Raw genomic sequence first — 57,671 nt, forward strand, 5'->3', positions numbered from 1 at the left:
TCGCACATGCGCGTAGGGTTGGTCTCCAACAGGGGCTCCTCGAGTTCTGGATGCGTAAGACACACCCAGACTCGTCGGGCCCCTGCCCGCGCCCGCGGACCCCTCCAGCTACCTCAACCCACACTCAGATCCGAAGCACCCCTAATCACCGCGGTGCAGACCACCGAAACACCCGGATGCGAATCTCCGAAATGCAGAACTCCACGCACCACCTCGTCAAACCCACCGTTCATCGCACATCCCCGCCGTCGTGCCGGATCTCGGCGCGTCGCGTGGTATCCGCGATAAGTAAGGCCGGTGTCAGCAGACAGATAGTCCGAAGTCGAACGAACCGATCAGGAAGTTCGTAGCGCTCGTCGGGTTGTTTCGGATGAGGTAGTCGACTGTGATTACTCGCACGCCCTCACAAAAAGCAATTTGCTCGGTCCTCGACCTTTCGTTGTAATCCAGTCGAGTGTCGATGTAGCCGTCGCACCATTCCCCCCACGACGATGGCGTCACGCCGGCGAGATTGGTGACTCGGTCCCCTCCACACGATCTAGTGGTCGTTGTCACCGAAACGTCGACAGCGCTGTTGCGGTCGGGCGATTCGTTGTAAGGGTCCTCGGTGAGCACAATAACGATCCCAGCGGAAATGAGACAAGCCGCTGCCATGGACGAGAGTGCGATCGCCGGACGCCGCTGGGCCCAGACGACAACCCTGGCAACCCGGCTCATTAGTCCCGAACGGCTGGGCACCGCTGAGGTTTGCGGGCCACTCACGCTGGCGAGCGCGGGCGCCTCGATCGACGAGTCCACTGGGGTTGCTTCCGCCGGTTTATCACGAACCGCTGCAGCGGTATCCTTCACGACCTCAGAAGCGGCGGACATCGGCTGACACTCTTCGAACTGATATTCCGGCTGCATTTCAGTTGCGAGCGCTGCAAGCGACTTCGCAGGTTGAAGTGGTCGTGAGCTGCCTGGCCGATTATCGAACCCGACGAACTCGACGAATCGTTCTCCGGCCTCTTCAGCCACAAAGCCGTCGATGAGAATTTCCGCCCCAGACAGCGGCGATCTCCTCACGAACCTCGAAAACAACCCGTCGACGCCATTGGCACTGTGACGGTTCGATCCGATGAACACGTACCCGAGTCGAGCGAACGCCTCATCGAGAGCGGCGAGAGTCTCGTCGCCTCCTTCGTAATACCAGCGAATCCGTTCATCACTTAATGGGACAACGCGGATCTGCTTCACTGACCTCAACCCTAGTTGAGTGCTCGACTGCAGACCCTTCCGAAGCAGGGGCCCCAGGTCGAGTTGCGCGCGCGGTTGGCCATCGTCTACCTGCGGCATACGCATGAGTCGTGTCCCCTATCGCCGGATCAGTAGCGAAGTTTGTGACGTGAGATTGGCCGTTGCCGAGGGAAACGATCTCGCCTCGACGCGGTCATCGACTCGACACCACGGGTGAGTACTTCTCCACACTTTGGCCGCGCATGCTCTGGCCTGTCCTGAGGCAACCATCTTGCTCGACGGCGACGACCCAGGGACGCGGTTGCTCGACTTGCGCGACTAGGACGTCGTCGTGCGCTTCACGAACGGTTGCAGTGCTGGCATGGCGCTCCTCGACACACCTCGCATCGACAGGTGGCGCGGTTCGCCGCCCGCCGTCTGACCAGCGCAGTGCATCTCCAGACCGAGCACATCGAGGCGGCCGACTACGTCAGCGATGCGGTGCCGAGCCACCCGTGTGCCGGCCTCCAAAGGGGCAGTCCCCCATCCGCCCACGACGAACCCCACGTCGCGCACCGCCTCGTCGAACGCCTCAGCCCACCCGGGGCCGACCGGATCGGGGTGGCCGCGCAGCTCACGCGGGTCTGTGGCCCGTAGCGCCCAAAGGTTCAAGAGTGTCACCCCGGCGTAGCCGTCGCGTCGGGCGATGGCCTCGCAGTTCGCGCTGGTCGGGTCCAAGCGGGCTTGGTCCTGCCACGTGATCAGGCTCGGGTTGCAGCCCACGAACGCCAGTCGTGGGCCCTCTGCCCACCACCGGTCAGCCCGGTATTCGTAGAGGGCATCGTCCGACAACACCTGTGTAAAGTTCGAAGTCACGTCGCCCACTCCAGTAACTCTCTCACGCCGTCGAGCGCTTGCGTCGACGAGGAGGGATTGACACGTGCCGCCGGTTCGAGCGCTCGCCCCGCTGACGATTGGTGTTCCTTTCGACTGCGGGTCGGGACGCCGTCGACCGGTCGGTTCTCGTGATCGTCGAGGTCTGCAAACGAGCATCGAGCAGGACGGCAGCCAATGTCACCGAACGCTCTTTCAAATCCTGAGTCCACACTTCGCCAGCGCCGCTGGCGCGCTGCCCGACGATCTGGCCATGCGTGGCGCCGGGGTGTGAGCGCGCGGCATGTCGTCCCGTTCAGCGATGCCCCGGACCCGATTATCTCTGCGGCACCCATCCCGTACTGTGCGAGTGCATGGTCACTGAGTACTCCGCAGTCGAGCGGCATCGAGCGGCGCGCTGGAAGCTCTCCACGCCGACGCTGCCCGACGATGCACGTCGACCGGCACCGTATGTCGGCAAGACAGGCTCGGCGTCGAATGCGACGTACCCCTTCTGTCTGCCGGCCCGGTATGCGACGTTGTCGCTGTTGCCAGAGGTCCGTGATGTCGCTCTTTCGTTGTTCGATGAGTTGGGGATTCCGTGGCACGCCGGCATCGAGGGTGGGCCGAGCAATCATCTGTTGTCGTCTCAGGTGCAGTGCGTGAACGCGCTCGGTCAGATGGTGCATGACCCTGATCGGATCGTTCGAGCGTTCAATCCGGTTGTCGACACGGTCGAGGTGTTGGAGATCGAGCCCGGCCGGTTCTTGACGTTCGAGTACATCGGAGACGTCGACTACCTCGGCGAAGCCAAGGACGGCAAGCGGGTACGCGGTTCGCATTGCACGAGTGTCGATGCCGCGTTTCTGCACCGCACCGGAGATGGCGCGACGGAGTTGGTGTTGGTGGAGTGGAAGTACACCGAGTCCTATGGCCCTCGAAGAATCAACACCGCCCAGGACGCAACGCGCTGGAAGCGATACGGCGAAGCGTTGAGCGATCCCGGTGGGCCAGTTCGTCTCGACCTGCTCGACTTCACCGACCTCGTCGACGAGCCGCTGTATCAGTTGGTGCGCCAACAGCTTCTGGCACACGCCTTGGAGACGGATCGGGCGCATGGCGCGGATCGTGTTCGAGTGATGCACGTGCTGCCGCCGCAGAACACGGCGCATCAGGCGTCATTGCGACGCGACACCCAACTTGCTGTGGGTGCGTCGGTGAGCGAAGTCTGGCATCGGTTGTTGCGTCGACCGGACCGGTTCATGTCGCTCGACCCGGCCGTGTTCCTCGACGCAGAGATCACCTCTGATGAGTACGTCGCCCGCTACGCGGAGGCGGCATGATCGCGGCGGTTGCCGCCTCGTTGCGTGGGCGTCTCGAAGTCGACGAGTACGCAGACCTGTCGACCTTGCGGACGACCGCCGACAAGGCGTTGTCGATCGGTTCCGACGTGTGGCGGCTGAGGTGGCGTAACCAGGTGACCACCGCTGTCGGCGCCGACGCATCACTGCACACGACGTGCGGGGCGCTCCTCGATGCGTTCGCCATCCTCGAGTCGATACCCGACGCCGATGCGGATCGCTCGACGGTGAACGTCCTCATCGACCGGCCGCTTCCCAGCGGTGCCGGCTCGGAGACCGACCAGGCGATCCGATCAATGCGCGACGCGTCCAAGCTGGTCACTGCACGCATCTGGTATCACCGAGACGCCACGAGCTGGGCTGATGACGCTGCGCTGGCGCCGAGTTGGCCGGCCGATCATCACCGGGTCCGCCGTTGGGTGTCGGATCTGCTCGTGCCTCGCCTCACGACACCTCCGCATCCTTTCGCTCTCGCGTTCCTGGAACGCGTTGACGACCCGTCGCTGCATCTCTACCCGTCCGAGATCACAGCCAAAGCGACGAACGTGTGGGCGATGCGCGCCGATGGACTCGAGATCGGAACCATTCGACCCGACCGAGCGATACTCACCATCGGCAAGCCCGGCAGCAACGGCGACGGGCCACAACGCCGAGAATTCACGAACGTGTTCGGCCAATCCTCCGTGACGGTCGCCAACGACGCGAGCGTGGCTGTTCCGGGGCAGATCAGCCTCGACGACGCCGCAGCAAAGATCCGCGAACTGTTGGGTCGCTTCCGCGACGCAGACGTTCGAGGAGCACCACTCACACATCGCATCAAGAACGGCGTCGGCATCGTCGACGAACACGCGCTCGAAGCCCGCCTCCTCAAAGGAATCGTCAAACTCGACGAGCCAGCGGCCGGCCTCGTCCTCGACGACGAAGTCGTCGCACGGGGAAGCCAGTTCCCCACGCTCTGGGGAATCGACAGCCGACCCCGCTACCTCGACGCACTCCTACGCCGCGGCGACTCGCCGGTCGCCGTCGAACTCAAGGTGGCGACCGGCGGGCAGGGCCGCTACTACCGACACTCCCTCATCCAAGCCGTGCTCTACCGCCACTTCATCAGCCAAGCCCCTGGTCTCGACCCGTGGTTCGAAGCCGCCCGACTCGACCGCACCCGCACCCAAGCAGCGATCGCCGTGCCGCTCCCCGCCCGCTGGACCGACCGATACGCAACAGCACACGATCTCCTCAGAACGCTCGCAGCGCACGTCGGCGCCGAAGTCCATCTCCTCGACGACCGAACCACACCCGAACAGTCCAATGACACACTTTCCGAACCGTCCCTCGATCACGCCGAACAGTTGAGCTGGCAGCTCGCAGCCGCGTTGCAACGCAAATGGCCCACCGCGTTGGGACGCATCGTCGAGGTCCACGACGGAGGCGGCCAATACGACCAACTCTGTCTCCAACCAGTCACCGACCGTTCCATCGGCACGCCGTCACCTCAGGCACGCATCTTCCTCAACCGGCCAGGATCAGCCCGGGTGTTCTCCGTGAAGGGAGGCGAGCGATGGGTCTGGCGCAACCTCTGGAATCAACTGGCAGCCGGCGGCGATATCGACCACGCCGCCGCCGCCCTCGGAGCCACCGCCGGCCTCGGCCAGCCCACCGAACCGACCGGCCAAAGCTTCGCCGAAATGGCTGCAGAGTTCCTCGACCGCATCGGCAGCCATGGCTGGTCGTGGCGATGCGCATGGTTCGACGGAAAACTCCAACCCGCCCACTGGGTCGAACCCTTCGCCAAACCGCTCCACAGGTACCAACACTCGGCCGCTGGCGCCGCACTACCGACAATCGCACGGATCTGGGGAGCAGTCCACGACGACCACGCACCACTGATCATCGACCAGGACAACCTGAGAACCTGGGTCCTCGTAGACAACGGTTGCAGCGAAGTCAAAGACCCACTTCCAATACAGCGAATCCGCCACGCTGCCGAGCTACTTCAACGTCCCTGACGCCACGCCAAGGCATTCGCGTCTTCAGCATCGAAGGCGGCGAAGGTAAATACGCTCGCGGCCATAACGACCGCACCACCGGGCCCCTCCGCTTGACCGATCGACAGTTATAGCCAACGCCACCGAACGCCGGATTCAGGGTGCTCGGAGCGGGAATGGTCGTAGTCGCTCGGTCCGCTGGTGACGCGATGTCCGGTCAGCCGCCGCTCGAGTGAGGCAGGTGTGTCTGGTCGTGCCCCCGAAGGCAACGCAACAATCAACCAGAGATCAATCGTGTCGTCATCCCGGCCACCGATCTACGAAGCAGAACACGAGACTCCATCGCTCGGAGCAGCTCCGCCAGAAGCCGACCCGCGGTAGACCTCGTCGAGTGCGTCATCAAGGGCGGCATCAATCTTCGGGAACATGTGGCCGTAGTTGTCGAGCGTGACGGTGATCGTGCTGTGGCCCATTCGTTCCATGATCGCTCTCGGGTGTGCGCCCTGAGCGATGAGCATCGCTGCGTAGCTGTGGCGGAGGTCGTGGAACCTCGTCTCCTCGGGAACGTCAGCTCGGGTCACTGCCGGCCGAAAGTGACGCTTGAACCAGTTCGAGTAGCGGAACGGTCCGCCCTGCGGACTGACCCACACGAAGTCGTCTGGCTTCTTGCCGGCCACGAGTTCGGCCAACTCGTCGACGAAGGAACGCGGGATCGGTACCGACCGGCGCTCGTACGTCTTCGTCGGAACGATCTGCAACTGCCCGTACGCCTCGGACGCCGACTGGAACACCTGCACCCGTCGATGGAGCAGCTCGAGGTCCTTCACTCGAAGCCCGACCAACTCGCCAGCACGCAGACCGGTGAACGCTGCGAACCGAACGAACAACCCGTACTCCGGGTAGCCCGAAACTCGGCGCTCGTCGCGGCGATACCGAGGTGGCGGCGCAGATACCTCCTCAGCCAGCAGCATGATCTGCTCCGGATCGAGGAACACCATCTCCTTCTTGCCGCCTCGACGGACCGTCACCTCGGCGACTGGGTTGACCTTGATCGCTCCAGAACGGACAGCGAGCCGCATGATCATTCGCAGCACGTCGCGGATGTTGCGGATGGTCTTCGATGCCGCCCCCGTGCTCTGCAGCTCGGCAACGAACGACAGGACCAACGGGTAGTCGATCGACACGATCGGCATTGACCCGAAGCGAGGAAGCAGGTGGTTCGAGACGATCGACTCGTAGCTCTCCCGGGTCTTCGGCTTGCGGTCGGCGATGGTTGCGATCCACTTCTCCGCCCACGTCTCGAAGAGCTCTTGACCTCGTTTCGGATCGATCCAATCGCCACGGTTGAGGTCTGTCTCGACACTGTTCGCGAAGTGCTGGGCATCGACTTTGCGCGTGAACGATCGCTTGCGTTGTCTGCGCGCCTCGTCTCGATATCGAACGTCCCACCGGACCTCGCCGCGTGCCGTCTTGCGTCGTTGGATGTCGGCCATGCGGTCCAGTGTGCTCCTCGCGTCAAGCCCCTACCGGCGGAGTCGACGGTGCCGATCAACGACCACCGGACCGGTCGGTTCGATGCGCTTCGACCCGATCCAGGCTTCGACTTCGCCGAGGTCGAAGCGGACCAGGCGCCCGATCTTGAGGTACGGAATCCGCCGCTCCTCGACGAGACGTCGAACGAAACGCTCGCCGACTCCGAGGCGATCGGCGAGGCCGTCGATGTCGACGAGTCCCTCCTGCGATGTCGTGTTGCTCATGCCACCCAACGGAGGTCGAGTCGACGAGTTGGCGAAAGATTCTCGACGCTCACTCAGCGTGACGACGTCGTGGTAGACGTGACGCATCTGAACGTCACCAATCTGGCCCTTGGTACATATTTGGTACATGGCGGCCGATCGCGATCGTCCGACGAAAACGCAGAAGGCCCGAAACCTCAATGGTTCCGGGCCTTCCAATTGGTGGCGGGGGCAGGATTTGAACCTGCGACCTTCGGGTTATGAGCCCGACGAGCTACCGAACTGCTCCACCCCGCGCCGGAGTGAGTGGCCAGAATACGCCCACATCGATCGGAACACAACCAGCCGCCGGTCGCGCCTCCGTCAGCCGGCCGATGCCACACCGGCAGCGACGACGTCGACGAGCTCGACGACACGCGGCCCCCAGCGACTGACCATGTAGTCCTGGACTTCGACCACGGCCCCGTTCGACACGGCCGACACGGCCGACCAACCGGGTCGCTGAGCCAGTGCATCAGCAGACACCCCGCAGCATTCGACATCGGCGAGGATCAACACGTCGGGGTCAGCGTCCACGACCGCCTCCGACGACAGCTGGACGAACCCTGATTCGTCAGCGGGAGCGATCGAGACCAGTCCCAGTTCGCCGTAGATCGAGTCGAGGAAGGTGCCGGCGGCGATGGTCACCAACGACGGGTCGACCTCGTGGAAGTACGAGCGCTGCGACGTGTCGGGCAACGACGCGATCGTCGCGTCGATCGAGGCCTGCATCGAGCCCACCAGATCGTCACCCAGTTCCGGACGCCCGACCAGGCCGGCGATGCTGCGGATCTGATCGAACACACCGTCGAGCGAATCGGGCGCCGGGCCGACGAAGGAAGCGATGCCGTTGGCCGCGAGTCGACCGGCGAGGTCGGTCGGATCGTCACCGATGATGACCACATCCGGGTCGAGCGCCAGCAGCGGAGCCAGATCCGACGAGTCCGCGCTCAGATCATCGCGACGCACGGACAACGCCGCCTCGGGAAAGTCCGACAGGTTGTCGACGCCGACGACGAACTCCCCGAGCCCCATGGCGAACAACGTCTCGGTGTGCGTCGGCGACACGGACACGATGCGCCCGACATCGGCCGGGTCGGGCAGAGGGACCGGGGCGACACTCGGGGCCGCGCTCACGACCGGAGGCGCGTCGGGACCGGTCGGATCGGGCGCCGGCTCGGTCGTCGAGGAGGGGATCGCCCCGTCCTCGGTCGCGATGATCACGTCGTCGTCGAGTTGCACCTCGGTGCCGGGAACGGGCGCATCGGTGTTGTCCGGATTGATCGGGTCGAAGAGAGGCCCGGAGTCCCCCGGCGTCGACGACGACTCCACCGGGCTCGTCGAGTCGGACGACTGATCGTCGTCACCGGAGCAGGCGGTCATCGCCAGCGCCACCGCCATGCCGAACGCGATCGGAGCGCAGCGCCGTCGTCGCGATCGACTTCTGGTACCCGTCCGTGGATCCGCCATGTGTCCAACGGTAGCGACCGGGGCCACACCACGAGCGTTCGCCCGATCGGGCATCCCGAGTAGATCTCGACCGAGAGCGAACGAATGTGGACGCAGCGCGCGAATCGTGCCGAATCCTCCAGGAATCTTGCCCATCCGTCCATTTCGAGACGAATACGATTGAGCGGGTGCTGGAGCGGTTCCAGCACCAGCGGAGGAACATCATGCGGCGGACAGAATTCATCGGAGCCTCGATCAAGCGCACGGCCCTCGCGGCGGCGGTGCTGGCATCGGTGCTCGTCTTCGTGGCTCCCGGATCGACCCAGGCCCAGGCGGTCACCCCGATCCCCGACGACGGACTCCCCGCTGCGACGATCGCCGCCTCCCCACTCGTCTCCACCCGAACCGAGGTGCTCCAAGCGGGCGTGGTCGGCGTCAACAAGGCCAACGACACGTTCACGCAGACCGACATCTCCGTCGCGGCGTTCGCCGAGATCGGCAACACGATCTACGTCGGCGGCAAGTTCACGCAGGTCGAGATCGCCGCCACACGCCAGCGTCACAACCAGCCGTTCCTCGCTGCGTTCGACCGCACGACCGGTGCGTGGATCGACACCTTCCGGCCCACCATCAACGGCAACGTGTGGGACCTCAAGGCCACCAACGACGGACGCCTGATCGTCGCAGGACAGTTCACCACCGTCAACGGACAGCCCAACACCACCGCCGTCGCGATGCTCGACGCGACCACAGGAGCTCTCGACCCGACGTGGCGCGTGAGCCTCGCGCTGACCGGCAGCACCCGTTGGCCACTCGCCCGCACACTCGACATCGAAGGCAACGCCCTGTACATCGGCGGCAACTTCACCCGCGCCACCGGCGCGAACGGCGTCCAGCGCAGTGTGGGTCAGATCGCCCGCGTCAACCTCTCCAGCGGCGTCGTCGACACCAGCTTCCGCCCGCAGTTCGACGGCATCATCTTCGACATCGACGCCACCGCCGACCGTGTCAACGTCGCCGGCAACTTCCTCTACGTCAACGGCACCTTCTCGATCGGGATCGGCATCCTCAGCCCCGCAGACGGCTCACTCGTCCCCGGACTCACTCCGTGGGTCCGCACGAGTGTCGCCAACACCACACGCAGCTACCAGCAAGCGATCCTGGCCGTCGGAGACCAGGTGTGGCAGGGCGGCTCGGAGCACAACCGCCAGGTCTACCGCGCCAGTGACTACGGCCTCATCCGTTCATGGGTCAGCAACCCGTACGGCGACGGCCAGTCGCTCGCCGAACTGAACGGCATCGTGTACGCCGGCAGCCACGCCAACGGCAACACGTTCCTCTACCAGGACGCCTACCGCTGGCCCGCACTCACCGGAGCCACGTCGAACAAGCCGGAGCGCTGGATGTCGGCGTTCGACACCGCCAACCCGGTCCACCTCGACTGGTATCCCGCGATCGGCACGCGCTACGGCGAAGGCTCCTGGGCCCTGTTCGCCGATTCGTCGGACTGTCTGTGGACGGGCGGCGACTTCAACCGTGGCAGCTACGACGGCAACACCCCCCGCTACGTGGAGGGCTTCGCGAAGTTCTGCTCCGCCGACTCCACCGCCCCGGCCCCTCCCAGCAGCCCGATCGCGACCGCAATCGGCGGTGGCGTGAACCTCGAGTGGACGGCGTCGACCGGTGACGATCGCGGTGGACTGGTCCGCTACGAACTGCTCAAGAACGACTCCGTGTTCGCCTCCTACATCGGCATCACGACGTTCCGCGACCCGAACGGCACAAGCAGCGACCGGTACTTCGTGCGTGCGATGGACGTCACGGGGAACCGTTCGGCGACCACCCGTGTGTTCACCGCCAGCGACATCGACACCACGCGACCGTCGATCCCCGAGGATCTCGCGGGCGTCGTCGAGGACAACGGTGACGTCACCTTGACGTGGACCGCATCGACCGATGACGTCGCCGTCGCCGGCTACAAGATCTTCCGCAACAGCGTCGAGATCGCCGAGACCACCGACCCGACCTACGTCGTCCCCGCCCCCGGCGAGGGAGACCACTGGTACCAGGTGCTCGCATTCGACACGTCCGGCAACCTCGGCTTCAAGAACCAGCCGGTCAAGGTGACCGTCCTCGGCGCGGACACCGTCCCGCCCCAGACCCCCGCCGACCTCGCCGGCGTGATCGAGGACAACGGCGACGTCACCCTCACCTGGACGCCGCCCACCGACGACGTCGGTGTCACCGGATACATCGTCTTCCGCAACGGCGTCGAGATCGCCACGGTCACCGAGCCGACCCATGTCGTGCCCGCCCCCGGTCCCGGCGACCACTTCTACCAGGTGCTCGCATTCGACGCGGCGGGCAACCAGGGCGCTCAGACACCGTCGCTGCTGATCACCGTCGCCCCCGATCCGGCCCTGGACGTGACCCCGCCGAACACGCCACGCGACCTCGTCGGAGCCATCCAACCCAACGGCGACGTCACCCTCACCTGGACCCCCTCGGTCGACAACGTCGCCGTCACCGGATACATCGTCTTCCGCAACAGCGTCGAGATCGCCCGAGTCACCGACCCCACCCACACCGTCCCCGCCCCCGGCGCCGGCAGCCACTGGTACCAGGTCCGAGCATTCGACGCCGCCGGCAACGAAGGCTTCAAGACCCCCTCCACCCGCATCGACATCTGATCCGGGCCCGGGCAACGGGTCGCGCGATCCGACGCCTCCGCTGGTTCGACCGACCGTTAACGTGCCCCGGTGACCACGACCGCATCGAGCAGCCCACAGCTCGGCGTCGCCGACGGTCGTGACCTCTCCTGGGGCCTGCTCGGCGCCGGCGTCGCCGTGTGCGCGTGGTCCGCCGGCACGATCCTCGCCAAGGGGATCGAGATGGGTGGACTGGCCCTCGGCGCCTACCGGTTCTGGATGTTCAGCGCGCTCATCGTCGCGTGGATGGCGTTGCGACGCACCCCGCTCACCTGGCGGGTGATGAAGGCGTCGGTGTGGGGCGGCATCGCCCTCGGAGCGGACATCGCGCTGTTCTTCTCCGCCGTCAAGCTGACCAGCGTGGTCAACGCCACGATCATCGGATCGCTGCAACCGATCCTCGTCGGTGCGGTCGCCGCCCGGTTCTTCGGGGAGAAGATCCGGCCTCGCGACGCCGCCTGGTCCGTCGTGGCGCTCGCCGGTGTCGTGGTGATCATCGCCGCGTCGGCCGACAACGGTGCGACCGACTGGCGCGGCGACCTGCTCGCCGTCGGAGCGCTCCTGTCGTGGAGCGGGTACTTCATCACCTCGAAGCAGTCGAAGGGACGGATGACCTCGCTCGAGTTCACCGCCGGGACGTCGGTGTGGTCGGGCGTGATCTGCACGCCCCTCGGATTCCTCTTCGGCCAGGACATGTCGTTCCCCTCGGCCAAGAACATCGGGCTGCTGCTGGTCATGATCGCCATCTCCGGCATCGTCGGCCACGTCCTGATGAACTGGTCGCTCGTGCGGATTCCGCTCTGGATCGGCTCCACCTTCACCCTGCTGATCCCCGTCTTCTCCGCGTTGCTCGCCTGGGTGTTCTTCGACGAGGAGATCCTCCTCGTCCAAGGCGTGGCGATGGCCGGCGTGATCGGCGCACTCGCCGTCGTCGTGCGCGGCCAGTCGTCTGCCGCGAAGGCTGCAGCCGTGCACAAGGCCGTCCTCGACGACGGACTCGTCGACCGGCTCGACCGCAGCCTCGCCGATGCGACCTCCGACGACATCGACGACGGCGCCGGGCTCGCTCTCGACCCGTCACCCACCGACACCCAGCGATGATCGCCGCCGGCTTCGCCATCGAACTGCTCGGCTACGTCGCGTCGGGTCTCGTCGTCCTCGGACTGACCATGCGATCGCTCGTCCGGCTGCGCACGATCTCGCTCGTCGGATCGATCACGTTCCTCGCCTACGGCGTCCTCATCGGTTCCGTGCCGATCATGATCACCAACGTGTGCATCGCGGCGATCAACATCTGGTTCCTGCGTCGGGAATTCCTCGTGAAGCCGGCCGATCGTGACGATCTCGGTGTGTCACGCATCCGGGCCGACTCGCCCTTCCTGCTCGACTTCATCGAGTACCACCACGACGACATCACCGGCTTCCAGCCCGAGTTCCAGATGCCGACGGGCGACGACGTGCTCGCCCTCCTGCTCACCCGCGAGTCGCTCCCGGCCGGGCTCGTCGTCGGGCACCGGCACGGTCGCATCCTGTCGATCGACCTCGACTACGTGCTGCGCGAGCATCGTGATTCGCGACTCGGTGCGTGGCTCTACGGTCCCGGTCGGACCGTGTTCCGCGAGGCAGGCTTCACCGAGCTCCGCGCCGTCGCCGTCACCGCCGCCCACGACAAGTACCTCCGTCGCGTCGGCTTCGACCCGCCCGACGACAAGACCGGCGAATTCGCCCTCGTTCTCTGAGGACGAGCGGCGCGAACTCGCCGCCTCCAGTCCAACGGCGCACTTCTGCATACTGGTGGGATGAGACGATTCGTCACGCTCTCGGTGGCACTCACGATCGCCGGCCCCGCATGCGCGGGCGGTGGCGCGGAAACGAACTGGGATCCCGACGCGATCGTGTTCGGCGACCGACAGGAGTTCGACGTGGAGGACGGCGTCTTCCGTGTCGCCGTCAACCCCGACGGTGACCGGTACGCCGTGCGTCGAGACGACACCGTGTGCATCGTCGGATTCGGCGCCGAGTCCGAGAGCGACGTCGACGAGGTGTGCAGCGACCCTGCTCGCGGCCCCTCGATCGAGGGCGGGTCGTGGTCGAACGACGGCGACGGCTTCGCGTGGACCGACGACCTCACTCGCCTCCTTCTCGAGCCCGACGTGTCCGTCCTCGCTCCCGGCACGGGCGACTTCGACGTGCTCACCGACGACGGGGTCGACGACGTGTCCGGCGACGACGGGACCCCGTTCATCGACCAGGCGCCGTTCTTCGGGCCCGATGACGTCGTGCACTTCTTCCGCACCACCGATCTCGACGACCGCCCCGAACTGACACGGATCGACGACGAGGGCGAGGTCGAGGAAGTCGACGGCGTCCGACTCCCGCGCAACTCCTTCGTCCTCGCCGCCCCACGCCGCGTCGACGACGACCGGTGGGCACTCGTGTACCGGTCGTTCGAACGCGACAAGTCGGCCATCGCCGTCATCGACGTGGCCGAAGGCTCCATCGACACCATCGAACTCGACGAGCCGGCCTACCTGCTCGACGTGAACGAGGACAGCGCCATCGTCGTGTCGGCCGATGCACTCGCACGCGCCGACACCGCCGAGGCATTCTCGATCGTCCCACTGGCCGGCGGTCGCGCACGGACCCTCGATGCCGACCTCGACGACGGTGAAGTCCCGCGCGCTGCGGGTTTCTCGCCCGACGGATCGTTCGTGGTGCTGGCCGTTGACGCGCGCAACGCCGAGCCCGACGACACCCGCCTCGTCAGCGTCCCGCTCGACGAGGACGGTCGCTCCGGCGACCCGAGCGTCCTGCTCACGGTGGAGGAGTTCTCCGATGACGCACCCGACGACGTGAACCTCTTCGGCGTCGACGCCTTCGGCTCGATCATCTGGACCGACGACGGCCGCCTCGTGTTCGGCGCCGACAACGAGCGCCTCGTGGTGATCGAGACGACCCCGGGCTGATCGCGACGCCCGACCGTCAGCTCATCACAGGGACGGTCTTCATCGCCTCGGCGATCTCCTCGTCGGACAGGTCGTAGTCGACCATCTCGCCGCTGAGGTACTTGTCGTAGCTGGTGAGATCGAGGTGGCCGTGGCCGCACAGTGCGGTGAGGATCACCTTCTCCTCACCGGACTCCTTGCACGCCAGCGCCTCGCGGATCGCGGCAGCGATCGCGTGCGTCGGCTCGGGCGCCGGCACGATCCCCTCGGTCCTGGCGAAGTCGATCGCGGCCTTGAAGCACTCGGTCTGGGGAATGGCGATCGCCTCGACCAGCCCTTCTTCGTAGAGGTGCGACACCAGCGGCGCCATGCCGTGGTACCGCAGTCCGCCGGCGTGGATCGGCTCGGGCACGAAGGAGTGGCCGAGCGTGTGCATCTTCATCAGCGGCGTCATCCCGGCCGAATCGCCGAAGTCGTAGCGGTACTCCCCCTTGGTCAGCGTGGGACACGCCGCCGGTTCGACGCAGCGGATCGTCGGGTTCATGTTCCCGGCGAGCTTCTCCCGCAGGAACGGGAACGACAGGCCACCGAAGTTCGAGCCACCGCCCGTGCATCCGACGAGCACGTCGGGCACCTCGTCGACCTTCGCGAGTTGCAGCAGCGCCTCCTCGCCGATGATGGTCTGGTGCATCAGCACGTGGTTCAGAACCGACCCGAGCGCGTAGCGGGCGTTCGGGTCGGCCACGCACATCTCGACGGCCTCGGAGATCGCGATGCCGAGCGACCCGTTGTGGTCGGGATTCTCGGCGAGCAGCGAACGACCGAACTCGGTCAGCTCGGACGGGCTGGAGTGCAGCGTGGCGCCCCAGATCTCCATCATGGTCTTGCGTCCCGGCTTGGCCCGGTACGACGCCGCCACCTGCCACACCTCGCACTCCATGCCGTACTGAGCCGTGGCGAAGGCCAGCGCGGAGCCCCACTGACCGGCACCCGTCTCGGTGGTGAGCTTCGTGATGCCCTCCATGTGGTTGTAGTACGCCTGAGGTACCGCGGTGTTCGGCTTGTGCGACCCGGCCGGGCTGACACCTTCGTACTTGTAGTAGATGCGTGCCGGGGTGTCGAGCATCTCCTCGAGGCGCTTGGCCCGGAACAGGGGGCTGGGCCGCCAGATCTTGTAGACGTCGAGGACCTCACCCGGGATGTCGATGTACCGCTCGGTGGACACCTCCTGCTCGATCAGGGCCATCGGGAACAGCGGTGCGAAGTCCTCGGGTCCGGCGGGCTCGTGCGTGCCGGGGTGCAGTGCCGGCGGCGGCGGGGTGGGCAGGTCGGCGACGATGTTGTACCACTGCGTCGGCATCTCGGATTCGTCGAGCAGGATCTTCTTCGGGGTCTGTTTGCCGGCCATGAGCGAGAAGGTAGTCGAGTACATTCCGAGGCGAGACATGGGACTGTTCAAGAAGCGCCAACAGACGAAGGAGGAGCTCGACGCGATGCGCGCGGAGATGCGCAGCTTGCGTGAGCACCTCGATCAGACCGACGCGGTCAAGGATCGCCTCGCCGAGCGATTGGGGTATCTCGACGCAGCCAACGAGCGACTGCACGCACACGTCGGCACCGTGGAGGAGCGCGTCGGCGAAGTGGCCACCAAGGTCGGCACCGTCGAGAACGACGTCGTCACCGTCGCCGGCTCGATCGACCACGCCGTCCGCACGGCGGTCGACGCTTCGTCCGCCGCCGACGACATCACGAGCCTGCGCGACGAGGTGCGCACGCTCGGTGCGAGCAACTTCCCGCCGAACGGAATGCTGGCCGAACTCCGCACGCAGTTGGCCGACGTGGTCGCCGCAGTGCAGACCCAGCAAGCGCAGATCGCCGACGTGGCCCTGGTCGCCACCGATGCCGCCGAGCGCAGCGAGCAGGTCGATGCAACGGAGATGAAGCGCCAACTCGGTCAACTCGCCGAGAAGGTGGCGGCCATCGACCTGCGGGTGAACCAGGTGAGCGTCGAACTCACGAACCAGTTGAGCGAGCTGTCCGCCGACCTCGATCGTGCGAGCCGCGAGGCCGACACGACCGAGTTGATCGACCGCATCACCACGCAGTTGGGCGACGTCACCGGTGGCCAGGAACGGCTGGCGAACGAGCAGGCCCGCTACGCGATCCAGTTCCGCGAAGATCTCGCCGAACTGGCCGACCGGCTCCGCAAGCAACGCTGACCCGAGCGGGCGACCGTCGACGCCGGCGTCGTGCGTGGTCGGCGCCGCCGCGCCGACCCGACGAGGTCACCCGTCTGCCTCGACGGGAGCGGCGTCGACCGGATCCGCATCGGGATCGCCCTCGCCGCTTGCCGCTTCCTCGGCGGCTGGGCCCTCGAGGGTCGGGTCGTCGACGGGTTCGACCTCGAGGCCGAGCAGCTCGAGCGCCTGCTGCAGCAGGTCGTTGGCTTCGTCGACGCCGTCTTGGTACGCACCGAGGTCACCGTCGGCGAGCGCTGCGTCGGCCTCGGCCAGTACGTCGTTGATCTCGAGCAGGAGGTCGTCGCTCGTGCGCGGGTCGTCGACCGGTGGATCGCCGTCCTCGGGCACCGCATCGGGATCGTCGGGGTCGTCCGGCGCCAGTTCGTCGAGGTCCCCGTCGAAGCCGGGGAACAGATCGGCGAGTGCCTCGGTGAGTGTTTCGGCGAGGACCGCCCGGCCGTCGAACGATGCGATCACGGCCCGGAACTCGGTGGTCTGGTCGACCCGACTTCCCGTCCGCGCCTGGACCACGTAGTACGGGCGGACGTAGAGCAGACCGCTTCCGATCGGGACGATCTGCAGGTCACCGAACTGGACGCCGGTCCCGCCGTCGCTGTCGCGTGAGATGCGCTGGGAGATGTCACGCGTCGACTCCGCGTCCGATGCGACGAGCAACGGCCCGTCGGGCAACTGGTTGTCGTCTCCCGGCTGCACGACGAACGTGGTGAGGTCGCCGTAGGAGTCGGGATCACTCGACGCCGTCATGTACGCCTGGAGTTGCGTCCGGGAGTTGTCGGTGGAGAACTCGACGAACGGACGGAACAGGACGAACTCCTCGTTGCGCTCCTCGCCCGGACCGCTCGTGTCGAAGTAGGTGTAGTACGGGTCGAAGCGATCGGTCGGTGCCTCGGAGGCGAAGGTGTTCCGCGACGCCGAACCGACGGCTGGGTCGGTCGGGGGTCCGGTGGTGGTGTCTGCCGTGGGCGATCCCGCCGCTGCCTGTGCGATCGACCAGGCGCCGGTCCGATCGAAGAACTGCTCGGGAGCGATCCGGTACTTCGAGTACCGCTCGGTCTGCACCCGGAACAGGTCCTCCGGGTAGCGGAAGTGTTCGACGAGACCATCGGGCGCTTCGGAGATGTCCGTGAAGAGATCGGGGAACGCGGACCTCCACGCCTGGAGGATCGGGTCCTCGTCGTCGACCACATAGAAGGTCACGTCGCCCGAGTATCCGTCGACGACGACCTTGACGCTGTTGCGGACGTAGTTGTCCCTCGAACTGAGCCCGGAGTTCGCAGACCGCTCGATGTCGCCCACGCTCTCGGAGTAGGGGTACCGACTCGTCGTGGTGTACGCATCGACGACCCAGTTGACGCGACCGTCCATGGCGACCGGGTACGGATCACCGTCGTAGGACAGGAACGGAGCCAGCTTCTGGATGCGGTCGTTGACGCTGCGCACCCAGAGCATCTGGCTGTCGCTCTCGACCGCACCGGACAGCAGCAGGTTGTAATCGAGGAAGGCGAACGAGAACGCCGCCTTGCGGACGAACGAGGACAACGTGACGCCGAGTTCGCCTTCGTACTCGTGGGGTTCGTCGCACTCACGCTCGTTGGACGCGCTGTTGGCGATCGCGTAGCCACCCAGATCCTGGCTGAAGTACAACTCCGGACGCTCGAGGTCGACGGTCTGGTAGACGGGCCGCTGGATTCCGGCCGTGACCTCGCCGGCCGGGGCGAGCACCATGCCACAGCCCCGCGTGTTCAGCAGGTGGAGTCCCTGCCAACTGCGGTTCGGGATGCTGGCGAGGTCCAGTTCGAGCGCCGCGACGAAGACCTGCTCCTCCTCGCCGTCGATCAACTGGCGGTCGACGTCGAGGTCCCTGATGGTCAGTTCCGACACGTCGCTGCGGTCGAAGATGAACCGGTTCCGCATGGACGTGGGGCTCAGCAGGCGGACGTTGTCGATCGCTTCGAGATCGTCCTCCACCACCGTTGCATCGACACCGGTGTCGTCGAAACCGATCTCGCGGACGTCGATCTCGGTGAGGTCGTAGGCGAGTCGGGTGGCGACGACGTTGCGCTCGATGAACTCGGACTCCTTGGACTCCTGGTCGGGGTTGACAACGAGTCCCTGGATGATCGCCGGGTAGATCACGCCGCCCACGATCGACACGACGAGCCACAGGGCCGACGCGATGATCGGTGCCCGGAACGAGCCGGTCCTGGCGACGGAGAAGTACAGGATCGAGGTGAGGCCGGCGACGAGGATCAGCAGCAACAGCGCAGGGAGGCGCGCCTCGACCACCGAATACGTGGCGCCCTGCACGATGCCGGTCTGGGCGTTGGTCAACTCGAAGCGATCGAGCCAGTAGTCGCCGGCCTTGAGGATCGCCAGGAAACCGAGGAGCACGCCGACATGGGTCTTGGTGGCGGCTCGGATGATCGGAACCGGCGAGACGAGCACGACCCCGCCGTTGAGCACGTGCGCAGCGATCGTGAGCAGGATGACGATGATCAGCGCGGCGAACATCCAGTCGAGCAGGAACGTGAGGAACGGCAGTTCGAACACGTAGAAGCCGACATCGCGCCCGAACTGGGCGTCGGCGGTGCCGAAGCTCTGCGAATTGCGGAACAACAACCAGTCCTGCCAGCGGGCGATGGCCGGCGCCGAGAGCATCAACGCGAACACGGTGGCCACGCCGTAGCGCAGCAGACGCAGGCGGCGGCCGAAGATCTCGTGGAAGCGCTCCACGTACGGGTGGACGTTGGCCGGGAACGACTCCGGCGCGACCCGGTCCGCGATGAACAGGTTGACCCCGGCCATCACGGCGAAGATCGCGGAGAAACCGGCGAACAGCGTGACCTTGGCCCCGATCGACCCCCAGAAGACGTCGTTGCGTCCGAGGGCGTCGTGCCACAGGAAGTCGACGTAGAACCGGGCGATCGCCCGGCCGAAGATCAGGACGAACAGGAACAGTCCGCCGAGGACGATCAGCAGCCCACGGCCGCTGACACGACGTCGTGGACGGTCGACCGGAAGGTCTTGGGAGCGCCGCATCTGGCGACGAGATTAGCGGGCGACGGGAACCAACATGCAGCGGCACCCCGGGTGTGCCGGGGTGCACACCTGGCCGGTCGGGAAGGGTTGACCGGACGCCACGACACCGGCGAGACGGTTGTCGTCGCAGTCGGCGCACACGTCGTGGCTCGGATCGGGGGTCCATTCCACCGGCGTGTCGAGTTCCAGCGCGCCGAGCAGCCCACGCCCGTGCGCGACCCGCACGACGTCGTCGAGTTGCTCGTCGATGTGTCGCGTCTTGCACTCTCGGTACACGGCGCGGATCTTCTGGGTGATCGCCGCGTTGTCACCGTCACCGTCGGCCACACACCGCTCGAGGCGGTCGCGCAGCGGCTGGACCAGCCACTGGGCGACCTTCTGCGAGGCCTCCGACACCGCCTGCTGTCCGGCCGCCTTGCGCAGCTTGGGCGTGCGTTCCAGGTCGGCCAACGACGCCCCGGCGTTCGCCGCGAGCAGCAGGTCGTCGGCGATGACCGACGAGTAGCGCTCGGCGTGGTGCGCCGCCCACGGGAGGATCGCGTCGAGGTTGCGAACGGGGTCGCTGCGTCGGAGGGCGTCGAGGACTTCGTTCTGTTCGTCGGCGAGGACCCGCTTGAGCTTGCGGGCGCTCGACACGATCAGCGGAGTGAGGTCGGCGTCGCGCCGCTCGAACAGTGTCTCCTCGATCTCGGCGGACGTGTCGGCATCGACGTCCGACGCATCGCTCTCGTCGCTCTGGTCGGTGGCGACGCGCCCGTCGGCCACGTCGGCGAAGACCCCCGCGTCGGCGTCGGCGTCGGCGAGGGAACTGCGCGCTGCCGTCTCGGCGTTCGCGTTGGCTCGCAGGCGTGCGAACAGGTCGACGACCACGTGGTCGGAGTCGTCGTCGGCGGACTCGTTGCTCCGACTGGTCGTGTCGTCGGCCGTCGGGGCCGCCGTGGCGAACACCTCGTGACGATCGCTGTCGTCGTCACGTCCGTCGGCTCCGCTGGGAGCCACCGCGTTCGGCTCGGAGAATCCGGCGTCCTCGGGCCCGGCGTCGACCTGCATCTCCTCGGCCTGATCCGTCTCGACCTGGTCCGTCTCGATGTCGTCCGTCGCGACCAGTTCCATCTCGACGTCGTCTGAGTCGACCAGATCCGACTCGACCTCGTCCGACTCGGACTCGTCCGACTCGACCAGTTCCATCTCGACGTCGTCCGTCGCGGACTCAGCCGTGGGCGGTACATCCGTGGCCGGTTCGGCCGGGTCGACCGGATCGGCGGATCCGTCACCGTCGGCGTGCGACCCGTGGCTGTCGAGCACGTCGACCCGCGCGTCGGCGGCATCGTCGGAGTCGGCCGGACCGTCGTCGTCGGACGACATGTCGACCGACGACAGGATCCGGACCGAGGCGTCGTCCGACGAATCCTCGACGGTGGTGTCGTCCGTGTCCTCCGCCGTGTCCTCCACCGTGGGCTCCTGCGCGTTCGCGCCCGGCCCACGCGGAGCGTCGTTGCGCGCCACCATGACCGGCACCGGCCCCGTGGACGGTTGGAGGTTGACGTACTCGTCGGGTTCTCCGAGCGGCTGCATCTCGGACACCACGTCGACGGCCACCAGACGCGCCCGTTCGAAGGCCTGCATCAGCCGGTCACGCCCGTGGATCAACTGCTCGATCTGCTCGCGAGCGAGTTCGCGGCGCCGTGCGAGCTCGCTCAGGACGCGTTCGCGATAGGCGCGGGCCTCGTTGACCATCTCGCGACCCTGCTGCTTGGCCATGGACAGTTCGGCCTCGGCATCGGCGGCCGCATCGCTGCGGCGACGGGAGGCCTCGATCTCGGCCTCCTCACGCATCCGCGTGGCTTCGTCGCTGGCTTCGAGCAGCATCCGGGCCGCCGACTGCTCGGCCTTCTCGCGGATCTCGTGGCTCGACTCCCGGGCCGCGTTGAGGACGCGGGCCGTCTCCTCGCCCAACAGGCGGGTGAGGGCTTCGTCGTCGAGTCGCGAACCGTCGAGGTCGGGGTTGTTCCGGGCGTCGCGCAGTTCGCGTTCGAGGAACGTCTCACGCTCGCGGAGCCGACCGAGTTCGGCCGACACCATCCGCAGGAAGTCGCGCACCTCGTTCTGGTCGAAGCCGCGGCGACTGGTGGGGAACGACGCGTCGGCGATCTGAGCAGGAGACGCCGGGTCGGGTCGGGAGAACGACATGGCCATCTGCGCACGCTACGCGCCCCGCCCGGCGAGATGGTGGAGGGTCCGTGGCGGACGTCGCCGGGCCGGCGTCAGCCGACGTCGATCGGTTCGGCGGGCACGACTGGATCGCCACCAAGCACCTGCAGGACGGCGAGCGCCTCGTCCAGCGAGGCGACCGGGATCAGCACGACCTCGCCCTTGCCCGCCTCGTTCAGGCACTCCCACCGACAGACGCCGTCGTCGGGGTTCTCCGGGTCGGGCTCGGTGAGTTCGAACTGCTCGGCGGGGATCAGGAACACCTCGACGCCGTGCTGGTGGACCGCACTGACCTTCTGTTCGATCCCGCCGATCGGGCCGACGGTGCCGTCGAGGCGGATCGTCCCCGTGACCGCGATGTCGCGTCCACCGGTCAGGTCGCCCTCGGTCAGTTCGTCGATCAGCGCCAGCGTGAACGCGAGGCCGGCGGACGGCCCGCCGACGGCAGCGGTGTCGATCGACACGTCGAAGGGCAGGTCGACCGTTCGGGTGTCGAACGGCACGAACCCGATGATCGTGCGGGTCTCGTCCTGCGGGTCGCTCGCCAACTCGACGGTCACGTCCATGACGTCCTCATCGGGCCGATCGATCGTCAACACCACCGTGTCTCCCGGTTCGCCGCCGTCGAGTGCGGCTCCGAGCGCTTCGATGTTCGCCACCGGGGTGCCGTCGACCTCGAGGATCGTGTCGGCCGGTTCGAGCACGTCGGCCGCCTGGAACCGTTCGTCGCAGGTGAAGCCGTCCTCGGCGAACACGCGACACAGGACGTCCTGGACGACCACGGCGCCGGGCTCGATCTCGGGTGCGAACCCCGCCGCCGTGAGTGCCACGAACTGTGCTTCCTGCGTGGCCGTGCGCATCTGCTGGAGGCTGATCTGGCGGTTCTGCGCCGAGGTCCGCTGGCCGTTCTTGCCCTCTTCGGTCAGCAGGTCGACGACGGGGTCCGGCGAGCCGATCATCCAGGACAGCACGGACTGGTCGGGAGCGCTCACCGTGACGAAGAAGAAGTCGCCGTCGGTGTCGTACACCTCGACGTCGTCGGGCAGGTCGTTGTAGACGACGCGATCGTTGACCGACTCCGCCGACGCCGGGGTCCGTGCGTACGGGGCCGGCTGCTGGACACCGAGGCGGGGGTTCTCGGTGGTGGCGATGACGTCGGACGGCACGAGTGACGCGATGGCGAAGACGACGAGGCCGAGCAGCGCTGCTCCAGCGGGAATCCATGCCCACCACCGCTGACGGGGCGCAATGAGTACGATGGGGGTTGTCGTGTCGGTCACTGATTTCACCACTGCTGCCGGTTGGATGGCCGGGCTCGCCATTGCGGCCATGCTGTTCGCCGGCTGGCGCAAGAATGCCAGAGCCGTCCCCCGAACACCACGCGCTGAGCCAAAAGTCCGTCGCCCACGCGTTCCGATCGGAATCGCCGAGGCGACCGTGCCGCTGTACAAGAGCCCGAACGTGCTGCGCCGGTTGTGGGCCGCGGTCGCGAGTGCAGGTCTCGGCATCGTGATCGGTGTCGTCACGGCGATCGTCATCGCCTTCGGGAGCGCCTACGCAGTCGTCACGCTCACCGATCTGCTGAAGTCGTGACCACGGGGCCTCAGCCCACGCGACGCGACGTGGCCTCGGCCGGCCACACCGGTGATGTCGGCACTGCTCGCGACGGGCTCGTCGCCGACGACCCGGGCGTCCGTTCCGCAGCGCTCGGTGCCCTCGAACGACTCGGGTGCCTCACCGACGCCGACCTGACGACCGCACTGACCGACCCCGTGTCGTCGGTGCGGCGCCGGGCGGCCGAGGTGGCCGCCACCCACCGCGGGGTCGATCTGGTCGCGACCCTGCACGACACGGACGACCGGGTGATCGAGGTGGCCGCGTGGTCGTGCGGGGAGCACGAGTCCCGGCGCGACGCGGTCGTCGACCGACTGCTCGAGCTCGCCGTCGAATCGGGCGAACCGCTCGTGCGCGAGTCCGCCGTTGCCGCTCTCGGTGCGATCGGCGACGAGCGCGCCGTCGCCACGATCATCGCTGCATGCAGCGACAAGCCGGCCGTGCGGCGTCGCGCCGTGCTCGCACTGTCGCCGTTCCTCGGCGACCCCGAGGTCGAGGCCACCGTCGATCGGGCCCTCGAGGACCGCGACTGGCAGGTCCGACAGGCCGCCGAGGACCTGCGCCGCATCACCGGCACCTGATCTGCTCCGGCGACCAGGTCGAACGGTGAGGCCTCGACACCCGGGAAGCTCGATCGCCCGTCACGGTCGGACCTGATCACATCGGGTGATTCCCCAGATCCGCGCTCATGATCGGTCAGGATCGACCGATGATCAGAGGGCACCTGTCGACCGCCCGCCTCCGGAGGCCCGCATGAAACGAATCAGCATCCCGGTCCGCGTCGTCGTGGCCGTTGCCACCGCACTGGTGTCGTTGACCGCCGTCGGGTCACCGGGCCTCGCCCAGACCGATTCGATCGGGGCAGGCGGGGAGTACTTCAGCGTCACGCCCACACGCGTCTTCGACCGACGCGTCGGAGCGAACAGCACGACCGAGATCGACGTGTGGGTCGAGTCGAGCGGGATCGCCCGGGGCGACATCCTGGCGGTCGCCGCGAACATCACGCTCGCAGGCGCCCAGGGAACCGGGTACGTGAGCGCAGCCGCCGCGAACGGCCCCGCCGACGCCACACCGACCTCGCTGCTCAACACGAACACTCGCGGCGACGTCGTGCCGAACTTCGGCATCATCGGCGTCGACGACGCACGACTCGACGTCAGCGTGGTCAGCGGTGGGGCAGGAACCAACCGACTGATCGTCGACGTCGTGGGCTACGTCACCACGTCGTCGCACACCGCGAGCCGAGGGGCCCGGCTCATCGGCGTCACGCCCGAGCGAATCCTCGACACCCGGGCGAGCACGCCGATCGGGCCCGAGGGCAATCGGACGGTGAACGTCTCGCAGCGAGCCGGCGTCGGATCGAACGCAACCGCCGCCGTGGTCAACATCACGGGGATCAACACACGACCGGAGTCCCAGAACACGTACCTCACGGCGAGCGCCTCCCCCGTTCCCCGGGGGACCGAACCCGAGAGTTCGAACGGCAACTACCGCCGCGGCGACATCGTGGCCAGTCTGGCGATCGTCGAACTGGACGAGTCCGGGAACTTCAACCTCTACAACCGGTCGGGATCGCTGAACGTGGCCGTCGACATCGTGGGGTACCTCGAGCCTCGCGACGACTCCACCACCACAGGCCGGATCCTCGCCCTGCAGGCGCCGTTCCGCACGATCGACACCCGAGCCGCGGCATTCGGCGGGGTCAAGCTCGGGGCGCAACAGTGGGAGGACCTGAGTTTCGACGGCTTCACCAACTCGATCACGCTCGACGGTCAGGCGGTCGGGAACCAGGGCGCCCTGTTCGCCAACGTGACCGCAGTCGCGCACGAGCGAGCACGCGCCGCCGACCCGGCCAACAGCTACCTGTCGCTCAACCCGGCGTATCCGAACGGCGCCTACCCGCAGGGCGACGCCGACAACTCGAACATCAACGTCGTCGAGGGCCGCAACGTGGCCAACGCCGCGATCGTCTCCTACGGCACCAAGGCCGGTGACGACAACGTCGTGTCGGTGTTCAACCGGCGGGGCGACACCCACTACATCGTCGACGCATTCGCGATCATCCTGGACTGACCTCGAGACACCACGCACCATGAACCCTCGCACCATGAACCCTCGCACCCTCCTCTCCGCTCTCCTGGTCGCCGGCATCGCGCTGGCCGCCTGCGGCACCTCCGGAGGCGACACCCTCGAGATCGGCGGCTCCGACGACCCGATCGACCGTTCGGTTCCCGCCGACACCCCCGACGCGGCGTCGGCGTCTCGGACCGGTGCGCCGGGATTCACGTCCCCGGTCGACGCGCGCAACGCCGTCCCCGCGCGACGCCTCACACCACCACCACCCCCGACCGCCAACCAGCAGCGGCCCGAGGTCTACCTCGCCTTCTACGGCTCCGAAGGCCTGCTCGGAGCGGACAACCAGTGGACGTATGCCCGCGACAACCTCGACGGACTCTGGGGCAATGCGTTCGGTGGCTCCGACTCCGTCGAGAAGGCCGTGGCGCTCACACGCGCTGTCGGCACCCTCGACCTCGTCGTGGAGCACCCGATCACCCTCGGAGGAGGATGCGTCGGCTTCAAGGACGACCGCTACTGGCAGGCGGTCGAGAACGTCGGCGGCTTCACCTTCGACCGTCAAGGGGTCTCGGTGTACGCCGCCGAGAATCCCGGCTGCTGGGCGAACGTCGGAGGCGTCGCGGGCGCGCGCAACCACTACGCGCCGCAGGGGTACGGCACCATCGAGACCCTCTACCAACCGCAGAACCTCACCAACAGCGTGAATGCGGCGTCGTTCCCGACCATCGGTGCGGGCAGTGCGGGCGAAGCGGCCCTCTACAGCGGTGACCGCATCGGCGTCGAGTGCCCGCTCGACGTGTGCGCCGGAGTCGGCTACGCCGACGGTTTCTACCGCGCGATGAGCATCGCCCGCGATCGCGGTGTGCCCTTCACCTGGTTCACCGGCTACTCGGACAGCTACGGGATCAGCCGGCGGGGGTGGATGGGTCGGGTGCAGAACATGTACAACAACATCACGTTCCGCGGCCTGTGGCGTGCCGGCGACCGCATCGTGGTCATCAACTACGACAACTACCCGGCACTCCCCGAGCGCAACGGCGACGGTTCCTTCGCCGACACCACGTCGGGAATCGTCGGTTGGCTGCTGTCGCAACGACCGATCCAGGGCTGATCGTTCCGCCGGACGTGACGTCACGGGTCCGGACCAGGCCCGGAGTCACCCGAATGTCGAGCTCAGAGGTCGAAGCGGTACAGGTTCGTCTCGCGGCGTTGGAAACCGATGCGCTGGTACAGGCGGTTCGCCGACTCGCGTGACGGGCGGCTGGTGAGGCTGACGTTCTTCGCCCCGCGCTGGCGGGCGACGTCGAGCGCGGCCTCGTTCAGCATCCGTCCCACGCCGTGACCCCGCGCCGCATTGTCGACCACGACGTCCTCGATCCAGGCCTTGATGCCCGTCGGGATGCGGTAGAAGGCGAGCGTGAGGCTCCCGACGATCGCACCGTCGAGGCGGGCGAGGAAGACGACCGTGTCGGCGCCGTCCACCAGATCGGCGAGGAGTTCACGACTCGGTGGGGGCGACGAGGACGAGAGCTGCGGGATCAGCGACTCGAAGGCGGCGACGAGTTCGTCGTCCACGGTCGTGGCGACCTCGATCGTCGCGCCGATGACGTTGCCGGAGTCGGTGTCGGAGTCGGTCATGCCCGCACGATAGGCCCACGTCACCATCGCCACCGCCCGAGTCGGTCCTTCTGATTCTGAACGGATCGGACCGACTCCCACCGACAACCGACCAAGTCGGTCCTTCTGATTCTGAACGAAACGGACCGACTCCCACCGACAACCGACCAAGTCGGTCCTTCTGATTCTGAACGAAACGGACCGACTCCCACCGACAACCACCCGAGTCGGTCCTTCTGATTCTGAACGAAACGGACCGACTCCCACCGACAACCACCCGAGTCGGTCCTTCTGATTCTGAACGGATCGGACCGACTCGGGGTGCCGGGCTCGGGTTCGGGCGTGCCGATCGGCGGGATCGGATGCGCCGGTAGCGTGTGGGGTGTGGGGACCGAGCACGTGCGCTGGCTGGCCGACCGGTCACTCGATCGACCGGTTCTGATCGCGGGGTTCACCGGCTGGAACGACGCCGGTGACGCCGCCTCGTCGGCCATGACCACGATGATCGAGTCGTGGGACGCCGACGTGCTCGCCGAGATCGACCCCGAGGTGTTCACCGACTTCGCCACCGTGCGTCCCCAGGTGCGCCTCGACGACGAACGCAACCGCTCCATCGTGTGGCCCACGGTCGGCGTGTGGTCGGCGTCGCTCCCCGGAACCGACGTGATCCTGATGCTCGGTCCGGAACCGGCCCTGCGGTGGCGGTTGTTCTCCGAGCAGATCACCGGCATCGCCGAACACTTCGGCGCGACGATGGCGCTGTCGCTCGGCGCCCTGCTCGCCGACGTGCCGCACTCGCGACCCGTTCCGCTGGTCGGCACCGCGTCCGACCCGGAGCTCATCGAACGGTTCGAACTGCAGCGATCGCAGTACGAGGGCCCGACCGGCATCGTCGGGGTGATCCACGACGCGCTCCACCGCTCCGGGCTCCCGACGGCGTCGCTGTGGGCTGCGGTCCCCGGCTACGCATCGCAGGTTCCGTCGCCCAAGGCGGCCATGGCGCTCGTCGACCGGGCCTGCTCGATGATCGGTACCCCGGCCCCTCTGTCCCGCCTCGCCGGCGAGGCGATCGACTACGACCAGAAGGTCGCGTCACTCATCGGTGACGACGACGACATGGTCGAGTACCTCGCCCGCCTCGAGCAGATCAACGACGAGACCGAAGCGACCGAGGGTGACCTCACCTCCGCAGCGCCCATCGATCCCGACGAGCTGATGACCGAGGTCGAGCAGTTCCTCCGCGACCAGGACTGAGGTCCCGGTCGGGTCAGGTGCGCCAGACGTGGGGGCGGACGTCGTCGAACGTCGCCTCGGACAGTTCGCCGTCGATGGCGGCGAAGGCCATCGGCCCCCACCACGCCGCTCCGGCCGTGGCCTCGGGAAGGGCGTCGCGGGCGAACCAGCCCACGTCACCGGTCTCGAGCGGGTGCGGGGTCAGTTCGCCGCCCGTCGCAGTGCACTTGAAGAGCAGCATGTACATCCCGAACCGGCTGAAGCCCATCCGCTGGCCGTCGACCACGCCCATCAGCCGGTCGATCGTGCACTCGATCCCGGTCTCCTCGTGCACCTCCTTCGCCGCCACCTCGGCGGGTGAGTACCCGATGTCGGCCCAGCCGGTCGGGTACAGCCACACGCCGGAGTCCTTGCGTTGGACCAGCAGGATCTCGCCCGCCTCGTTGCCGACGATCGCACCGACCGCCGTCTTGGGCGTCACGTAGCCGGGCACGCCTTCGCCGATCGACTCCATCCACTCCCCGACGAAGTGGTCGATCTCGCGAGCGGTGGCCTCGCCGTCCTCCAACGCGCGCGCTGCGACCTTGATGTCGCCCGCCACGTGAAGCACCTCCTCGTACCGCTCGCGCTCGTACAGGTTCTCGGTGAACGCCATCCCCGTCCTGGCGATTCCGGCGAGCGTCTCGCTCCATCGAGCCAGGTCCCGAGCGTCAGCCGTCATGCCTTCAATGTACGCCACGCGCCTCACCGGTCGGGAAGCAGTCGACCGGTCACCGTGCCGCGTGGAGGAGCGCCTTCTGGATCTCCTTGCGGTGTGCGGTGCTGTTCACGAGGTCACCCGCTCTGGTGCGGACGTAGAACGTGTCGACCACTTCGATGCCGATGGTGTGCACCGTGGCGTGGCGGATGTCGAGGCCCATGTCGTCGAGCGCCTGGGTGATGCGGTGGAGGATCCCGATCTTGCTCACCGCGCGGATCTCGATCACGGTGGCGTTGCTCGAGCCACCTTCGATGAACTTGACCTTCGGCGGCCCCGGCGTGTCGGCCTGCAACTTGCGGCGTCGCCGATAGGTCTTGGCCCGCTCCGCGAGTCGGGCCTCGATCGCGAGTTCGAAGCGGAGCGCCTTGCGCAGATCGCTCTTGACCTTGCGCCAGTTCATCTCACCGGTGGGCGACGACACCCGGAACTGGGAGGCCGCCATGCCCTGCTCGTCGGAGTACGCACGCGACGTGACGACGTCGAGCCCGTGCATCGTCACGACACCGGCCACCTGGCTGAACGTGCCGGCGGCGTCGGGGCTGACGATCGTGATCAGGTCGCCGTTGCGCGAGATGTCGACCTCGCCCGTCGCCATGGCGGCCAACGTGTCCGCGTCGGGGAACAGACGCCACTTGACCTCCGACGCCTGACCACCACCGAGGACGTGCTTGGTGCGCGACGTGAGCTCGTCGACCAGTTGTTCCTTCCACGACCCCCAGGCCGACGGGCCGGTCGCCTTGGAGTCGGCCTCGGTGAGTGCGTCGAGCAGTTCCAGCTTCTCCACCGTGCCGACCAGCCCGGCCACCAGATCGATCGTGGCCTCGTCGGAGATGTCACGGCGCATCGCCACGTCGGACAGCAGCAGGTGGTGCTCGATCATGGTGATGATGACGCCGACGTCGTGCGGATCGAGCCCGAGGCGCGGGCCGATGCTCCGGAACATCTCCATCCCGACCTCGGTGTGGTCCCCGGGATAGCCCTTGCCGATGTCGTGGAACAGCGCACCGAGCACCAGCAGGTCGGGTCGCCCGACACGATCCACGAGCTGAGCGGCGTTCGCCGCCGCCTCCCACAGGTGACGGTCGACGGTGAAGCGGTGGTAGGCGTTGCGCTGCGGCTTGCTCCGCACCGGCTCCCACTCCGGAAGGAAGCGGGAGAGCAACTCGCGCTGGTCGAGCGACTCGAGGACCCGGATCGCCCGGTGCCCTTCCAGCAGCAGCGCGACCAGTTCCGTACGCGCACCGACCGGCCAGTCTCCCGGCCACGGCTCGACTTCGTCGTGGAGTCGGTCGAGCGTGGCCCGCCCGATCCGACAGTCGTTGCGCGCCGCTGCGACGGCGGCCTGCAGCGCCAGGGTCGGGTCGCGACGTGGATCGGCACTCTCGGTCAACTCGATCTCGCCGTTGTGCAACACGACGCCCGGAGCGATCGCCCGGTCGTCCTGCGGATCGCGGTCGATCGCCCGGTTCCACGTCTCGTCGCACAACCACGACACGGTGCGACCCGCCGCCGCCACGTCGGCCATCAGGGCGTCGGCGTCGCTCCAACCCCCTCGAGCAGCGATCGCGTCCTGGTCCTCGAGGCGCATCACCTCACCGGCCCGACCGGTGGTGAGATGGGTGGCGACCCGCGCCCGGAGCAACGTGTCGTAGCACGCGTCGAGGTCGTCGAGGTCCTGGTCGATCACGTCGAGCCCGCTCGCCATGGCCCACCACACCGTCTGCACGTCGCGCAGGCCACCGTGACCGTTCTTCAGATCGGGTTCGAGGTGGTACGCCACGTCGGCCGACTCGGCCTGCCGATCGGTCATCCGCGCCCGGAGCGCCGTGAGATAGGTCGACCGGTGCGACTCCCAGGAATGGCGCCCGCGCCGGGTGACCTCGGCGGCGATCTCCTCGTCGCCGACCAGGAAGCGAGCGGTGAGCAGCGCCGTGGCGGAGTCGAGGTCGCCGTCGACCAGGTCGAGTTGCTCGTCGACCCGACGCACGGCGTGGCCGAGCTTCGCGCCCGAGTCCCAGATCGGATACCACAGTGCGCTCGCGATCGGTTCGATCTCGGCGGCCACCTTGCGCGGTCTCGCGTTGTGGACCAGCAGCAGGTCGAGGTCGCTGTGCGGGGCGAGTTCGCCGCGCCCGTATCCACCCACGGCGAGGAGTGCGACACGGTGCTTCGTGGGATTCGCCGCCACGGCGGCTTCGAAGAGTTCGATCACCCATGAGTCGGTGATCGAGGCCAGGGCGACACCGAAGTCGCGTCCGATCCGGTCCACCGAGGTGGCTGGGGCGTCGGCCGCCTGCTCGAGGTGAGCAGCACGGACCGCGGACTTCACGAGGCGAGGTCGACGGTGAGCGCGATGACGGCGAGGCGGACGCCGTCGTCGCCGGAGGTGGCAGCGATGTCGAGGATGCCGTTCGGAGTGTCGATGCTCAGATCATAGGCATCGATGTCGACGCCCAGGCTGTTGTCGAACGCCGGGGACCGGGGCCCGCTGATCGTGCTGTCGAACGGATTGTCACCGCCGAGTCGCTGCCCGCCGACGACGAGTTGCTCGGGGGCGAAGCCGCGCTCGCCTTCGTACGCCACGACGGCGAGGTGCGCCGGCGCATCGACCGAGACCGGGACCGGCATGTCGACCTCGTAGTCGAATGGCGCCTCGGGTGCAACCCAGTCGAACGGGTCGGTGACGACGCGATGACGACGCGGCAGCGAGTCGTCGTCGTACACCACGACGAGCGCCCAGGCTCCGTAGGACCCCCGGACTTCGGCAGTCGCGATGTCGCCGACGAGGTAGTCGCCCGATCCGCCCGTCGCGACCAGGTCGGTCACGTCGGCGCGTCCGACGTACTGCGTCGCGTCCTGGTCACCGAGTGACACGTCCTGGGCCTCGACGCTCACGATCGCGCCGTCGGGGCCGCGCAGCGTCACCGGACGTTCCGCACCGACCTCGACGACGACCCCACCCTGGTTGAGGTCGCCGGACCAGAAGAGACGGGCGTCGACCACCGTCGCACCCTCCGGCATCTCGAGCGTGGCGACCGAGCTGTTGAACAGACCGAGGACGGGAGCCGCACCCGTGAAGGTCATCGGCACGTCCCACCGGTTCACGACGTCCCCGATTCCGGCGTGGACGTCGGCGCACGAGATGCCGAGTTCGGCGGCGGCGGCATCGTCGCACGCCATCACCGTGTTCCCGATCACGGCGACGTCACCGCGGCCCACGGAGTTGTGGATCAGATCGCGGGTCGAGACGATCGGTACGTCGAACGCCTCGGGCAACGCATCGCCCTCGACCTGGAGGCGACCCACGACCGAACTCTCGAGCGCCACCCGGATCGACATGTCGAGCGTGGCGCCGGCCCCCACCGAGACGTTGCAGTACGGAGAATCGTTGTCGGGGTCCACGCAGTCCGCATCGCCCGCCACGAGCGCATCGAAGACCACCCCGCGCGGCAGCACGATCTCGATCGACGCGTCGACGGCGGCAGCGCTCGTGTTCGTCACGGCGATGTCGAGCGTGCCGCTTCCACCGGCGAATGCAGGGGCGGGGCTCGACACGACCGCGCTCAGCGGTGGAGGAGTCGTCTGCAACCCGACCACTCGGATGCCCTCGTCGAAGATCAGTTCCACGGTGTTCACGGGTCCGCTCACGTCGGGGCGCAACTCGAGGTCCGTCGTCTCGGGGACCGTGGGGTCGGCCGCCGAGCTGACCGGCTCGCCAGTGGCGGGTGGCGTCGTCGGGACCTCGACCGGCTGGGCACTCGTCGGCGCGCCGACCGGCTCGTCGTCCGACTGGCGAGCGAGCGACGCGACACCGACGAGCGCGAGCACGACGGCGGCGACCGATCCGAGCACGATGGCTCGCCGGGTCCGATCGGAGCGGGTCGCGAAAAGGGCTGCGGCGCCGAAGGACCGGTCGGCCGTGCCGAGACGCTCGCGGTGCTCGGCAACCGACAGCCCGGTCACAGCGGGAGCGATGGCGTCGGGGAGCACGTCGGGCAACCGGCGCGCGAGGCTCAGCATGTCGGACACGAGCGTGGCTCCGCTCGGTGCCGGATCGTCGTCGGCGGCGGCGAGTCGACGCTCGACGCGCCGTTGGTCGTGCGGGGGCAGTGCGTCACGCACGTACCCACTGAGCATCGGGATCACGGCGGCGGTCTCGTCGTCGACGTCACCTGCGTCCAACACCTCGAGCGCATAGGCGTCGAGCAGACCGCGCTCGGCGGTGGCCACGAGGTCGGTCACGTCGCCTGTCGCCCGACCGACGAGCGGCGAGACCTCTGCGGCCGACAACTGCTCGACGTGGCTGTGCCACAGCACGGTCTGCCACGGCTCGGGAAGACGGCCGAAGGCACGCGCGAGCAGCATCTGCGGATCGTCGGGTGATGCTGCGGCGGGCCCGAAGCGTCCGCCGGTCACCGCAGCGATCGCGCGCGGTCGGAAGGCCCGGATCGCCTCGTCCCCTTCGCGCTCGCCCGCATCCGTGTCGGCGAGGCCCGTGCGGAGACCCTCGATGCGGTCCGCGGCGTGGAGCCGGGTGGACCGGCGACGCGCGCCGAGCACGACGAGGATCGACCCGCGATGGCGCTCCATGAGTTCCTGCCATGCAGCATCGTGGCCGTGGCGCGCAGCATCGACGAGTTGCCGGTCGCTGGGAAGGAGGGGGGTGACGGGCATGGGGCGGTCGGGGTGGTGCTTTCGGGGCGGGCGCTCGGGGAACGGGGCTCTGGGGGACTGGTTGCGTGGCTCGGAGTCGGGGCGTGGCGCGTCGGTCTCGCTCGGTGTCCGACGCCGGAGGTCTCCCTGGTCTTTCGGCGCACGCTGACGAAATCTTGAGAAACATCCCGGTGAGCGGTGTGCGGTCGCACTCCGTGGGGGAAGCACCCATCGGCCGTCGACGGAACGGTACGGTGTCGACGATGAGGCGCGGACCGCACGCTCGACGCGTACGCCGCGGAGCCACTCTCGCCGTTGCGGCATTCGTCCTCGCTTCGTGCAGCGGGGAGGGCGCCGACCCCGTGGCCACCACGACCACCACCACGACCGAACCGGCCCAGCCACGGGTCGACGACGACATCCTCACCATCGGTGCGCTGATCCCGATGAACGACCCGACGGTCGGGCTCAGCCTCTCGTCCTCGTTCGAAGCAGCGGTGGAGGCCGTCAACGACGCCGGAGGGGTGCTCGGTCGAGACGTCGAGATGCTCATCGCCGACGAAGGTGCCACCGCCACCTCGGCGGCACAGTCGACCGAGTCGCTCATCGACGACGGCGCCGACGCGATCGTCGGGCCCACGTCGTCCAACACGGCGATCGGCGCGCTCGACGAAGCCGTCGCTGCGGGGGTGGTCATGTGCTCGGCCACGGCGACGGCGATCTCGTTGGACGACTACCCCGACGCCGGCCTGTTCTTCCGCAGCGTCGCCACCGACACGTTGCAGGCGACGGCGATCGCCCGCGAGGCGACGAGTCGGACGACCGGGCGGGTGGTGATCATCCACGTCGACGACGCCTACGGCCGGCCCTACGCAACCGCGGTCGCCGATGCGCTGGGCACCCAGACCTCGATCCAGGTCGAATCGGTGGCGGTGCCCTTCGCCGACGTCGACCTCGAGGAGGAACTCGACGAGGTGGTCGCGGCGCGCGCCGACACCGCGATCATCCTCGGCAGCGGCGACGACATCGCTCGCATCCTCGAAGCGGTCGGCGCCAGCGACGACATCTCGTTCAGCCACGTCATCGTCAACGACGCAGCCCGGTCGCAGTCGAACCGACCGCTGATCGCCGGCCTGGACGCCTCGTTCCGCGAACGCATCGTGGGGGTCGCGCCGCAGATCGTGCTGCCCGAGTCCTCCGGTGAGGACGGTGACGGCCCCTTCACCTCCCAGGTGATCGACTGCGTCAACCTGATCGCACTCGCCGCTGCCCAGGGCGACTCCGACTCGCCTGCGGTCATCGCCGCCCAGATGACCTCGGTGTCGTCGGGTGGCGAGGAGTGTCGGACCTTCGCCGACTGCATCTCGCGACTCGACGCCGAGCAGGAGATCGACTACGACGGTCCGACGCGCATCACGGAGCTGGCGCGCAACGGCGACCCGTCTCGCGCCTTCTTCGACCGCTTCGTCTTCCGGACCGACGGCACCGCGGTGCTGGACAGCAGCATCGCCATCAGTTGACGGCTCCCCGAAGGGAGCCGATCAGAGGATGTTCTCGATGAAGTCCAGGTACCCGACGTAGAAGTCACCGAAGTCGCCGAACAGTGCCGACGCCTCGTCGAAGCGCATCGTGTACACCACGTTCTTGACGACCTCGGGGCTCTTGGCGAACAGCGTGACGCCCCACTCGTAGTCGTCGAGACCCGACGAAGCGGTGATCAACTGCACCAACTGGCCCGCGAACTTGCGGCCGCTCGTGCCGTGTTCCATCATCATCGACCTGCGGTCCTCGAAGGGAGTGGCGAACCAGTTCGCGTGCGCCTCACGCTTCTTGCTCATCGGGTAGAAGCAGAACGCGGGCAGACCCTCGGGCGGGAGGTTCGGGTACAGCCGTGCGTTCAGCATCTCCTCCGGGAGGCCCTTCGCGTACTCGCTCACCTCGGTGATCGACACGTAGCTGTCGACGATGTCGAGCCCTGCACGCTGCAGACCGGTCTGCAACACACGGAGCACGCTCCAATCGGGCGACAACGCCATCACGCAGATGTCGGCCTTGTGGCCCATCATCGAGGCCGTCACGACCTGGCAGTCGTCGGCTTCGGCCTGCTTCACCGCGGCGATGACCGCTTCGCGATCGGCACCCGGCGTGGGCTTGGCCATCAGGTGGACGACACCGACACCCTCGTTCATCAACATGGGCCCAGGGTATGCGGAGAAGCTGCGCGACGTGACGATCGGATCCGGCCGTTCAGAGACGTTCCGGGGCATAGACGTTGAAATCGGCACCGCGGACGAACCCGGCGAGCACGAGGTTGGCGCGGCGGGCGGCGTCGACGGCCAGCGACGTCGGAGCGCTCACGGCGACGAGGGTGGAGAACCCGGCGGCCCACGCCTTCTGCACCATCTCGATGCTCGCGCGCCCGCTGACGAAGAGGCCGAGTCCGGTGGCGGGCACCGACGCGCCCTGGACCGAGCCGAGAGCGATCGCACCGATCACCTTGTCGACGGCGTTGTGGCGACCGACGTCCTCGCGGGTGACGAGGACGCTCCCACTCGCGTCGAAGGCTGCGGCCGCGTGGACCGAACCGGTGGCCGCGAACAGGCCCTGCCCGTCGAGCACACGATCGGCGATCGTCGCGATCACATCCAGGTCGACCGGTTCCGTCGCGGCGAGCGGCTCCAGGCGGGCACACAGTTCGTCGAGTTGCTCGCTGCCGCACCAGCCGCAACTCGACGACACGTTGCCGAGGCGCGGTGTCGGTGTCGGTGCACGACCACCCGTCTCGACCGTGACGATGTTGAACTCGGAGTCGACCGCACTGCCGTCGGCGCAGTAGCGCACGCCGATGACCGGGTGTCCGGCGAGCAGCCCGTCGGTGAGGCAGAATCCGACGGCCAACTCGTAGTCGTGGCCCGGCGTGCGCATCGTGGTCGACACGAGTGTCCCGTCGAGCTGGATCGACATCGGCTCCTCGACGATCAGCTCGTCGGGGCGACGTCTGACCCGACGCTCGACGCCGTCAGCGGCACCCTCGACGCGGGTCACGATCATCCGCTCGGTCCTGCGACGCGCCATGTCAGTCGACGCCTGACGTGTGTCGGCGGGCGATGGTGCCCAGCCATGCGTCGAGTGCATCGGCGAACGTGTCGACCGTGGCCGGGTCGGTCGAGAAGTAGAACGACGGCTCGATCAGTTCGAGTTCCATCACGACGTGTCCGTCGATGCCGTCGGAGGTGCGATACGGAGCGATGTCGACACGGGCGAACATGATCCTGCCCCGCCGCCGTACGACGTCGGAGGCGAGCACCCGACGTGCGAGTCCGACCTCCTCGTCGTTCGACGTCCGCCGGTCGATCTGCTCCTTGGCGAACAGATCGCCCTCCTGCTCGACGGTCGTCGACGTGAGGATGGCGCCCTTGCGAAAGGCGTGGGACAGCACGAGGTGACCCGTCTGTGGCGATGCGACGAAACACAGTGCGGTCTCGCCGAGTTCGTCGAGTCGGTCCAGGTACGGCTGCACCATGGCCGTGCGACCCTCCGAGTGCAGCAACGCGACATGGGCCGAGACCTCGTCGGGTTCGCAGCGACGCGCACCGCTCGAACCAGCACCCACCGTCGGCTTCACCACGTGCACGCCGGTGACGGCGGGTGGAGCGTCGCCCGGATCCACGAAGACGGTCGGAGCGATGGCGAAGCCTGCCGCTTCGAGGTCGGACAGGTACCGCTTGTCGGTGTTCCATCGGATCACGTCGGCGTCGTTGATCACGGTCGTGACGGCGTCGACGCGGTCGACCCAGTCGAGGAACTCGGCCAGTCGGTCGGTGTAGTCCCACGTCGATCGGACGATCACCACGTCGAAGCACGACCAGTCGACTGATGCGTCGTCCCAGGAGACGATCCGGACTCGATCGTCTCCGAGACGCCGGCGCATCGCCGCATCGAGCGGGAGGAGATCCGGATCGAGGGCCGAAGCCACCTCGGCTGTGACGAGACCCAACACGACCTCAGCCTACGGAGCCCGATCGGTCCGCCCGACCACGCGCGTCACGGCGAAGCCGAGGATCACCCCGATGGCGTGGGCGATGTACGGTGACCGCGATGAGCGAGAGCGCGATGCCGCCACCCGGACCCGAGGCGGCGTCCACGGTCCGCAACGCGTCGACCGAACTCGTCGCCACGACCCTCGTGATGCTCGCGGGCCCCGGTGTGCTCACGCTGACCAGCGGCGGCGTCGGTGACCTGGGTGCGGCGATCGCGTTCGGGCTGGCGATCGCCATCGCGATCGGGGTGCTCGGTGCGGTCGCGAATCCGATGTTCACGTGTGCGTTGCTCCTGGTGCGCGAGATCACACTCCGCGAGGCGGTCGGAGACTGGATCGGTCAGGTGGCCGGAGCCATCCTGGGCGGCGCCCTGATCTTCGGGATCGACGACCTGACCCGCTCGCAGAGTGCAGCGAACGGATGGGACCGCGGAGGGTTCGGTGCGCTCGGGTCGGTGGTCTCGGCCGAACTCGTCTTCGGTGTGATGGTGGTCGTCGTCCTGCTGTCGTCGATCAGCAAGGGCCTGTCGACGGCGTCGATCGCCCTCTTCACCGGTGGCGCCTACGCGCTCGCCCATCTCGTGCTGCTCGACCTCGACGGCGGCGGGATCAACCCGGCGCGCTCGATCGGTTCGGCGATCTTCTCCGACACCGACCCGAATGCGATCGGCCAACTGTGGGTGTTCGTGCTCGTGCCGATGGTCGCGGCGCTGGCCGGCGTGTTCGTGTGGTTGGCGATCGACGACGCCGAGGTCGACGACACGATCTTCGACGGAACGGTCGTCGACGACGCTCAGAACCGCGTCACCGGCGACGCCGACTGACCGTTCAGCCGCCGGCGACGGCGGGGATGATCGAGACGGTGATGTTGTCGCCGACTGCGGTGTCGAGCCCGTCGAGGTAGCGCACGTCGTCGTCGTCGACGAACACGTTGACGAACTTGCGCAGAGCGCCCTCTTCGTCGAGCAGACGATCACCCATGCCCGGGTGCGCGGCTTCGAGCGCTGCGATGACGTCGCCGAGGGTGCCGGGTTCGACCGGGACCTGCTTCTCGCCGCCGGTGATCGGACGCATGGTGGTGGGGATTCGAACGGTCGCTGCCATGGCCAGAACGCTACCGTCAATCCCGACCGACCCGATCGGGATTCGGACTCGACGGACTCGAGCCGTGGGCGACACCGCCGGCGCCGATCGCACCATGCCCGAACTCTGGTTCACCGTGATCACAGGTCGACCGGGAGCCGCGCTCGTGGCGTACCGACGCCTCGTGCGGGACGCCGCCGAGCGGCCGCCGATCAGGCCGCTGACGACGACGAGCTCGTGGCGTGGTGACCAGCACCTCCGCCGGACGGGTGCGCCACGGGTAGGTTGCGACGATGCGAGTGCTCGCAGCGCCCGACAAGTTCAAGGGCACGGTGTCCGCACACGAGGTGGCCTCGGCGATCGGGCACGCGTGCTGGGAACTCGGCATCGACTGCGTGGAGGTCCCGATGTCGGACGGCGGCGACGGTCTGCTCGACGTGCTCGGCGGTGCCAACCGCACGTCGATCGTCACCGGTCCGCTCGGGGACCCCGTGTCGGCAGGCTGGCGTTTCGCCGGCGACACCGCCGTCATCGAGATGGCGCAAGCCAGTGGACTCGTGGCCGCCGGTGGGGTCGAAGCGAACCTGCCGATGGACGCCACGACCACGGGCACCGGCGAGCTCATCGATCATGCGCTGGACCTCGGCGCCCGCCGGATCATCGTCGGACTCGGCGGGTCGGCCACGACCGACGGCGGCTTCGGTGCGATCCGGGCGATCAATGCCATCGCACGCCTCAAGCAGGTCGAACTCCTGGTGGCCTGTGACGTCACCACGATCTTCACCGACGCAGCTCGCGTGTTCGGTCCCCAGAAGGGGGCGACCCGTGCACAGATCAGGATGCTCGACGGGCGCCTCGAACGCCTCGTCCAGATGTTCGACGAGGACTTCTCGTTCGACGTGCGTCACGTCGAGGGCGGAGGTGCGGCCGGCGGACTGGGCGGCGCCCTGGCGGCGCTGGGCGGTCGACTGATCCCCGGCGTGGAACTCGTCGCCGACGAAGTCGGCCTGTTCGATCATCTCGAGGTCGATCCGGGCGGCGACGACCGTCCCGGAATCGATCTCGTGATCACGGGCGAAGGGCGACTCGACCGGACCAGTTTCGACGGCAAGGTCGTGGGAGGTGTGGCGGCGATCGCAGCCGACGCGGGCATCGCCACCGCTGCGGTCGTCGGGTCCGCCGACGCCGACGTTGCCGACGATCGGAGCGTTCTCGTCGACGTCTCGGTGCTCACCGATCGTTTCGGTCTCGATGCGGCACTGCGCGAACCGAAGCGGTGCATCGAAGCAGCGGTGACCGAGTTGCTCGGCCGGCGGCGCTGACGTCGTCCCGATCACGAACCCCCGGCACCCGGGTGGCTCAGCCCGCGCCGTCGTCCTCGCCTGCGCCCTCGCCGGTGGCGGCATCGGTCGTTCCCGTCTCCGTGTCGCCGCCGGTGGCAGCGTCGGACGGGGCCGTGTCGGGCACGTCGCCGCCCGAGGGATCAGGAGCAGCTGCTCCCCCTGCTGCGGACTCGTCCGCTGCGGGGGCCAGTTCCTCGAGGGTCTTGCCCGCCTGATCGTCGCCGAGCAGGACGAGCACGCCGGCCTCGCCGAGGTCGCCGTTCGCCGTGGGTGCAGGTGTGGACACGGGCAGGACCTCCACCCCTCCGAGATCACGCGCGACCGACCGAGCAACGGCTTCGGCGCCTTCGGCTGCGGAGTAGTAGACGATCGAGGCGGTGACGTTCGCACCGCTCGCGTTGACCGGGTCGATCACGGTGTAGCCGGCGAGTTGGAGCGTGTTGGTCATCGTGCCGGCCGATCCGCCGACGGTGTTCGCGTTGGCCACCAGGACGGAGGCACCCTCGACGGTTCGAACGATCGTGGTGGTGGTGGTCGTCGCCTCGGTGACGGGGATGCTGATGTCGACGAGCGGGTCGTCGGGGGTGCTCTCCTCCGTCTGCTCGTCGCCCGCCCCATCGGTGGGCGAGATGGAACTCGAGTCGTTCGTGATGTTCCGCAGGATGAGGAATCCGGCGACCACGGCCACGACCGCGAGGACGATCGTCAGCCACGAACCCACGGGGGATCCGCCGACGCCCTGGCGCGGCGTGCGGCGACTGGCGCCGAGACCTGATTCTTCGTTGCTCATGCGTGATGCCCTTCTCCGACGCCCGCTGCCACCTCGGCGGCACCGTGACGCAGTTTGCGTGCCCGCAGACGGAGCCGCTTGAGGCGACGCACCACGAGCGGGTCGTGGTCCATCGCGGCCGGATCGTCGAGCACTGTGGTCAGTTCTGCATGGTATTCGTCTGGCGAGCACTGGAAGCGCGCGCGGATCACTTGGTCACGAGGATCGGTGTTCTCCCACCACGAACGTTCGAAATCGAGCATGGCGGCATGACGTTCGGACAGCATCACCCGACAGGTTGGCCTGTGAGAGGTGCGAATTACAAGCGTGAGAGCAACAAAATCCGGGACGGGATCGGGCGACTCCGAGCCGTCGTAGGCTGGCGGCCGTGACGAAACCGTTCATGATCGGCGTGGCGGGCGGCAGCAGTTCTGGCAAGACCACGATCTCCGAGCGTCTCGTGGAGTTGACCGGCGAGCAGCACCTGTCGCGGATCGAGCTCGACTCCTACTACAAGGACCGCAGCGACGAGACGTGGGAGGAGCGCAGCCAAGCGGACTACGACCACCCCGATGCGTTCGACTGGGACCTGCTCAACGACCATCTCGCAGCACTCGCGAACGGCGCCACGGTGCCGGTGCCGATCTACGACTTCGCCGACCACAACCGGTCGGGCGAGACGCGCGAGGTGCACCCGAACCGGATCGTCGTGGTCGACGGCATCCTCGTCCTGTACGACCGCTCGCTGCGCGAACGCTTCGACCTGAAGATCTTCGTCGACACCGCCGCCGACATCCGCCTCATCCGCCGGATCCAGCGCGACGTCGCCGAGCGCGGTCGCACGACCGACTCCGTCATCGAGCAGTACCTCACCACGGTGAAGCCGGCACACGAGCGCTTCATCGAACCCAGCAAACGTCACGCCGACGTGATCATCCCCGAAGGAGGGTTGAACCGTCCGGCGATCGACGTGCTGCTGGCGCGCGTCCGCGAACTCTCGGTCGGGTAGCGCACACCTCGACCGAACGATCGTTCAGACCGGCGCGGCGACGGCACGGTGGACGCGGGCGTTCCAGGTCGGGAGCGTCCGCAACTCGGCGAACAGCGCCGGATACCCACCGACGAGCACCTCGGCCGGCGTGTCGATCCGCTTCGAACCGATGCCGTAGCGCACGGGCGCCACCTCGGGTTCGAACGTGCCGAACAACTTGTCCCACAGGATGAACACGGCACCGAAGTTCTTGTCGATGTACTCGGGATTCGATCCGTGGTGCACCCGGTGCGTCGACGGCGTGACGAACACGTGCTCGAGGACCGGGATCCGACGGCACGAGTCGGTGTGGCACATCTGGCCCATCGTGGCCGCGAGGACGTCGAGCGCGATCGCGGCGACCGGGTTGAAGCCGATCAACGGCAACCACAGTCCGAACCACGGCTTGTAGACAGCTTCCATCCACGGCACCCGCAGAGCCGTGGTGAATCCGATCGTGCGCGGCGAGTGGTGGATCATGTGTGACGCCCACAGCAGCGAGATCCGGTGTTCGGCACGGTGCATCCAGTAGTAGACGACGTCACGCACCACGAACACGGCGATCCACACCAGCGGGTCGGACAGGTCGAGTGTGCAGACCCGCAGGTGGTCGTAGACGAACAGCGCCAGGCTCGTGACGGCGAGCTTCGACACGATCGACTTGGCCGCGAGGAAGGCGACCCCGGAGGCCAGCGTCGTCCGGGTCGCTCCCTTCTCGACCTCGACGGGTTCGACGGCGAAGCGCCGTCGCACGGTCTCCATGGTGACGGCCGATGCGGCGAGGACGACGAACAGCAGTGCCGCCCGCTGCGTGTACCAGTCGACGATGTCGGTGAACATGGCATCACCTTCCACGAACACCGGGATCGACACCATCCGTGCAATCCCCCACGTTCCCCTGGGGAGGTGCGTGGGGTGACGTGTCGAGTCGGCGGCGTGGCCGACGGGTCGCGGCGTGGCGCTCGTCGGCGGTCACATGGTGCGGCTGCGGTGTTCGACCCGGAGGAACGCCCACACCAGTGGCACCAGCGCGATCGCCGGTGCGATCAGCCACACCGGTCGCTGGATCCACCAGCCGACGGTCGGATCGCCGATCAGGTCGAACCCGAGCAGGTTCCACACCGCGATCGCAGCGACGAGAGCGGTCATGTGCCAGCAGAACACCGTCATCGCCACGGCATTGACCGTGACGACCGTGCGCCAGGCGCGACGCGACCGCGCCAGCCAGCGGTTCGCGGCAGGTCGGACCAGGAACACGAGGCCGAGCTGGAAGACCGCGAGGCAGGCGATCGGCGCCGTCGTCGGGAACATGTTCGACAGCCACTCCCCTTCCACGGCGACGGTCGACCGCGGGTAGATGCCGGTGTTCGTGGTGACCACCAGACCCACCATCCCGAGCACCGTGAGCGCGACGTGGGAGTCGCGGCCGGCCGAGTCGAGTGTGCCGTCGCGCCACCAGTACCCGAGTTGGTGCGCGAAGAGCCACACGCCCGCCGTCGTGACGTAGCCGGCGGCGTGGACACCCGCGCCGAAGCGCACGGTGTCGGCGAGTGCGATGATCGCGATCATCCCCGTCAAGGTCGTGGTCGGCGCCGTCGCGTGGAGTCGAGCGGTGAGCGGCACGAGCGAGGTGACGATGCCGTAGACGCCCAGGAACCAGAGCGGCACGAACACCACGATCCCCCACGAGAACACCGAGGGCGTCCCCGGACGCACCAGTCGGATCGCCACGTCGAGCAGGACCCAGGTGCCGAGCATGGCGCCGGCGGGGAGCCCGAGTCGCTTCGCTCGCGACCACACGAAGGACCGTCCCGGGCGACGGTCACGACCTGGATCAACGGCGCGACGTTCGAGCATGGAGGTCCACCCGGCGAGGTTGGAGAACCCGCCGACCACGAAGAACAACGGCATCACCTGGAAGATCCACGTGAGCAGCCAGAGTCCGCTCGCCTCGCCGATCGGATTCGGCATCGACAGCGATCCGCCGCTCCAGTCGGTCACCGACAGCGTCCAGTGCCACAGCACGACCACCCCGATCGAGAGCCCACGGATCAGGTCGACGACGCGGTCGCGGTCTGCCGGCGTGGCGTCGACCATCGCGTCGACGGACGGAGGTGCCGTCGGGGACCGATCCCCTGACGCGACCTCGTGTGTGTGAACCGCCTCGATGTCCATGCGTCCACCCTGACCCGCCGAACGCCAGCGGTCCATGGGGACAATCCCCCATCCCGTCGCGGGGCGTCCTTCGGGCGGGCGGGGACGGACGGGCGCTCAGCGCAGGACGACGACGGAGTCGCCACCGACGAGCGCCAATGGCGTCGACTTGGGCGGGTTGACGACGACCTCGCCGTCGGCGTCGCGTCGGAATCCCAGAGCGCACTGTCGGCGAGCCGCTGCGGCAGCGACGACGTCGCCGAACGTTCCGGTCGCGGATGCGGCGCCGAAACGGTCGGCGGGCACCATCTCGATCGTGGCACCGCCGCGGTCGAGAAGGTCGCGGAACACACGGTCGAGGGCGCTGTGCTCGGAGAGCTGCGCCATCATCAGGCTCGTCAGTTCGTCGCTCACGATGAAGTCGTCGGCACCGGTGGCGATCGCGAGCGGCGCGTGTCGTTGCTCCAGCAACTCGGCGATGATGCGGACCCGTTCGATGCCGTCCTGTCGAGGCAGTTGGTTGAACGCCATGAGCGTCAAGAGCGTCTCGGCGTCCGCCTCCTCCGACGAGATCCCCGAGCGCCGTCCGAGAACGATGACCTCGTGGAACGCGCGCACCGCTGCGCTCCGGGCGATCTGTTCCGGTCGACCCGACACCGTCGTGATCTCGAGGGAGATCGAGACCGGGCCGATCGATCCGAGAACGTCGGCAGGGTCGAAGACGTCGGGATCGACGATGATCTCGAGCGTCGTCTCGGCTCCGAGGAACTCGTCGATCTCCGACACGACCCGCGGTCCCAGTTGGCTCCATCCCACGAGCACGATCCGCCGCTCGCGCAGATCGACGACCGGAGCGGGAGCCGCCGAGTCCACGCTCCCCGTCCGCGCACGCTCACCGACGAGGAACGTGCTGTCGTCCGAGGCGATGCCGATCAGCTGGTCGCCCGGCGCGAGCACGGTGTCCATCGACGGGTTCAACACCACCTCGCCACCGACGGTCAGCAGACCCATGAGGCTGCTCTCCTCGAACATCAACTGGGCCTCGGAGAACGTCTGACCGACCAGCTCGGCGAACTCGGCGAAGTAGATCTCGTCGCCGTCGAAGTCGAGGATCTCCCGGAACACCTGGCTGAGCCCCCGCTGGCGACATGCCTGGGCGGTGAGCTCGGCCACGACGGCGTCGGAGTTGACGATGACCACCCGCTCGCCGAACAGGCTCCGGACCGATGTTGCGGCATCGTCGTCGTTGACCTCGGCCACGATCGGCGCGTCGGGCGAGACGCCGACGTGCTGGAGCGCCAGCAGCGACTTGACGACCGACGCGTCGTTCCCGCCGATGACGATCACGCTGCGAGCGTCGGCGACGTTGACCAGGCCGAGGTCCGAGAACGACGAGGTGGTGCCGCTGCGGCAGACGATCTTCGTGGTGAGCAGGTCGGCGACCTGATCGCGCAGCGTCTCCTCCATCGTGACCTTGTCGACGTCGGCGAGCACGACGATCACGGCGCGCTTCGAGCTCTCGTTGGCGAGCACCAGTTCACCGACGATGGTCGCGACCCGATCCGACCACCCGAGGATCAGCGTGTGTCCGCTCTCCAGCACGGCGCTGCGCCCCTTGCGGAGTCCTTCGATCCGTTGGTCGACGGCGTTGGCGATGAGACCGATGAGGCTGCCGGCGATGAAGATGCCCGCCAGCGTGACCACGAGCCCGAGGAGGCGGGTCCACCATCCGCTGTCGCCTGCGAACGTCCCGGCATCGACGATCCTCAGCATCGACTGCCAGAGCGCCTCGGCGATGCCGAGTTCCTCGCCGTCGTTCACGCCGGACAGACCGGTGACGGTCATGACGATCGCCGCGACGACGACCACGATCAGAGTGAGCAGCCCGAGCCAGCCGATGACGACGGACGGACCGCGTGACAACGCCGAGTCGAACCAGTACTCGCCTCGCTGTCGCAACGTGTACCGACGCGTCGAACGCGTGCTCGTGTCGCTGCTGGACCGGCTGTCTTCCGCCACGTATTTTTCCGCCTTGTCGGGGCCCGACCACTTGTCGGGCTTCGTGACGCTAGCGCTTCGTGTTCACACCGTGACGTGTGCGGGAGCCGTGGCCTTCAGAACGAGCAGGTGCTCGACCAGCGTGATGAGCGCATGCTTCACCGAGTTGCGTTCGCGTGCGTCGATCTGGACGACCGGGACGTGCGAGCCGAGTGACAACGCCTCGCGGACCTGGTCGGCCGTGCCCACGGGCGAGTGCTCGAAGCCGTTGGTGGCGATCACGAACGGGAGACCCTTGCTCTCGAAGTAGTCGATCGGCGCATGGCTCTCGGCCATCCGGGCGGTGTCCACGAGGATCACGGCACCGAGCGCGCCGAGTGACACCTGGTCCCACATGAAAGCGAAGCGCCGCTGACCGGGAGTCCCGAACAGGTAGATCACGATCTCCTCGCCCACCGCGATGCGACCGAAGTCCATCGCCACGGTCGTCGAGGTCTTCGTGGCGACCTTGCTGGCGTCGTCGTGCGGCGCGGCGGCGGCGGTCATCGACGCCTCGGTGGACAGCGGGTTGATCTCCGACACCGCACCGACGAAGGTCGTCTTCCCGACGCCGAAGCCGCCGGCGATCACGATCTTCGCCGACTGGGTCGTGCGTGCGGAGACCGCAAACCCGGCGATCGGTGCCACGGGGGCGGCAGAGTTGTGAGAAGTCGTCACGGGTTCACCATCACAGGAGTTGAAGGGCGGTTCGGATCTTGTACAGCAGGTCGATGTCGCTCGAGTCGACGGTGGTCCCGGCGGTCAACAGACCGGCGGCGACCATCTCGCTGGAGATCACCACCGCTGCACGGAGTGGGATCATCAAGTGGGCCGAGACCTCGGCGATCGACATCGGTCCGACGAGCAGGTCTCGGACTCGTTGGTACTCGCGTCGGCAGGCGACGTGGCGCGAGTCGAGCGGCATCGTGGCCGACACGACCGTTTCGATCGGCAGTTCCTGCACGGTCGCCCGGGTCCGGCCGCGGGTCAGCATGAACCCGCGGACGAGTTCCTCGTCGGCGTCGGGACCCCCCGCTGCGTCGACGTCGCCGGTCCCCCGACCCGACTGCACGGTCACAACCCGAGCGTGCCCTTCAGACGGTCGACCACGTCGGGCGACAGGGCTTCACCGAGTTGTCGTGACAGGCGGGTCATCTCGTAGCCGACGAGCCCGAGGTCGGAGTTGCGATCGGCGACCACGCCGAGCGAGGCCGTGGCCGACACGCGGCTCAACAGGATCCATCCGTTGCTCGCCTCGATGATCTGACGCTGCATCGAACCGATCCCGAAGAGTTCGACCGAACTGTCGGTGAGGCTGGCGAGACCGGAAGCGATCGCTGCGAACGTGTCGTGGCGTGCCGAGTCCACGCCGCCCGAGGCCGCGAGGTGCATCCCGTCGGCGGACACGGTCTGCGCGAATCGCACGCCGACGGTCTCGTCGACGAACCGGTTCAGGACGAAGTCGAGGTCGGTCGACGACACCATCACCTGGGTTTCGGCGGTCGGACGTGCCGTGCCGGCAGCGGGAGGCATGCCGGCGATGGACGACGGCGCCGCCGTGGGTGATGCGGGTGCAGGGTGGGTCAGGTCGGTCATGTCAGTTCTCCTCGTCTGCGCGGCGCGTGCCGCTCTGGAAGCCCGACAGGTGGAAGCGGATCTCGTCGGGGTCGGCGCTGGGGGCGGTGAGTGGAATGTTCGGAGCTGCGGTGAGCGGCTCGGAGGCGGGGCGGGGGATCTCGAGCGTCATCTGTCCGGAGAACAGCGACGCCAAGGAGGTGTCGGGCAGGCTGACTCCCGGGGTGCGTCGGGCAGAACCGAACGCCGACAGTGCGCCTTCGACGGCGTCGGCCGCCGAGGACCTCGCCGCATCGAGGTCGGCCGACGCCGCAGCATGCGCAGACGCCGATCCGGCGGAGAGCGTGGGTCGCGGAGCGAGTTCCCGTTGGCGTGGGTCGATCTGCTCGATCGGCGGATAGTCGAACGACGACGTGGATGGCGGAACCGCCAGCCGTGCGAGCGACTCGGCGCGATCGACCGGGACGGACGGCAGCGGAGCGGCGGGTGCGGGAACCACCGGCGACGAGACGCCCGGCGACGAGGCGACCGGTGAGACCACGGCGTCGATGCGCAGGGGCGGAGTGGTGGCGACCACCGGCGCAGCGGTCGGCGGCGCAGCGGTCGGCGGCGTCGCGGCGACGGGCGGCGACACGACTGCGGGCGTCGGCGGAGGGACCTCGGCCGGAGTCGTTGCGGAGGTCATCGCCGATGCGGCGACGGCGACCGACGGGGCGGCCACGGGCGCCTGCGCATGGACGGGGCGAGGAGCGAACGGTTCCGATGCGGGCACGGACTCGGGGCGGCGGACTTCGTGAACGACGCTCGTCCACGACGGACGAGTGGACTCGACCGTGGAATCGTTGTCCGGAGCAGTGCGGTCGAGGTCGCCGCCGACGCGTCTGGAGGAGGTCTGCGGCGAGGCCGAGCGACCGAACGCAGCTGCGGTCGAGTCGCCGTCGTGGGTCGGCACCTGGCCGACCGACACGAGAGGGTCCGCTGCTCCCGGCGACGTGGCGACGTCGGAGGCGGCGAGTGCGGCGGGGGCGAGTCGATCGACGAGTTCGTCGGCGGCGGGCACCACGGCGCCGAGCGGGATGAGGACGTCGGCGACGACACCCTGCCCGCCGAGCCCGCTGGAGAGCCGGACATCGATCCCGTGGCGGGCGGCCAGTCGACCGATCACGTAGTGGCCGAGGAACTCCGAGGGCGTCTCGTCCTCTGCTCCCGCTCGCCAGATGCGGTCGTTCGCATCGACGAGTTGTGCCTCGTTCATCCCGATACCCGAGTCGCTCACCGACACCAGGTGATCGTCACCGATGCGACGCAGCGCGACGTCGACGATGCTCGACGGCGGCGAGAACGTCAGCGCGTTCTCCACCACTTCGGCGAGCAGGTGGGTCAGGTCGGCGACCACGTCGCCGTGGATCTGGAAGTCGTCGGCGGCGAGGATCTCGACACGCTCGTATCCCTCCACCTCGGACAGCGCAGCCTGCGCGACGTCGTAGACGTCGACGGGCCGGTCCCACTTGCGGGACTGCGACGCCCCGGCCAGGACGAGCAGCGATTCGGCGTTGCGGCGCATGCGCGTCACGACGTGGTCGATCTCGTAGAGCCCGGCCAACTTGTCGGGGTCGTTCTCGTTGCGCTCCAGGTTCGTGAGTCGCTTCAGCAGTCGGTTGACGAGGCGCTGGTTGCGGCGACCCAGGTTCACGAACATGTCAGCCACCACTCGGCGCGACCCGGCCTGCTCGGCGGCGAGTTGCACAGCGGTTCGGTGCATGTCGTTGAAGGCGTGGACCAGGTCGCCGATCTCGTCGTTCGCGTCGGCGACCAGGTCGGTGGTGACCGGAGCCTCGTCGAGGTCCCCCTCACGCATCGCCGACACCACGTAGGGCAGTTCGACCCGGGCGATGTGCTGGGACTGCTCGGTGAGCCGCTGGAGCGGAGAACGGATCGACCGGTAGAGGAGGCGCAGGACGATGCCGGCGATGATCAACATCCAGGCACCCGCGAGGAGGACGAGCACGAGGCTCGTGGTGGCGGCGCTCGCCGTGCTCTCGGCCTGGGCACGGATCGAGGCGACCACGCCGTCGCTCAGTTCGGCGTACTGCGCCGTCACGACGCCGCTGGAACGGTTGACTCCGGCGATGTCGCCGACGGGAGACACGCCAGGGGTTGCGTTCTGTGCGGCCAGTCGGATCTCTTCGTACTCGGCCCCCGCCACGCTGCGGCGTCCGGCCGAGATGTCGCTGACGAGGTCGGGTGCGCCGTAGTCGTAGATCAGGTTGCGGCTGACGTCGGTCCGAGTCAGCTGCTCACGGAAGTCGGCGATGACGCCGTCGGTGATGAGCGTGGCCGGTGTGGTGGCCAACTGCAGCAACGCCGAGACCTCCTCGGCGTAGTCGGACCGCAGTCGTTGGACGAGGTCGAAGTCGGTGAGCAACCGGGTCGTCTCGACGTCGACGACGGCGTTCTCGTCGAAGTCGAAGTCCTCGACGATCTGGGTCGGCAGTGCCTTGAGGCGGCTGAGCGCACGGGGGGCCGTGTCGGACATCCCGTCGGCCGTGACGACCGAGCCACCGTCGATGAATGCCTCGGCCTGGAAGCGCAGCGCGATGTCGGAGGGGCGGTCGCCGAGGAACTCGCGGATCCGGACGAGTCCCGTGTGGCGGGTGTCGGCGCGTCCCAGCAGGTCCTCGGCGAGGCCCAGCGAGGGGTCCTGGACGCGTGCGAACGCACTGTCGCTCGCGGCGCGCGCCGCGGCGAGTTGCGTACTCGTCGCGGTCGGATCGTTCGTGACGATGGACTCGGTGCCGACGGCGTTCGAGTAGCCGGCGACGGCCTCGAGGCGGGCCGCCTCGTCCTGTTGGGACGATGCGATCCGTCGACGGTCGACCGAGTCGCTGACACGATCACCGATCAGGACGGTGACGAGCAGCATCGGCAGCACGAGTGCGATGACCAACTTCAGACGCAACGGCAGAGCTCTGAGTGACAACGTGACTCCTCGGTCGATGAGCGGGGACACGGCCGGAGCCATGCCTCGGGGACATCAACACATCGGGAGGTGAGAGAAAACCTTGAGGGACTTCGCGAACAAGTCAGACGGCCTGTCGCGAGATGCGTCACGGGGTCGAATCGGTCGCGACACCAACGGTCACACCGGTCGGCCACGACGGATCGTCCACTTTCGGGCCATGATCTGGGCGGGGAGCGCACCGGGAGTTCCCTGACGGCCGTCGGGACTCCGAGGCCGACGCGAGGAGATGTGAACGACATGCACGAGACGACCACCGATCCGACCACGAGGACGGGCTCCGCCGACTCCCGCGACACACGGCCCGGCGGGGAGGCGGTCGCGGGATGAAACTCTGGCGCCTGATCACGAGCCACCTCGGCCCGTACCGCCGACTCCTCTGGATCGTCGTGGTGCTGCAGGCGATCCAGACCGCGGCGGCGCTGACGCTGCCCACCCTCAACGCCGACATCATCGACAACGGTGTCCTGCAGGGCGACAACGGCTACATCTGGAAGACGGGCGGGATCATGCTCGCCTTCAGCCTGGTGCAGATCGTGTTCGCCGTCGCCGCGGTCCGCTACGGCGCCCAAGCGGCGATGAGCTTCGGCCGCGATCTGCGGCGGGACATCTTCCACCAGGTCAACAGCTACTCGGCGCAGGAGGTCGGCAGGTTCGGCGCACCGTCGCTGATCACCCGCATCACCAACGACGTGCAGCAGGTGCAGATGCTCGTCGTGCTGGCGTGCACGATGATGATCGCTGCGCCGATCACGATGGTGTTCGGCATCGTGTTCGCGATCCGCGAGGACATCGGCCTGTCGGTGATCATGCTCGTCGCGATCCCGATCCTGATCTGCGTCCTCGCCGTGATCATCACGCGGATGGTCCCCACCTTCCAGGTGATGCAGGTCAAGGTCGACCGGGTGAACCAGGTGCTACGAGACCAGATCACCGGCATCCGCGTCGTGCGTGCCTTCGTCCGAGAGCCCGAGGAGGTCGAGCGTTTCGCCGTCGCCAACCACGACCTGACGGCGACGTCGCTGCGTGCCGGACGGTTGATGGCGCTGATGTTCCCGACCGTCACGCTGTTCATCAGCATCTCCAGCGTCGCCGTGCTGTGGCTCGGCGCCGCACGCATCGACTCGGGCGACATGGAGTTGGGCTCGGTCGTCGCCTACCTCAGCTACCTCGTGCAGGTCCTCGTTGCCGTCGTGATGCTGACCTTCATGGTGTCGATGATCCCGCGCGCCGCCGTGGCGTCGGAACGCATCGTCGAAGTCCTCGACACGGACTCGTCGGTCACACCGCCCTCGTCTCCGGTGACCGAGGTCCGGTCGCACGGCACGATCGACTTCACCGGCGTCGGCTTCACCTACCCGGGAGCGAGCAGCCCCGTGCTGACCGACGTGTCGTTCACGGTCCGCCCGGGCCGCACGACCGCGATCATCGGGAGCACCGGATCCGGGAAGTCGACGCTCGTCGACCTCGTCCCCCGCTTGATGGATGCGACCTCGGGCACCGTCGCCGTGAACGGTGTCGACGTCCGCGAACTCGACCCCGACCTGCTGTGGGGTTCGATCGGCTACGTCCCCCAGAAGCCCTATCTGTTCTCGGGCACCGTGGCCTCGAACCTGCGCTTCGGCCGACCCGACGCCACCGAGGAGGAACTGTGGCAGGCGCTCGAGGTCGCGCAGGCGTCCGGCTTCGTCCAGTCGATGCCCGACGGTTTGGACAGCCCCATCACCCAGGGTGGCACCAACGTGTCGGGCGGCCAGCGTCAACGACTCTCGATCGCGCGGGCGCTCGTGATGCGCCCCGACATCTACATCTTCGACGATTCCTTCTCGGCGCTCGACCTCGCCACCGATGCCCGCCTCCGCAGGGCGATGCAGCCCCACATCCTGCAGTCGGGTGTGCTGATCGTCGCCCAGCGGGTGTCGACCATCGCCGACGCCGACGACATCATCGTGCTGGAGAACGGGCGCGTCGTCGGACGTGGCCGACACGAAGCACTGATCGAGACGTGTCGGACCTATGCCGAGATCGTCGACTCGCAGTTCGAGAAGGAGGCCGTCTGATGAGCAGCGACACCAGCACGAACGGCTCCGGCTCGGGGCCCATCGACGAGGCCGACGACGAACGCGAGATCCTCACCACCACCGGTGCCGCCGCACGCAAGACCAGCTTCGGGCCGGGCGGGTCGATCGGCATGCCGGCCGAGAAGAGCTCGAACTTCAAGGTCACGCTGCGGCGGCTCGGTGAGATCCTCTACAACGAGAAGGGCAAGCTGTGGCTGATCGGCGTGTTCACGATCGTCAGCGTCGGCATCACGGTGCTCGGCCCGCGACTTCTCGGCAACGCCACCGACATCATCGTCGACGGTCTCGGCATCGGCCCGAACGGCACCAACGGCATCGACTTCGACGAACTGCGCGGCCTGCTGCTGCTCCTCGTCGGCCTCTACGCGATCGCCTTCGGGCTCGCCTATGCGCAGTCGTACATGCTCGCCGGCGTGGTCCAGCGCTCGATGTACCGCCTGCGCGAGTCGGTCGAGACGAAGCTCAACCGTCTGCCCCTCTCCTACATCGACAAGCAGTCCCGGGGCGACCTGCTCAGCCGTGTCACCAACGACATCGACAACCTGGCACAGAGCCTGCAGCAGACCGTCAGTCAGATCCTCACGTCGATGCTCACGCTGATCGGCGTCGCGGTGATGATGTTCCTCATCTCGCCGTTGCTGGCCCTCGTCGCACTCGTCACGGTGCCGGCGTCGATCCTGCTGATCAAGGTGATCGGTGGCCGCGCCGGGCCACGGTTCGTGCAGCAGTGGCGACACACCGGGGCCGTCAACGGACAGGCCGAGGAGGTGTTCACCGGTCACGCGATCGTGAAGAGCTTCGGGCGTCACCGCGAGGTCGAGGAGCGCTTCCGCGAGGACAACGACAAGCTCTACGAGGCGAGCTTCGCCGCCCAGTTCATGTCGAGTCTGATCCAGCCGGCGATGACCTTCATGGGCAACATCCAGTACGTCCTGATCGCAGTCGTCGGTGGCCTGCGCATCTCGTCGGGCGCGATCAGCATCGGCGACATGCAGGCGATGATCCAGTACGCACGCAACTTCTCCGAGCCGCTCACCCGGATGGCATCGATGGCCACCACGTTCCAGTCCGGCATCGCCTCGCTGGAACGCGTGCTCGAACTGCTCGACGCCGACGAACAGACCGTCGAGCAGGAACCGACGGTCGACCCGCCCGCAGTGCTCGGCAGGGTCGTGTTCGACGACGTCGACTTCTCCTACGTCGCCGGCAGCCCGCTCATCGAAGGCATGAACCTCACCGTCGAGCCGGGCCAGACCATCGCGATCGTCGGCCCGACCGGCGCCGGCAAGACCACGTTGGTGAACCTGATCATGCGGTTCTACGACCTCGACGGCGGCACGATCAGCCTCGACGGTCGTGACATCGCCTCGTACCCGCGTGCCGAACTGCGGTCCAAGGTCGGCATGGTGCTCCAGGACACCTGGCTCTTCGGTGGCACGATCCGCGAGAACCTGGCCTACGGCAACCCGTCGGCGACCGAGGACCAGATCCTCGAGGCCGCCCGGGTCACCTACGTCGACCGCTTCGTGAGTTCGCTGCCCGACGGCTACGACACCGTGATCAACGACGAGGGCGACAACATCAGCATCGGCGAGAAGCAGTTGCTCACGATCGCCCGGGCGTTCCTGGCGAACCCGTCGATCCTGATCCTCGACGAAGCCACGAGTTCGGTCGACACCCGCACCGAGGTCCTCATCCAGGAGGCGATGAACGCGCTCCGTCAGGACCGCACCAGCTTCGTCATCGCTCACCGCCTGTCGACCATCCGCGGCGCCGACGTGATCCTGGTGATGGAGGACGGACACATCGTCGAGCAGGGCAACCACCTGGAGTTGCTCGCTCGGCGCGGCGCCTACGCCCGCCTGCACGGGGCGCAGTTCGCCGGCCAGACGACCTGAGCGGAGTCGGCTCCGCTGCGTCGACCCGAACGGGTGATATCCATCACGCTGATGGACGACGGAGTCGGCGCCCACATACGTTGGCGTGGGAGTCGTCTCACCACTCGGGTGTCGATCTCACGCAGAGCTCGTCAGCTCAGAGGTGACAACGAATGACCACGATGCTCGCACACCCGTCGGCGGACGACACGTCGGAGCCGTCGGCGTCGCGGTCGGATGCGCACACCGCACGCTGCGAGATGCGTGGGGGTCGCCTGGTGGTGTCCGGCGAGATCGACCAGTGGACTCGGCCCGATGTACGGACGGCGTTCGTCGAGGCGATGCACGCCCGTGATCTCACGGCGATCGATCTGACCGGAGTGACGTTCTTCGGTGCGACCGGAGTCGGAATCCTGGCCGAGTTCGGGTTCCACGAGCGGCTCTCCGTGCTGGGGTCGGCTGCGATCCGCCGGGTCCTCGACATCGTCGGCAGCAGGCACCTCCTCACCGAGGTGCCGCCGACGCCGTGACCGACGGATCCGGAGTCGGTGTCGGGCATCGCTCGAATGCCGAGACCCATCGGGTCATCGGTGGTCGCAGGTGGCGGGTCAGTGACCCCGGACTCGACGAACCGGTCCGTCAACCCCTCGTGAACGAGCTGATGGACGCGCGCCGAGCGGTGAAGTCCGCGCTCGGCGACGAGCGAGCCGACGCACTCGAAGCGGCACGAGCTCGGGTCCACGACGCCAAGGTCGCGCTCGGAGAACGCGGGCCGAAGTGGTGGGAGCCGATGTCGCCCGCCGACGTCGACGCACGCGTCGAGGCGTTCGTGCGAGCGATCGGTGAACACCTCGGCGACATGGACGCCACGACGGCCAGACTCCACCTCCGGCTGGACTGATCACTCGTTCGATTCGCCGGCATCCCCGACGGTCGGTCGTCGCGTGTGGCGTCGGGTCGCCGGCCACCCCGGCGACGTCGCGCAAGCCCGTCAGGCAACAGCGTGGGGTCGGAGCGAACGGGAGGCGTTCGCGTGAGAGATGTCGCAGTTCCTCGATCTGGACGGGGTCGTCGGGCGGGTCGTCGGGGTCGAACTCGGGAGTCCGTGCGCCGACGGGCAGGATGATGGTGCCGTCGAATCGGATCGTGTGGTCGACGCCGTTGACCCCACGCCGTCGGTGGAGTCCGAGACGATGCTTCGCAATGTTGTGCATCGCGCACAGCACACCTGCGTTGTCCTGATCGGTTCCGCCGCCATCGCCCCATTCCCTGTTGTGGTCGACCTGTGACCATCCGGCCGGCAGATCACACCCGGGATGCTGACATCGTCGGACCAGGAGTTTCGCTGCGTCACGCGCTGGGCCGTCGAACAGACGCTTCGCACGACCGTCGTCGGTCACGTGTCCCTCGGCGTCGAGGACGACCCGACGGACGTGTCCGGCGAGTGCCGCCCGGAGCACGTCGTGCGGATGGACCGGGACACCCCGGTCGGTTTCGCAACGGATCGACGTCAACCCGGCAGAGTCGGCCATCAGATCCTCGAGCAACGTGTTCGCGGCAGTGAGTCCGGTGAACGGATCGACGGGCAACCCGTCCACCGACGTGGGTGAGAGACCGGCAGCTGCAAGGATCCGGGCGAACGTGGATGCGTCGATCACGATGTTCACCACCGGAGCCGAGTCGGAGAGTCCCAACAACCCCGAAACGACCTCGTCGACCATGTCCTGATCATTTCGAACACATGATCCCATGCACGCCCTCTGAGCTGGGGTCGAAGCGACACTCCCGTCGCATCGACCGTGCTCGTCGCATCGGCTCGTCACCTGCCCGAGGAACCCCGAACGGCGCCGACCCGGGACCCATCCGCCCTCGGCGGAGAGCCGATCGTGGAGGGATCAGCAGCAGCGTCTCCGGGCTCTGTGGGCGGATGAAAATCTCGGAGGAATCTTCGCCCAGTGGCCGACCCGGAACGCGGACGCTCAACCAGTCGCGTCGACGCCACTCGGCTCACCGTGTCGGTGCGGGTGGTCGGCCGGAGGTGGGACCACCACGACCGGTCGGTGGCTGAGGCGCACGATGTCGTGGCTCGTGCTCCCCATCACCGGGGAGGAACTCCGGCCCTCGCCATGGGAACCCACGACGATCAACCCGGCACCCGTTTCGTCCGCAGCACGCAGGATGCCGTCGACCGGCGTGCCCTGCACACAGCGCCAACTCCACGTCAGGTCGGGGCGTTCGGCCAACGGCGCACACCAGTCGTCGACCAGCGCCGTCGTGACCTGTCGCTCGCGTTCCTCCACACCCTCGCGCCAGTCGCCGAAGGTTCCGACGAGACCGAACGCATGGACCACGACCAGCTCGACGCCGAGGGCGACGGCGAGGTCGGCGGCGAACAGGAGCCCTCGACGGGCCTCGTCGGACCGATCGAGCCCCACCACGACTGCGCCCCTCGGATCGAGTCGTGCCCCCGACGCAGTGCTCGGGTCGGGCGGCATCGGATCGTCTTCCACGATGTCGATTCTCGCACCGACCGCGTCCCTCGCGCTGGGCACTTGGTCCTCATCTGTCGGCATCTGTCGGCATCTGTCGACGACGCAGCGAGCGACGGGACGTTCGCCTCTGACACCGCGACGCCGGATCCTGTCGAGTGGGAGCCATGACCTACATCGCACCAGGGACCGAGGAGCTGACCACGGAGGCGTGTTGGGAGTTGCTCGCTGCGACCAGCGTCGGTCGCTTGGCGATCGACATCGCCGGCAAGCCCGACATCTTCCCGATCAACTTCGTGGTCGACGGCGACGCGCTGATCTTCCGCACGGGTGCGGGCACCAAGTTCGCGGCGTCCGCCCTGCTCCATGACGTTGCATTCGAGATCGACGGGTACGGGCCACG

48 protein-coding genes and 1 tRNA gene (1 of these 49 running past the window's edge) are annotated in these 57,671 nt (G+C 67.6%); 21 read left to right on the forward strand and 28 right to left on the reverse strand.

The genetic code is table 11. The features are described 5' to 3' along the window. Positions 1-300 precede the first annotated feature (300 nt). Both ABJK40_RS00485 and ABJK40_RS00490 read right to left on the reverse strand, forming a co-directional pair. Positions 301-1,236 carry a hypothetical protein gene (locus ABJK40_RS00485; protein WP_348481078.1) on the reverse strand — a complete coding sequence of 312 codons (936 nt, stop codon included), beginning with the start codon at positions 1,234-1,236 and terminating at the stop codon, positions 301-303. Between the two features lie 318 nt (positions 1,237-1,554). Continuing rightward, positions 1,555-2,100: a DUF1643 domain-containing protein gene (locus tag ABJK40_RS00490; RefSeq protein WP_348481079.1), complete on the reverse strand. Its 546-nt coding sequence runs from the start codon at positions 2,098-2,100 to the stop codon at positions 1,555-1,557. A 362-nt stretch (positions 2,101-2,462) separates the two neighbouring features. On the opposite strand from ABJK40_RS00490, the gene ABJK40_RS00495 reads away from it, so the two are divergent. Together ABJK40_RS00495 and ABJK40_RS00500 are read left to right on the forward strand one after the other, a co-directional pair. Beyond that, positions 2,463-3,431, forward strand: a complete 969-nt coding sequence (locus tag ABJK40_RS00495) for a hypothetical protein (RefSeq protein ID WP_348481080.1) — start codon at positions 2,463-2,465, stop codon at positions 3,429-3,431. After that, positions 3,428-5,452 carry a hypothetical protein gene (locus tag ABJK40_RS00500; protein ID WP_348481081.1) on the forward strand — a complete coding sequence of 675 codons (2,025 nt, stop codon included), beginning with the start codon at positions 3,428-3,430 and terminating at the stop codon, positions 5,450-5,452. Before ABJK40_RS00495 ends, ABJK40_RS00500 begins: the two co-directional genes overlap by 4 nt. Before the next feature lie 296 nt (positions 5,453-5,748). Here the strand turns inward: ABJK40_RS00500 and ABJK40_RS00505 are convergent, their stop codons facing one another. From ABJK40_RS00505 to ABJK40_RS00520, 4 genes are all read right to left on the reverse strand, one after another. Continuing rightward, entirely contained in the window at positions 5,749-6,924 is a 1,176-nt protein-coding gene (locus tag ABJK40_RS00505; RefSeq protein ID WP_348481082.1) for a site-specific integrase, read from the reverse strand. Positions 6,925-6,954: 30 nt separating this feature from the next. Then, positions 6,955-7,188, reverse strand: a complete 234-nt coding sequence (locus ABJK40_RS00510) for a helix-turn-helix domain-containing protein (protein ID WP_348481083.1) — start codon at positions 7,186-7,188, stop codon at positions 6,955-6,957. A gap of 199 nt (positions 7,189-7,387) precedes the next feature. Continuing rightward, positions 7,388-7,464 (reverse strand) — tRNA-Met (locus tag ABJK40_RS00515). Positions 7,465-7,530: 66 nt separating this feature from the next. Next, entirely contained in the window at positions 7,531-8,607 is a 1,077-nt protein-coding gene (locus ABJK40_RS00520; protein ID WP_348510116.1) for an ABC transporter substrate-binding protein, read from the reverse strand. A gap of 236 nt (positions 8,608-8,843) precedes the next feature. Here ABJK40_RS00520 and ABJK40_RS00525 point away from each other — a divergent pair, with 236 nt between their 5' ends. The 4 genes from ABJK40_RS00525 to ABJK40_RS00540 all read left to right on the forward strand — a co-directional run bounded on the left by ABJK40_RS00525 (position 8,844) and on the right by ABJK40_RS00540 (position 14,329). Continuing rightward, a complete protein-coding gene (locus ABJK40_RS00525) occupies positions 8,844-11,345 on the forward strand; it encodes a hypothetical protein (RefSeq protein ID WP_348481085.1) in 2,502 nt (833 codons plus the stop codon). 69 nt (positions 11,346-11,414) lie between these two features. After that, positions 11,415-12,464, forward strand: coding sequence for a DMT family transporter (locus tag ABJK40_RS00530; RefSeq protein WP_348481086.1), 1,050 nt, complete (start codon positions 11,415-11,417; stop codon positions 12,462-12,464). Continuing rightward, entirely contained in the window at positions 12,461-13,102 is a 642-nt protein-coding gene (locus ABJK40_RS00535; protein ID WP_348481087.1) for a hypothetical protein, read from the forward strand. The genes ABJK40_RS00530 and ABJK40_RS00535 overlap by 4 nt, the downstream gene beginning before the upstream one ends. 60 nt (positions 13,103-13,162) lie before the next feature. Further along, complete coding sequence (locus tag ABJK40_RS00540) at positions 13,163-14,329, forward strand: hypothetical protein (protein ID WP_348481088.1); 1,167 nt, start codon at positions 13,163-13,165, stop codon at positions 14,327-14,329. Positions 14,330-14,345: 16 nt separating this feature from the next. On the opposite strand, the gene ABJK40_RS00545 is transcribed toward ABJK40_RS00540, so the two are convergent. Further along, positions 14,346-15,716, reverse strand: a complete 1,371-nt coding sequence (locus ABJK40_RS00545) for a TrpB-like pyridoxal phosphate-dependent enzyme (protein WP_348481089.1) — start codon at positions 15,714-15,716, stop codon at positions 14,346-14,348. Between ABJK40_RS00545 and ABJK40_RS00550 the strand changes: the two genes are divergently transcribed. Next, the gene (locus ABJK40_RS00550) at positions 15,715-16,527 is read left to right on the forward strand and encodes a hypothetical protein (RefSeq protein WP_348481090.1); all 813 of its coding nucleotides are present in this window, start codon (positions 15,715-15,717) and stop codon (positions 16,525-16,527) included. The genes ABJK40_RS00545 and ABJK40_RS00550 overlap by 2 nt on opposite strands. 66 nt (positions 16,528-16,593) lie before the next feature. On the opposite strand, the gene ABJK40_RS00555 is transcribed toward ABJK40_RS00550, so the two are convergent. From ABJK40_RS00555 to ABJK40_RS00565, 3 genes are all read right to left on the reverse strand, one after another. Beyond that, positions 16,594-19,608 (reverse strand): UPF0182 family protein, encoded by a 3,015-nt coding sequence (locus tag ABJK40_RS00555; protein WP_348481091.1) that lies wholly within the window; start codon positions 19,606-19,608, stop codon positions 16,594-16,596. 12 nt (positions 19,609-19,620) lie between these two features. Continuing rightward, on the reverse strand, positions 19,621-21,804 hold the full coding sequence (locus ABJK40_RS00560) for a DivIVA domain-containing protein (protein ID WP_348510117.1): 2,184 nt from the start codon (positions 21,802-21,804) through the stop codon (positions 19,621-19,623). Positions 21,805-21,872: 68 nt separating this feature from the next. After that, the gene (locus ABJK40_RS00565; RefSeq protein ID WP_348481093.1) at positions 21,873-23,099 is read right to left on the reverse strand and encodes a S16 family serine protease; all 1,227 of its coding nucleotides are present in this window, start codon (positions 23,097-23,099) and stop codon (positions 21,873-21,875) included. Between ABJK40_RS00565 and ABJK40_RS00570 the strand changes: the two genes are divergently transcribed. The 4 genes from ABJK40_RS00570 to ABJK40_RS00585 all read left to right on the forward strand — a co-directional run bounded on the left by ABJK40_RS00570 (position 23,089) and on the right by ABJK40_RS00585 (position 26,620). Continuing rightward, on the forward strand, positions 23,089-23,412 hold the full coding sequence (locus ABJK40_RS00570; protein ID WP_348481094.1) for a hypothetical protein: 324 nt from the start codon (positions 23,089-23,091) through the stop codon (positions 23,410-23,412). The genes ABJK40_RS00565 and ABJK40_RS00570 overlap by 11 nt on opposite strands. Then, complete coding sequence (locus ABJK40_RS00575; RefSeq protein ID WP_348481095.1) at positions 23,409-24,014, forward strand: HEAT repeat domain-containing protein; 606 nt, start codon at positions 23,409-23,411, stop codon at positions 24,012-24,014. The genes ABJK40_RS00570 and ABJK40_RS00575 overlap by 4 nt, the downstream gene beginning before the upstream one ends. 172 nt (positions 24,015-24,186) lie before the next feature. Further along, the gene (locus ABJK40_RS00580) at positions 24,187-25,506 is read left to right on the forward strand and encodes a hypothetical protein (protein WP_348481096.1); all 1,320 of its coding nucleotides are present in this window, start codon (positions 24,187-24,189) and stop codon (positions 25,504-25,506) included. A gap of 34 nt (positions 25,507-25,540) precedes the next feature. Beyond that, the gene (locus tag ABJK40_RS00585) at positions 25,541-26,620 is read left to right on the forward strand and encodes a hypothetical protein (protein WP_348481097.1); all 1,080 of its coding nucleotides are present in this window, start codon (positions 25,541-25,543) and stop codon (positions 26,618-26,620) included. A gap of 62 nt (positions 26,621-26,682) precedes the next feature. Here the strand turns inward: ABJK40_RS00585 and ABJK40_RS00590 are convergent, their stop codons facing one another. After that, complete coding sequence (locus ABJK40_RS00590; RefSeq protein ID WP_348481098.1) at positions 26,683-27,147, reverse strand: GNAT family N-acetyltransferase; 465 nt, start codon at positions 27,145-27,147, stop codon at positions 26,683-26,685. 363 nt (positions 27,148-27,510) lie between these two features. Between ABJK40_RS00590 and ABJK40_RS00595 the strand changes: the two genes are divergently transcribed. Beyond that, entirely contained in the window at positions 27,511-28,380 is an 870-nt protein-coding gene (locus ABJK40_RS00595) for a PAC2 family protein (protein WP_348481099.1), read from the forward strand. 13 nt (positions 28,381-28,393) lie between these two features. On the opposite strand, the gene ABJK40_RS00600 is transcribed toward ABJK40_RS00595, so the two are convergent. Genes ABJK40_RS00600 through ABJK40_RS00610 form a run of 3 tightly spaced genes read right to left on the reverse strand, consistent with a single transcriptional unit; the run spans position 28,394 to position 33,793 of the window. Continuing rightward, positions 28,394-29,080: an NUDIX hydrolase N-terminal domain-containing protein gene (locus tag ABJK40_RS00600; protein ID WP_348481100.1), complete on the reverse strand. Its 687-nt coding sequence runs from the start codon at positions 29,078-29,080 to the stop codon at positions 28,394-28,396. 49 nt (positions 29,081-29,129) lie between these two features. Continuing rightward, positions 29,130-31,448, reverse strand: coding sequence for a [protein-PII] uridylyltransferase (locus ABJK40_RS00605; RefSeq protein WP_348481101.1), 2,319 nt, complete (start codon positions 31,446-31,448; stop codon positions 29,130-29,132). Continuing rightward, positions 31,445-33,793 carry a hypothetical protein gene (locus ABJK40_RS00610; RefSeq protein ID WP_348481102.1) on the reverse strand — a complete coding sequence of 783 codons (2,349 nt, stop codon included), beginning with the start codon at positions 33,791-33,793 and terminating at the stop codon, positions 31,445-31,447. The genes ABJK40_RS00605 and ABJK40_RS00610 overlap by 4 nt, the downstream gene beginning before the upstream one ends. Before the next feature lie 242 nt (positions 33,794-34,035). Here ABJK40_RS00610 and ABJK40_RS00615 point away from each other — a divergent pair, with 242 nt between their 5' ends. Beyond that, complete coding sequence (locus ABJK40_RS00615) at positions 34,036-35,292, forward strand: ABC transporter substrate-binding protein (RefSeq protein ID WP_348481103.1); 1,257 nt, start codon at positions 34,036-34,038, stop codon at positions 35,290-35,292. A gap of 21 nt (positions 35,293-35,313) precedes the next feature. Here the strand turns inward: ABJK40_RS00615 and ABJK40_RS00620 are convergent, their stop codons facing one another. The 3 genes from ABJK40_RS00620 to ABJK40_RS00630 are packed head-to-tail and all read right to left on the reverse strand — an operon-like array spanning position 35,314 to position 37,772. Continuing rightward, a complete protein-coding gene (locus tag ABJK40_RS00620; RefSeq protein ID WP_348481104.1) occupies positions 35,314-35,967 on the reverse strand; it encodes a chlorite dismutase family protein in 654 nt (217 codons plus the stop codon). Between the two features lie 52 nt (positions 35,968-36,019). Next, positions 36,020-36,847: a formate dehydrogenase accessory sulfurtransferase FdhD gene (gene fdhD / locus ABJK40_RS00625; RefSeq protein WP_348481105.1), complete on the reverse strand. Its 828-nt coding sequence runs from the start codon at positions 36,845-36,847 to the stop codon at positions 36,020-36,022. Position 36,848: 1 nt separating this feature from the next. Beyond that, positions 36,849-37,772: a hypothetical protein gene (locus tag ABJK40_RS00630; protein WP_348481106.1), complete on the reverse strand. Its 924-nt coding sequence runs from the start codon at positions 37,770-37,772 to the stop codon at positions 36,849-36,851. Positions 37,773-37,870: 98 nt separating this feature from the next. On the opposite strand from ABJK40_RS00630, the gene ABJK40_RS00635 reads away from it, so the two are divergent. Beyond that, positions 37,871-38,635, forward strand: a complete 765-nt coding sequence (locus ABJK40_RS00635) for an aquaporin (protein ID WP_348481107.1) — start codon at positions 37,871-37,873, stop codon at positions 38,633-38,635. Between the two features lie 4 nt (positions 38,636-38,639). Here the strand turns inward: ABJK40_RS00635 and ABJK40_RS00640 are convergent, their stop codons facing one another. After that, on the reverse strand, positions 38,640-38,915 hold the full coding sequence (locus ABJK40_RS00640) for a MoaD/ThiS family protein (RefSeq protein ID WP_348481108.1): 276 nt from the start codon (positions 38,913-38,915) through the stop codon (positions 38,640-38,642). Positions 38,916-39,187: 272 nt separating this feature from the next. Between ABJK40_RS00640 and ABJK40_RS00645 the strand changes: the two genes are divergently transcribed. Next, positions 39,188-40,216, forward strand: coding sequence for a glycerate kinase (locus ABJK40_RS00645; RefSeq protein ID WP_348481109.1), 1,029 nt, complete (start codon positions 39,188-39,190; stop codon positions 40,214-40,216). Between the two features lie 37 nt (positions 40,217-40,253). Here ABJK40_RS00645 and ABJK40_RS00650 read toward each other — a convergent pair whose 3' ends face one another. Both ABJK40_RS00650 and ABJK40_RS00655 read right to left on the reverse strand, forming a co-directional pair. Then, positions 40,254-41,027 (reverse strand): LytR C-terminal domain-containing protein, encoded by a 774-nt coding sequence (locus ABJK40_RS00650; RefSeq protein ID WP_348481110.1) that lies wholly within the window; start codon positions 41,025-41,027, stop codon positions 40,254-40,256. After that, a complete protein-coding gene (locus tag ABJK40_RS00655) occupies positions 41,024-41,293 on the reverse strand; it encodes a DUF3263 domain-containing protein (RefSeq protein WP_348481111.1) in 270 nt (89 codons plus the stop codon). Before ABJK40_RS00655 ends, ABJK40_RS00650 begins: the two co-directional genes overlap by 4 nt. 101 nt (positions 41,294-41,394) lie before the next feature. Between ABJK40_RS00655 and udk the strand changes: the two genes are divergently transcribed. After that, positions 41,395-42,015: a uridine kinase gene (udk, locus tag ABJK40_RS00660; RefSeq protein ID WP_348481112.1), complete on the forward strand. Its 621-nt coding sequence runs from the start codon at positions 41,395-41,397 to the stop codon at positions 42,013-42,015. 24 nt (positions 42,016-42,039) lie between these two features. Here udk and ABJK40_RS00665 read toward each other — a convergent pair whose 3' ends face one another. From ABJK40_RS00665 to ABJK40_RS00695, 7 genes are all read right to left on the reverse strand, one after another. Beyond that, positions 42,040-42,876, reverse strand: coding sequence for a sterol desaturase family protein (locus ABJK40_RS00665; RefSeq protein WP_348481113.1), 837 nt, complete (start codon positions 42,874-42,876; stop codon positions 42,040-42,042). Positions 42,877-43,008: 132 nt separating this feature from the next. After that, entirely contained in the window at positions 43,009-44,211 is a 1,203-nt protein-coding gene (locus ABJK40_RS00670) for an acyltransferase (protein WP_348481114.1), read from the reverse strand. Between the two features lie 96 nt (positions 44,212-44,307). Next, positions 44,308-46,209 carry a hypothetical protein gene (locus ABJK40_RS00675; protein ID WP_348481115.1) on the reverse strand — a complete coding sequence of 634 codons (1,902 nt, stop codon included), beginning with the start codon at positions 46,207-46,209 and terminating at the stop codon, positions 44,308-44,310. A gap of 63 nt (positions 46,210-46,272) precedes the next feature. After that, on the reverse strand, positions 46,273-46,905 hold the full coding sequence (locus ABJK40_RS00680; protein WP_348481116.1) for an ATP/GTP-binding protein: 633 nt from the start codon (positions 46,903-46,905) through the stop codon (positions 46,273-46,275). Positions 46,906-46,915: 10 nt separating this feature from the next. Then, complete coding sequence (locus ABJK40_RS00685; RefSeq protein ID WP_348481117.1) at positions 46,916-47,305, reverse strand: DUF742 domain-containing protein; 390 nt, start codon at positions 47,303-47,305, stop codon at positions 46,916-46,918. After that, entirely contained in the window at positions 47,302-47,823 is a 522-nt protein-coding gene (locus ABJK40_RS00690) for a roadblock/LC7 domain-containing protein (RefSeq protein ID WP_348481118.1), read from the reverse strand. Before ABJK40_RS00690 ends, ABJK40_RS00685 begins: the two co-directional genes overlap by 4 nt. 1 nt (position 47,824) lies before the next feature. After that, on the reverse strand, positions 47,825-50,812 hold the full coding sequence (locus ABJK40_RS00695) for an ATP-binding protein (RefSeq protein WP_348510118.1): 2,988 nt from the start codon (positions 50,810-50,812) through the stop codon (positions 47,825-47,827). 335 nt (positions 50,813-51,147) lie between these two features. On the opposite strand from ABJK40_RS00695, the gene ABJK40_RS00700 reads away from it, so the two are divergent. The 4 genes from ABJK40_RS00700 to ABJK40_RS00715 all read left to right on the forward strand — a co-directional run bounded on the left by ABJK40_RS00700 (position 51,148) and on the right by ABJK40_RS00715 (position 55,680). Then, complete coding sequence (locus tag ABJK40_RS00700; protein ID WP_348481120.1) at positions 51,148-52,881, forward strand: ABC transporter ATP-binding protein; 1,734 nt, start codon at positions 51,148-51,150, stop codon at positions 52,879-52,881. Beyond that, positions 52,881-54,800: an ABC transporter ATP-binding protein gene (locus ABJK40_RS00705; RefSeq protein WP_348481121.1), complete on the forward strand. Its 1,920-nt coding sequence runs from the start codon at positions 52,881-52,883 to the stop codon at positions 54,798-54,800. Before ABJK40_RS00700 ends, ABJK40_RS00705 begins: the two co-directional genes overlap by 1 nt. A 152-nt stretch (positions 54,801-54,952) precedes the next feature. Further along, a complete protein-coding gene (locus ABJK40_RS00710; RefSeq protein WP_348481122.1) occupies positions 54,953-55,309 on the forward strand; it encodes an STAS domain-containing protein in 357 nt (118 codons plus the stop codon). Continuing rightward, entirely contained in the window at positions 55,306-55,680 is a 375-nt protein-coding gene (locus ABJK40_RS00715) for a hypothetical protein (RefSeq protein ID WP_348481123.1), read from the forward strand. Before ABJK40_RS00710 ends, ABJK40_RS00715 begins: the two co-directional genes overlap by 4 nt. A gap of 1,078 nt (positions 55,681-56,758) precedes the next feature. Here the strand turns inward: ABJK40_RS00715 and ABJK40_RS00720 are convergent. Continuing rightward, entirely contained in the window at positions 56,759-57,289 is a 531-nt protein-coding gene (locus ABJK40_RS00720) for a universal stress protein (protein ID WP_348481124.1), read from the reverse strand. A gap of 146 nt (positions 57,290-57,435) precedes the next feature. Here ABJK40_RS00720 and ABJK40_RS00725 point away from each other — a divergent pair, with 146 nt between their 5' ends. Further along, a protein-coding gene (locus ABJK40_RS00725; protein ID WP_348481125.1) for a pyridoxamine 5'-phosphate oxidase family protein crosses the window boundary here: on the forward strand, positions 57,436-57,671 show its start. It continues 298 nt past the right edge of the window; the window shows 236 of its 534 coding nt (coding positions 1-236); the start codon lies at positions 57,436-57,438; the stop codon falls past the right edge of the window.

This window comes from Ilumatobacter sp., from assembly GCF_039969435.1.
GTDB lineage: Bacteria > Actinomycetota > Acidimicrobiia > Acidimicrobiales > Ilumatobacteraceae > Ilumatobacter_A.

Excerpts from the sequence above, each read along its gene's own strand:
- ABJK40_RS00495 (WP_348481080.1), top strand. The coding sequence starts at position 2,463 with ATGGTCACTGAGTACTCCGCAGTCGAGCGGCATCGAGCGGCGCGCTGG.
- ABJK40_RS00500 (WP_348481081.1), top strand. The coding sequence starts at position 3,428 with ATGATCGCGGCGGTTGCCGCCTCGTTGCGTGGGCGTCTCGAAGTCGAC.
- ABJK40_RS00505 (WP_348481082.1), bottom strand. The coding sequence starts at position 6,924 with ATGGCCGACATCCAACGACGCAAGACGGCACGCGGCGAGGTCCGGTGG.
- ABJK40_RS00510 (WP_348481083.1), bottom strand. The coding sequence starts at position 7,188 with ATGAGCAACACGACATCGCAGGAGGGACTCGTCGACATCGACGGCCTC.
- ABJK40_RS00520 (WP_348510116.1), bottom strand. The coding sequence starts at position 8,607 with ATGGCGGTGGCGCTGGCGATGACCGCCTGCTCCGGTGACGACGATCAG.
- ABJK40_RS00535 (WP_348481087.1), top strand. The coding sequence starts at position 12,461 with ATGATCGCCGCCGGCTTCGCCATCGAACTGCTCGGCTACGTCGCGTCG.
- ABJK40_RS00540 (WP_348481088.1), top strand. The coding sequence starts at position 13,163 with ATGAGACGATTCGTCACGCTCTCGGTGGCACTCACGATCGCCGGCCCC.
- ABJK40_RS00550 (WP_348481090.1), top strand. The coding sequence starts at position 15,715 with ATGAGCGAGAAGGTAGTCGAGTACATTCCGAGGCGAGACATGGGACTG.
- ABJK40_RS00545 (WP_348481089.1), bottom strand. The coding sequence starts at position 15,716 with ATGGCCGGCAAACAGACCCCGAAGAAGATCCTGCTCGACGAATCCGAG.
- ABJK40_RS00555 (WP_348481091.1), bottom strand. The coding sequence starts at position 19,608 with ATGCGGCGCTCCCAAGACCTTCCGGTCGACCGTCCACGACGTCGTGTC.
- ABJK40_RS00560 (WP_348510117.1), bottom strand. The coding sequence starts at position 21,804 with ATGGCCATGTCGTTCTCCCGACCCGACCCGGCGTCTCCTGCTCAGATC.
- ABJK40_RS00580 (WP_348481096.1), top strand. The coding sequence starts at position 24,187 with ATGAAACGAATCAGCATCCCGGTCCGCGTCGTCGTGGCCGTTGCCACC.
- ABJK40_RS00585 (WP_348481097.1), top strand. The coding sequence starts at position 25,541 with ATGAACCCTCGCACCCTCCTCTCCGCTCTCCTGGTCGCCGGCATCGCG.
- ABJK40_RS00590 (WP_348481098.1), bottom strand. The coding sequence starts at position 27,147 with ATGACCGACTCCGACACCGACTCCGGCAACGTCATCGGCGCGACGATC.
- ABJK40_RS00600 (WP_348481100.1), bottom strand. The coding sequence starts at position 29,080 with ATGACGGCTGACGCTCGGGACCTGGCTCGATGGAGCGAGACGCTCGCC.
- ABJK40_RS00610 (WP_348481102.1), bottom strand. The coding sequence starts at position 33,793 with ATGCCCGTCACCCCCCTCCTTCCCAGCGACCGGCAACTCGTCGATGCT.
- ABJK40_RS00615 (WP_348481103.1), top strand. The coding sequence starts at position 34,036 with ATGAGGCGCGGACCGCACGCTCGACGCGTACGCCGCGGAGCCACTCTC.
- ABJK40_RS00620 (WP_348481104.1), bottom strand. The coding sequence starts at position 35,967 with ATGTTGATGAACGAGGGTGTCGGTGTCGTCCACCTGATGGCCAAGCCC.
- fdhD (WP_348481105.1), bottom strand. The coding sequence starts at position 36,847 with ATGGCGCGTCGCAGGACCGAGCGGATGATCGTGACCCGCGTCGAGGGT.
- ABJK40_RS00635 (WP_348481107.1), top strand. The coding sequence starts at position 37,871 with ATGAGCGAGAGCGCGATGCCGCCACCCGGACCCGAGGCGGCGTCCACG.
- ABJK40_RS00640 (WP_348481108.1), bottom strand. The coding sequence starts at position 38,915 with ATGGCAGCGACCGTTCGAATCCCCACCACCATGCGTCCGATCACCGGC.
- ABJK40_RS00645 (WP_348481109.1), top strand. The coding sequence starts at position 39,188 with ATGCGAGTGCTCGCAGCGCCCGACAAGTTCAAGGGCACGGTGTCCGCA.
- ABJK40_RS00650 (WP_348481110.1), bottom strand. The coding sequence starts at position 41,027 with ATGAGCAACGAAGAATCAGGTCTCGGCGCCAGTCGCCGCACGCCGCGC.
- ABJK40_RS00655 (WP_348481111.1), bottom strand. The coding sequence starts at position 41,293 with ATGCTGTCCGAACGTCATGCCGCCATGCTCGATTTCGAACGTTCGTGG.
- ABJK40_RS00665 (WP_348481113.1), bottom strand. The coding sequence starts at position 42,876 with ATGTTCACCGACATCGTCGACTGGTACACGCAGCGGGCGGCACTGCTG.
- ABJK40_RS00670 (WP_348481114.1), bottom strand. The coding sequence starts at position 44,211 with ATGGACATCGAGGCGGTTCACACACACGAGGTCGCGTCAGGGGATCGG.
- ABJK40_RS00690 (WP_348481118.1), bottom strand. The coding sequence starts at position 47,823 with ATGACCGACCTGACCCACCCTGCACCCGCATCACCCACGGCGGCGCCG.
- ABJK40_RS00700 (WP_348481120.1), top strand. The coding sequence starts at position 51,148 with ATGAAACTCTGGCGCCTGATCACGAGCCACCTCGGCCCGTACCGCCGA.
- ABJK40_RS00705 (WP_348481121.1), top strand. The coding sequence starts at position 52,881 with ATGAGCAGCGACACCAGCACGAACGGCTCCGGCTCGGGGCCCATCGAC.
- ABJK40_RS00710 (WP_348481122.1), top strand. The coding sequence starts at position 54,953 with ATGACCACGATGCTCGCACACCCGTCGGCGGACGACACGTCGGAGCCG.